Source organism: Pseudomonas rhodesiae, from assembly GCF_013285305.1.
Taxonomy (GTDB): Bacteria; Pseudomonadota; Gammaproteobacteria; order Pseudomonadales; family Pseudomonadaceae; genus Aquipseudomonas; species Aquipseudomonas rhodesiae.
Window position 1 is genome coordinate 689,993 of sequence record NZ_CP054205.1, and the last position, 57,671, is coordinate 747,663.

Annotated in this window: 45 protein-coding genes and 3 pseudogenes (2 of these 48 running past the window's edge); 18 read left to right on the forward strand and 30 right to left on the reverse strand. The window is 62.3% G+C overall.

Annotation, left to right across the window (positions count from 1 at the left end; genetic code table 11):
- From HRH33_RS02975 to HRH33_RS03020, 10 genes and pseudogenes are all read left to right on the forward strand, one after another.
- A protein-coding gene (locus HRH33_RS02975) for a PilN domain-containing protein (RefSeq protein ID WP_034136581.1) crosses the window boundary here: on the forward strand, positions 1-71 show its 3' end. It extends 484 nt beyond the left edge of the window; only the last 71 of its 555 coding nucleotides appear in the window; the start codon falls outside the window, past its left edge; it ends in the stop codon at positions 69-71.
- Positions 68-1,048, forward strand: a complete 981-nt coding sequence (locus HRH33_RS02980; RefSeq protein WP_173603359.1) for a pilus assembly protein PilP — start codon at positions 68-70, stop codon at positions 1,046-1,048. The genes HRH33_RS02975 and HRH33_RS02980 overlap by 4 nt, the downstream gene beginning before the upstream one ends.
- A 139-nt stretch (positions 1,049-1,187) precedes the next feature.
- A pseudogene (locus HRH33_RS02985) lies at positions 1,188-2,444 on the forward strand (type IV pilus secretin PilQ); the annotation flags it as partial.
- A 4-nt stretch (positions 2,445-2,448) separates the two neighbouring features.
- Entirely contained in the window at positions 2,449-2,967 is a 519-nt protein-coding gene (gene aroK, locus HRH33_RS02990; RefSeq protein ID WP_003187914.1) for a shikimate kinase AroK, read from the forward strand.
- A gap of 125 nt (positions 2,968-3,092) precedes the next feature.
- Positions 3,093-4,193: a 3-dehydroquinate synthase gene (aroB, locus tag HRH33_RS02995; protein WP_167416749.1), complete on the forward strand. Its 1,101-nt coding sequence runs from the start codon at positions 3,093-3,095 to the stop codon at positions 4,191-4,193.
- Between the two features lie 10 nt (positions 4,194-4,203).
- A complete protein-coding gene (locus HRH33_RS03000; protein WP_167416750.1) occupies positions 4,204-5,763 on the forward strand; it encodes an SPOR domain-containing protein in 1,560 nt (519 codons plus the stop codon).
- Between the two features lie 351 nt (positions 5,764-6,114).
- The gene (gene gltB / locus HRH33_RS03005) at positions 6,115-10,560 is read left to right on the forward strand and encodes a glutamate synthase large subunit (protein ID WP_123479593.1); all 4,446 of its coding nucleotides are present in this window, start codon (positions 6,115-6,117) and stop codon (positions 10,558-10,560) included.
- A 124-nt stretch (positions 10,561-10,684) separates the two neighbouring features.
- Positions 10,685-12,103: an FAD-dependent oxidoreductase gene (locus tag HRH33_RS03010; RefSeq protein ID WP_167416751.1), complete on the forward strand. Its 1,419-nt coding sequence runs from the start codon at positions 10,685-10,687 to the stop codon at positions 12,101-12,103.
- 129 nt (positions 12,104-12,232) lie between these two features.
- Positions 12,233-13,300, forward strand: coding sequence for a uroporphyrinogen decarboxylase (gene hemE, locus HRH33_RS03015; RefSeq protein WP_034095516.1), 1,068 nt, complete (start codon positions 12,233-12,235; stop codon positions 13,298-13,300).
- 193 nt (positions 13,301-13,493) lie between these two features.
- Positions 13,494-13,982: pseudogene (locus HRH33_RS03020) on the forward strand (cytochrome b/b6 domain-containing protein); the annotation flags it as partial.
- 35 nt (positions 13,983-14,017) lie between these two features.
- Here HRH33_RS03020 and HRH33_RS03025 read toward each other — a convergent pair.
- Positions 14,018-15,265, reverse strand: a complete 1,248-nt coding sequence (locus HRH33_RS03025) for an MFS transporter (RefSeq protein ID WP_425326816.1) — start codon at positions 15,263-15,265, stop codon at positions 14,018-14,020.
- A gap of 146 nt (positions 15,266-15,411) precedes the next feature.
- On the opposite strand from HRH33_RS03025, the gene HRH33_RS03030 reads away from it, so the two are divergent.
- Positions 15,412-16,305: a LysR family transcriptional regulator gene (locus tag HRH33_RS03030; protein WP_034136588.1), complete on the forward strand. Its 894-nt coding sequence runs from the start codon at positions 15,412-15,414 to the stop codon at positions 16,303-16,305.
- 270 nt (positions 16,306-16,575) lie between these two features.
- Here the strand turns inward: HRH33_RS03030 and HRH33_RS03035 are convergent, their stop codons facing one another.
- From HRH33_RS03035 to HRH33_RS03130, 20 genes are read right to left on the reverse strand one after another with little or no spacing between them, the layout of a single operon-like run.
- Positions 16,576-17,028: a hypothetical protein gene (locus HRH33_RS03035; RefSeq protein WP_094065153.1), complete on the reverse strand. Its 453-nt coding sequence runs from the start codon at positions 17,026-17,028 to the stop codon at positions 16,576-16,578.
- 25 nt (positions 17,029-17,053) lie between these two features.
- A complete protein-coding gene (locus HRH33_RS03040) occupies positions 17,054-18,280 on the reverse strand; it encodes a beta-ketoacyl-ACP synthase (protein ID WP_034095712.1) in 1,227 nt (408 codons plus the stop codon).
- A complete protein-coding gene (fabG, locus tag HRH33_RS03045) occupies positions 18,280-19,008 on the reverse strand; it encodes a 3-oxoacyl-ACP reductase FabG (RefSeq protein ID WP_034095520.1) in 729 nt (242 codons plus the stop codon). The genes HRH33_RS03040 and fabG overlap by 1 nt, the downstream gene beginning before the upstream one ends.
- On the reverse strand, positions 19,005-19,466 hold the full coding sequence (locus HRH33_RS03050) for a hotdog family protein (RefSeq protein ID WP_167416753.1): 462 nt from the start codon (positions 19,464-19,466) through the stop codon (positions 19,005-19,007). Before HRH33_RS03050 ends, fabG begins: the two co-directional genes overlap by 4 nt.
- Positions 19,463-20,629 carry a beta-ketoacyl-[acyl-carrier-protein] synthase family protein gene (locus HRH33_RS03055; RefSeq protein ID WP_167416754.1) on the reverse strand — a complete coding sequence of 389 codons (1,167 nt, stop codon included), beginning with the start codon at positions 20,627-20,629 and terminating at the stop codon, positions 19,463-19,465. Before HRH33_RS03055 ends, HRH33_RS03050 begins: the two co-directional genes overlap by 4 nt.
- A complete protein-coding gene (locus HRH33_RS03060; RefSeq protein WP_123479590.1) occupies positions 20,626-21,108 on the reverse strand; it encodes a hypothetical protein in 483 nt (160 codons plus the stop codon). Before HRH33_RS03060 ends, HRH33_RS03055 begins: the two co-directional genes overlap by 4 nt.
- A complete protein-coding gene (locus HRH33_RS03065) occupies positions 21,105-21,839 on the reverse strand; it encodes a class I SAM-dependent methyltransferase (protein WP_123479589.1) in 735 nt (244 codons plus the stop codon). The genes HRH33_RS03060 and HRH33_RS03065 overlap by 4 nt, the downstream gene beginning before the upstream one ends.
- On the reverse strand, positions 21,836-23,083 hold the full coding sequence (locus tag HRH33_RS03070; protein WP_167416755.1) for an NAD(P)/FAD-dependent oxidoreductase: 1,248 nt from the start codon (positions 23,081-23,083) through the stop codon (positions 21,836-21,838). Before HRH33_RS03070 ends, HRH33_RS03065 begins: the two co-directional genes overlap by 4 nt.
- 33 nt (positions 23,084-23,116) lie before the next feature.
- A complete protein-coding gene (locus HRH33_RS03075; protein WP_167416756.1) occupies positions 23,117-25,435 on the reverse strand; it encodes an MMPL family transporter in 2,319 nt (772 codons plus the stop codon).
- Positions 25,419-26,009, reverse strand: coding sequence for an outer membrane lipoprotein carrier protein LolA (locus tag HRH33_RS03080; RefSeq protein ID WP_167416757.1), 591 nt, complete (start codon positions 26,007-26,009; stop codon positions 25,419-25,421). Before HRH33_RS03080 ends, HRH33_RS03075 begins: the two co-directional genes overlap by 17 nt.
- Positions 26,006-26,431 carry an acyl-CoA thioesterase gene (locus tag HRH33_RS03085; protein ID WP_167416758.1) on the reverse strand — a complete coding sequence of 142 codons (426 nt, stop codon included), beginning with the start codon at positions 26,429-26,431 and terminating at the stop codon, positions 26,006-26,008. The genes HRH33_RS03080 and HRH33_RS03085 overlap by 4 nt, the downstream gene beginning before the upstream one ends.
- Positions 26,424-27,965, reverse strand: a complete 1,542-nt coding sequence (locus HRH33_RS03090; RefSeq protein WP_167416759.1) for an HAL/PAL/TAL family ammonia-lyase — start codon at positions 27,963-27,965, stop codon at positions 26,424-26,426. Before HRH33_RS03090 ends, HRH33_RS03085 begins: the two co-directional genes overlap by 8 nt.
- On the reverse strand, positions 27,949-28,884 hold the full coding sequence (locus tag HRH33_RS03095) for a lysophospholipid acyltransferase family protein (RefSeq protein ID WP_167416760.1): 936 nt from the start codon (positions 28,882-28,884) through the stop codon (positions 27,949-27,951). The genes HRH33_RS03090 and HRH33_RS03095 overlap by 17 nt, the downstream gene beginning before the upstream one ends.
- Positions 28,881-29,615, reverse strand: a complete 735-nt coding sequence (locus HRH33_RS03100) for a glycosyltransferase family 2 protein (RefSeq protein WP_167416761.1) — start codon at positions 29,613-29,615, stop codon at positions 28,881-28,883. The genes HRH33_RS03095 and HRH33_RS03100 overlap by 4 nt, the downstream gene beginning before the upstream one ends.
- Positions 29,608-31,272, reverse strand: coding sequence for an acyl-CoA synthetase family protein (locus HRH33_RS03105; protein ID WP_167416762.1), 1,665 nt, complete (start codon positions 31,270-31,272; stop codon positions 29,608-29,610). The genes HRH33_RS03100 and HRH33_RS03105 overlap by 8 nt, the downstream gene beginning before the upstream one ends.
- The gene (locus HRH33_RS03110) at positions 31,269-31,814 is read right to left on the reverse strand and encodes a COG4648 family protein (protein WP_167416763.1); all 546 of its coding nucleotides are present in this window, start codon (positions 31,812-31,814) and stop codon (positions 31,269-31,271) included. Before HRH33_RS03110 ends, HRH33_RS03105 begins: the two co-directional genes overlap by 4 nt.
- Positions 31,811-32,065: an acyl carrier protein gene (locus HRH33_RS03115; protein ID WP_003209389.1), complete on the reverse strand. Its 255-nt coding sequence runs from the start codon at positions 32,063-32,065 to the stop codon at positions 31,811-31,813. The genes HRH33_RS03110 and HRH33_RS03115 overlap by 4 nt, the downstream gene beginning before the upstream one ends.
- Positions 32,066-32,074: 9 nt before the next feature.
- Positions 32,075-32,344 (reverse strand): phosphopantetheine-binding protein, encoded by a 270-nt coding sequence (locus HRH33_RS03120; RefSeq protein ID WP_167416764.1) that lies wholly within the window; start codon positions 32,342-32,344, stop codon positions 32,075-32,077.
- Positions 32,322-33,134 (reverse strand): lysophospholipid acyltransferase family protein, encoded by an 813-nt coding sequence (locus HRH33_RS03125; protein ID WP_167416765.1) that lies wholly within the window; start codon positions 33,132-33,134, stop codon positions 32,322-32,324. Before HRH33_RS03125 ends, HRH33_RS03120 begins: the two co-directional genes overlap by 23 nt.
- A complete protein-coding gene (locus tag HRH33_RS03130) occupies positions 33,110-33,829 on the reverse strand; it encodes a beta-ketoacyl synthase chain length factor (RefSeq protein WP_167416766.1) in 720 nt (239 codons plus the stop codon). Before HRH33_RS03130 ends, HRH33_RS03125 begins: the two co-directional genes overlap by 25 nt.
- Positions 33,830-34,166: 337 nt before the next feature.
- Here HRH33_RS03130 and HRH33_RS03135 point away from each other — a divergent pair, with 337 nt between their 5' ends.
- A complete protein-coding gene (locus tag HRH33_RS03135) occupies positions 34,167-34,937 on the forward strand; it encodes a ParA family protein (protein ID WP_040265801.1) in 771 nt (256 codons plus the stop codon).
- A gap of 76 nt (positions 34,938-35,013) precedes the next feature.
- Here HRH33_RS03135 and trxC read toward each other — a convergent pair whose 3' ends face one another.
- The 6 genes and pseudogenes from trxC to HRH33_RS26600 all read right to left on the reverse strand — a co-directional run.
- Positions 35,014-35,448: a thioredoxin TrxC gene (gene trxC / locus HRH33_RS03140; protein ID WP_034095537.1), complete on the reverse strand. Its 435-nt coding sequence runs from the start codon at positions 35,446-35,448 to the stop codon at positions 35,014-35,016.
- An 88-nt stretch (positions 35,449-35,536) separates the two neighbouring features.
- A complete protein-coding gene (gene selO, locus HRH33_RS03145) occupies positions 35,537-37,000 on the reverse strand; it encodes a protein adenylyltransferase SelO (RefSeq protein ID WP_167416767.1) in 1,464 nt (487 codons plus the stop codon).
- Positions 37,001-37,048: 48 nt separating this feature from the next.
- Entirely contained in the window at positions 37,049-40,432 is a 3,384-nt protein-coding gene (gene mscK / locus HRH33_RS03150; RefSeq protein WP_167416768.1) for a mechanosensitive channel MscK, read from the reverse strand.
- Positions 40,433-40,481: 49 nt separating this feature from the next.
- Positions 40,482-42,224 (reverse strand): potassium/proton antiporter, encoded by a 1,743-nt coding sequence (locus tag HRH33_RS03155; protein WP_034095540.1) that lies wholly within the window; start codon positions 42,222-42,224, stop codon positions 40,482-40,484.
- Between the two features lie 235 nt (positions 42,225-42,459).
- The gene (locus tag HRH33_RS26595) at positions 42,460-43,332 is read right to left on the reverse strand and encodes a methyl-accepting chemotaxis protein (RefSeq protein WP_425326817.1); all 873 of its coding nucleotides are present in this window, start codon (positions 43,330-43,332) and stop codon (positions 42,460-42,462) included.
- Positions 43,315-44,085: pseudogene (locus tag HRH33_RS26600) on the reverse strand (MCP four helix bundle domain-containing protein); the annotation flags it as partial. The pseudogene HRH33_RS26600 and the gene HRH33_RS26595, both read right to left, overlap by 18 nt.
- 276 nt (positions 44,086-44,361) lie before the next feature.
- Between HRH33_RS26600 and HRH33_RS03165 the strand changes: the two are divergent.
- Positions 44,362-44,592 (forward strand): hypothetical protein, encoded by a 231-nt coding sequence (locus HRH33_RS03165; protein ID WP_034095541.1) that lies wholly within the window; start codon positions 44,362-44,364, stop codon positions 44,590-44,592.
- Positions 44,589-44,879: a cell division protein ZapA gene (locus HRH33_RS03170; protein ID WP_034111467.1), complete on the forward strand. Its 291-nt coding sequence runs from the start codon at positions 44,589-44,591 to the stop codon at positions 44,877-44,879. The genes HRH33_RS03165 and HRH33_RS03170 overlap by 4 nt, the downstream gene beginning before the upstream one ends.
- Here the strand turns inward: HRH33_RS03170 and HRH33_RS03175 are convergent.
- Together HRH33_RS03175 and putA are read right to left on the reverse strand one after the other, a co-directional pair.
- Positions 44,876-46,678 (reverse strand): acyl-CoA dehydrogenase, encoded by a 1,803-nt coding sequence (locus HRH33_RS03175; RefSeq protein ID WP_034095543.1) that lies wholly within the window; start codon positions 46,676-46,678, stop codon positions 44,876-44,878. The two genes, HRH33_RS03170 and HRH33_RS03175, sit on opposite strands and share 4 nt — an antisense overlap.
- A 204-nt stretch (positions 46,679-46,882) precedes the next feature.
- A complete protein-coding gene (gene putA / locus HRH33_RS03180) occupies positions 46,883-50,836 on the reverse strand; it encodes a trifunctional transcriptional regulator/proline dehydrogenase/L-glutamate gamma-semialdehyde dehydrogenase (protein ID WP_167416770.1) in 3,954 nt (1,317 codons plus the stop codon).
- A gap of 460 nt (positions 50,837-51,296) precedes the next feature.
- Here putA and putP point away from each other — a divergent pair, with 460 nt between their 5' ends.
- From putP to HRH33_RS03195, 3 genes are all read left to right on the forward strand, one after another.
- Positions 51,297-52,781 carry a sodium/proline symporter PutP gene (putP, locus tag HRH33_RS03185; RefSeq protein WP_167416771.1) on the forward strand — a complete coding sequence of 495 codons (1,485 nt, stop codon included), beginning with the start codon at positions 51,297-51,299 and terminating at the stop codon, positions 52,779-52,781.
- Positions 52,782-52,986: 205 nt separating this feature from the next.
- A complete protein-coding gene (locus tag HRH33_RS03190) occupies positions 52,987-54,993 on the forward strand; it encodes a type VI secretion system Vgr family protein (RefSeq protein WP_167416772.1) in 2,007 nt (668 codons plus the stop codon).
- A 33-nt stretch (positions 54,994-55,026) separates the two neighbouring features.
- Entirely contained in the window at positions 55,027-55,752 is a 726-nt protein-coding gene (locus HRH33_RS03195; RefSeq protein ID WP_167416773.1) for a DUF4123 domain-containing protein, read from the forward strand.
- Here HRH33_RS03195 and HRH33_RS03200 read toward each other — a convergent pair.
- Positions 55,738-57,015 carry an O-acetylhomoserine aminocarboxypropyltransferase/cysteine synthase family protein gene (locus HRH33_RS03200; RefSeq protein WP_034095548.1) on the reverse strand — a complete coding sequence of 426 codons (1,278 nt, stop codon included), beginning with the start codon at positions 57,013-57,015 and terminating at the stop codon, positions 55,738-55,740. The genes HRH33_RS03195 and HRH33_RS03200 overlap by 15 nt on opposite strands.
- Before the next feature lie 175 nt (positions 57,016-57,190).
- Between HRH33_RS03200 and HRH33_RS03205 the strand changes: the two genes are divergently transcribed.
- A protein-coding gene (locus HRH33_RS03205) for a 23S rRNA (adenine(2030)-N(6))-methyltransferase RlmJ (protein WP_034095549.1) crosses the window boundary here: on the forward strand, positions 57,191-57,671 show its 5' portion. 356 nt of this gene lie beyond the right edge of the window; only the first 481 of its 837 coding nucleotides appear in the window; the start codon lies at positions 57,191-57,193; its stop codon lies beyond the right edge, outside the window.

Consider the following 57,671-nt stretch of genomic DNA (forward strand, 5'->3'; position numbering starts at 1 on the left):
AAGGCGCGCAAGGCAGCAATGGATTCCAGCTGATGGTGCGCCAGGGAGCGTCCTTCGAGGCCCAGCCATGAGCCGGCCCAGGCTCGAATTTTCCGCGTTCTCTCACCGCGCTGCAAAATGGCCCTTACCTGGCAAGGTCTTGCTGGGCTGTGCCGTGGGCGGCCTGGTGCTGGCAATGGGTGAGCTGATGCAGCTTGGCCCCGCCCGCGCCCGATTGCAGCAGGCACAAGCGCAAGAGATGGCCCTGCAACGGCAGCTCGCGGAATCAGCTGTTTTAGCGTCCGAGCTCGAAGAGCGCGCTCGTCAGCTCCAACTCAAGCAGGCCCAGGTCGAGGGGCTGTTGCGACAGTTGCCGGGTGGGCCCCAGATGCCAGGCATGCTGGAAGACATCGCCCGATTGGCCTTGGCCAATGGCTTGGTGATCGAGTCCGTGCTCCCCCAGGATGAACAACTGCGGCCTCTGTATGCCGAGCAGCCCGTGCAGATCGGCCTCACTGGCGCCTATCACGACCTCGCCTCGTTCGTCAGTGCCTTGGCTGATATGTCACGATTTACCACGGTGCATGAGATGCGCCTGCAAGCGGATGGCCGCTTGTTGCGGCTTGACCTGCAGGCCAGGATCTACCGGCGTGTGCTGCCATCGTCGGTGAGGGATGAGGCTGAGCCGTCGCCGTTGCGCAACCCGCGCTTTATCTACCGTGCTGCCGGTCTGCGCGACCCGTTCCAGCCGTTGAGCTTGCAGGTCGAGCATGTGGCAGGGCGGCGCGCGCCTGGGCCGGACCCGATGCGGCCAAGGGGGCTGCTGGAGGGGCTTGCCCTGGACCAATTCGAAATGGTCGGCACGCTCTCTCGTGGGGCGCAGACCTTCGCCCTGCTGCGGGTGGCGTCCACGGTGCATCGCCTGGCGGTCGGCGATTACCTGGGGCCCGATTACGGTCGAGTCACGGCCATTCATGACAACCATATCGAATTGGTCGAGCTGTTTCCCGATAAACAGGGTGCCTGGCTGGAGCGCCCGCGAACCCTCGTGCTGAACGTCAACTCATAACGGAATCAAGCAAATGAAAAGGACTTTCCTGTCCTTCGGTGTAGCGCTATGGATAGCGCTTACGGCACCGATGGCTGCCGCTGTGCCCAATCGTGTGGACCTCATCCAATTGCCGCCCCCTGGCAGGGCGGTGGTGAGTGCCTTTAGCGGCGAACCGCTCAACCTCAATTTCCAGAACATCGAAGTACGTGCCGTGCTTCAGCAGATCGCCGATGTTGCAGGCCTGAACCTGGTCGCCGGCGACGACGTGCAGGGCACGATCACACTGCGCCTCAAAGGCGTGCCGTGGGATCAGGCCCTCGACCTGGTGATGCAAGCCAAGGGGTTGGACAAGCGGATCAAGGCCGGGGTATTGCTGGTGGCGCCCGCTGAGGAGTTGGCGGCCCGCGAACTGCTGACGCTGGAATCACGCAAACAAATGGCCGACTTGGCGCCGTTGCGTCGCGAGCTGTTGCAGGTCAACTACGCCAAGGCTGCGGACCTGGCCAAGCTGTTCCAATCAGTGACCGGCCTGGAAGGTGCTACCGACGAGCGCGGCTCGGTGGCGGTGGACGATCGCACCAATAACATCATCGCTTACCAGACCGGCGAACGCCTCGACGAGCTGCGAAGGATCGTGGCGCAGCTGGATATTCCGGTGCGCCAGGTCATGATCGAAGCGCGAATCGTGGAGGCCAACGTCGATTACGACAAAAGCCTGGGCGCGCGCTGGGGTGGGCGACTCACGAGCGGCAACTGGCAGGCCGGCGGTATGCCTAAGCCGCTGCCGGAGGGCGCGCAACCCCCGGAGAACCCACCCAGCTCGCCGTTTGTCGATCTGGGCGCGGTGACGGCGTCGTCCGGTCTGGGTGTGGCCTATATCACCGACAATCTGCTGCTGGACCTGGAACTGACGGCGATGGAGAAGACCGGCAATGGTGAAATCGTCTCGCAGCCCAAAGTGGTGACCTCCGACAAGGAGACCGCGCGCATCCTCAAGGGCACCGAGATTCCGTATCAGGAGTCCAGCTCCAGCGGCGCGACATCGGTGTCGTTCAAGGAGGCCTCGTTGTCGCTGGAAGTCACCCCGCAGATCACCCCCGACGACCGGGTGATCATGGAGGTGAAAGTCACCAAGGATGAGCCCGACTATCTCAACCGGCTCAATGACGTACCGCCGATCAAGAAAAACGAGGTCAATGCCAAGGTCCTCGTCAGGGATGGCGAGACCATCGTGATCGGTGGAGTTTTCTCCAATACCCAAAGCAAAGTGGTAGATAAAGTGCCATTTTTGGGCGATGTGCCGTATCTTGGCCGCCTTTTCCGGCGCGATATGCTGGCGGAGAAAAAATCCGAGCTGCTGGTATTCCTGACTCCGCGTATTATGAATAACCAGGCGATTGCTGTGAGTCGTTGATTCTGTGCGAAATTTGATTCTTGTAGGACCGATGGGGGCTGGAAAAAGCACCATCGGCCGTTTGCTGGCCAAAGAGCTGCGCCTGCCATTCAAAGACTCCGATAAGGAAATTGAATTGCGCACGGGTGCCAATATCCCGTGGATCTTCGATAAAGAAGGCGAACTAGGCTTTCGCGACCGTGAGCAGGCGATGATTGCCGAACTGTGCGGCTGCGATGGCGTGGTACTGGCTACCGGCGGTGGTGCGGTGATGCGCGATGAAAATCGCCGAGCGCTGCATGCCGGTGGTCGGGTGGTCTATCTGCATGCGTCGGTCGAGCAGCAGGTGGGCCGTACCGCTCGTGATCGCAATCGCCCTTTGCTGCGCACCGCCGACCCGGCGAAAACATTGCGCGATCTGCTGGCGCTGCGCGATCCGCTGTATCGGGAAATCGCCGATCTGGTGGTGGAAACCGATGAGCGGCCGCCACGCATGGTGGTGCTGGACATTCTCGAACGCCTGCAACGGCTGCCTCCCCGTTAAAGCCAGGGGCGAAATGCGCTATTCTCGGCGTCGCGCCATCACCCTGAGCGGTGTGGCGTAGAGCCATCAGGCAGCGTCGGACCTCGACGTTACCGGTCGTCAATTCATCTCTCACGCGGGGACACATGCAGACACTTAAGGTCGATCTAGGCGAGCGCAGCTACCCGATCCACATTGGCGAGGGTCTGTTGGACCAGCCCGAGTTGCTCGCGCCGCATATTGCCGGGCGGCAAGTGGCGATCATCTCCAACGAAACAGTCGCGCCGCTGTATCTTGAGCGTCTGAGCCGCAGTCTGGCGGCCTACTCAGTGATTTCCGTGGTGCTGCCCGACGGCGAAGCCCACAAGAACTGGCAAACCCTGCAGCTGATCTTCGATGGCCTGCTGACGGCGCGCCATGACCGGCGTACCACGGTGGTCGCCCTTGGCGGCGGCGTGATCGGCGATATGGCCGGTTTTGCCGCCGCCTGCTACCAGCGCGGCGTGGACTTTATCCAGGTGCCAACCACCCTGTTGTCCCAGGTCGATTCGTCGGTGGGCGGCAAGACCGGCATCAACCATCCGCTGGGCAAGAACATGGTCGGCGCGTTCTATCAGCCCAATGCTGTGCTGATCGACACCGCCACCCTCAACACCCTGCCACCGCGTGAGTTGTCGGCGGGTCTGGCGGAAGTCATCAAGTACGGGCTGATCTGCGATGAGCCCTTCCTGACTTGGCTGGAAGAGCACATGGACGCCTTGCGCGGTCTCGATCAGGTGGTGCTCACCGAAGCGATTTCCCGCTCCTGCGCGGCCAAGGCGCTGGTGGTGAACGCCGACGAACGCGAATCCGGCGTACGGGCCACCCTGAACCTGGGCCACACCTTTGGGCATGCGATCGAAACCCACATGGGCTATGGTGTGTGGTTGCATGGCGAGGCGGTGGCGGCTGGCACGGTGATGGCCATGGAAATGTCACACCGCCTGGGCTGGATCAGCGCCGACGAGCGCGATCGCGGTATCCGCCTGTTCCAGCGTGCCGGTTTGCCGGTCATTCCGCCGCAGGAGATGACCGAGGCGGACTTCCTCGAACATATGGCGATAGACAAGAAAGTGATCGACGGTCGACTGCGACTGGTGCTGCTGCGCCGCATGGGCGAAGCCGTAGTGACCGACGATTATCCGAAAGAGATTTTACAGGCCACGCTGGGAGCGGATTACCGCGCCCTGGCCCAGCTTAAAGGTTAATAAGATTCTCATGACTAGTTTGCATGCCGACGAGGCGTTCCTCGGCCATTACCAGTTAAGCCACGACCCTTTCGCTCCACGGGTGCCTGGCTTCAAATTTTTCCCGGCCCAGCGCAAGCCGGTGCTGGGACAGCTTCATCATCTTGCGCGCTATAGCCAACTGCTGCTGGTAGTGACCGGTCCCTTGGGCAGCGGCAAGACCTTGCTGCGCCAGGCCCTGGTAGCCAGCACCAATAAGCAATCGGTGCAGAGCGTGGTGGTGTCGGCCCGTGGTGCCACCGATGCGGCCGGTGTTCTGAGCCAGGTAGCCCAGGCGCTGGACGTGTCCACTGCCGAGCCGAACGCAATCCTCAAGCAGGTGGTGCAACTGGGTCTGACCGGGCAGGAAGTCTATCTGCTGGTGGACGATGCCGAGCAGCTCGACGAGTCGGCACTGGAAGCCCTGCTGGCGCTGGCCGCGGGGACGCCGGAGGGTCGCCCTCATGTGTTCCTGTTTGGTGAGTCTTCGTTGATCGCCGATCTTGAGCAGATCAGTGGCGATCAGGAGCTGTTCCACGTTATCGAATTGCAGCCCTACGAAGAAGAAGAGACCCGCGAATACCTGGCTCAGCGCCTCGAAGGCGCGGGGGCCGGCATCGAACTTTTCTCCGCTGCGCAGATCTCTGATATTCACGAAAGCGCAGGCGGCTGGCCTGGCAACATCAACCAGGTAGCCCGCGATGCCATGATCGAAGCCATGATTGCCAGCCGCTCTGCGGTCAAGCGTCCAAAGATGGGGTTCACTATGCCGAAGAAGCACGTACTGGCCATTTCCGCAGTGGTCGTGGTCGCCGTTGCCGCCGCCTGGTTGATCCCGGGTCGCAGCAAGGCACCTACTACTGCCGGCACGCCTGCCGAGCAGGCGCAATTGCCGCTGGGCAAGCCTACGCCGAATGTAGAGTTCGCCAATTCCGGCCAGCCGACCAATCTGCCGATGGTGGGCCAGCCGGTGATGCGTGGTCCGCTCGCCGAAGAGGCTGGCGGCATTTCCGAAGGCGACGACGGCGTGCCGGTGGAAGGCTCCAGCGCCACGCCGCCGACCGTGACCACCACCGCACCGCCTGCAGGTGTGCCAGCGGGTCAGCCTGCGGCCAACCCAGCGCCGACTGTCGCTACCGCCAAACCTGCACCGGTCACCAAGCCTGTGGTCGCAGCGCCCACTCCAGCCCCAGTTGCCAAACCGGCGCCAGTGACCAAGCCTGCTGAAAAGCCGGCCGCTACCGTGGCCAAGGCCGGCACCGCCGGCAGCAGCTGGTACGCCAGCCAGCCGAGCGGCAATTTCGTGGTACAGATCCTCGGCACCAGCTCCGAAGCCAATGCCCAGGCGTTCGTCAAAGAGCAGGGCGGCGAGTACCGTTATTTCAAGAAAGTGCTCAACGGCAAGCCTCTCTACGTGATCACCTACGGCAACTTCTCCAGCCGTGCGGCAGCTGATTCTGCCATCAAAGCCTTGCCAGCGAAGGTTCAGGCTGGTAAACCTTGGCCTCGCACTGTTGCCAGCGTTCAACAAGAACTGGCAGCAACTCGCTGAAGATCCGGCGGCCTTACCCAGGCCGCCCTCCCGGCACCTCAAAAAAAATCGCATGGCGTGCAGTCTCTTGGGACCGCGCGCTTTGTGGTGTCTGCGTCACAGTAGCTTTTGAGTCGTAGCGGTCAGAATTAAAAAAGTTTTGACTAGCACAGCATATCGCTTTAAACCTTTCATAAATGCGACATAGATTTGCGACATTTCGTCGCTAAATTTGTGAGCGTCTGTGTCGGTGTGTACAATGACCTCCCTTTTGCCCCCGCTAAGCCGGCGTACGTTCGGCGTGGAAGGTAACCGGTTGAATTGAAAAGAAATTTGCCTCGGTATAAGAGGCAGCCTGGTGAGAAAGTGTCTATGAAAGCAGGTCTGTACCAACCCGATGAATTCAAGGATAACTGCGGATTCGGCCTGATAGCCCATATGCAGGGCGAGCCCAGTCATACCCTTCTGCAAACGGCCATCGAGGCCCTGACCTGCATGACCCACCGTGGTGGGATCAACGCCGACGGCAAGACCGGTGACGGTTGTGGCTTGCTGATTCAAAAGCCCGACCAGTTCCTGCGCGCTGTCGCCAAAGAGCATTTCGCAGTCGATCTGCCCAAGCAATACGCGGTGGGCATGGTGTTCTTCAACCAGGACCCGGTCAAAGCCGAAGCCGCTCGCGAAAACATGAACCGCGAAATCGTCGCCGCCGGTCTGCAACTGGTCGGCTGGCGCAAAGTGCCGATCGATACCAGCGTACTCGGCCGTCTGGCCCTGGAGCGTCTGCCACAGATCGAACAGGTGTTCATCGCCGGCGATGGCCTGAGCGACCAGGACATGGCGATCAAGCTGTTTACTTCCCGTCGTCGCTCGTCCGTGGCCAATGCTGCCGACACTGACCACTACATCTGCAGCTTTTCCCACAAGACCATCATTTATAAAGGCCTGATGATGCCGGCGGATCTCACCGCCTTCTATCCGGACCTGAGCGATGAGCGCCTGCAAACCGCGATCTGCGTGTTCCACCAGCGCTTCTCCACCAACACCCTGCCGAAATGGCCGCTGGCCCAGCCATTCCGCTTTCTCGCCCACAACGGCGAGATCAACACCATCACCGGCAACCGCAACTGGGCCGTGGCCCGTCGCACCAAGTTCGCCAACGACCTGATGGACCTGGAAGAACTCGGCCCGCTGGTCAACCGCGTGGGTTCCGACTCCTCCAGCATGGACAACATGCTCGAACTGATGGTCACCGGTGGCATCGACCTGTTCCGTGGCGTACGCATGATCATTCCGCCTGCGTGGCAGAACGTCGAGACCATGGACCCGGATCTGCGTGCATTCTACGAGTACAACTCGATGCACATGGAACCGTGGGACGGTCCGGCCGGCGTGGTGATGACCGACGGTCGCTATGCGGTGTGCCTGCTCGACCGTAACGGTCTGCGCCCGGCGCGTTGGGTCACCACCACCAACGGTTTCATTACCCTGGCCTCGGAAATCGGCGTATGGGACTACAAGCCTGAAGACGTGATCGCCAAAGGCCGCGTAGGCCCTGGCCAGATCCTGGCCGTGGACACCGAAACCGGGCAGATCCTCGACACCGACGCTATCGACAACCGCTTGAAGTCGCGGCATCCGTACAAGCAATGGCTGCGCAAGAACGCCCTGCGCATCCAGGCGACCATGGAAGACAACGACCATGGTTCGGCTTTCTACGACATCGACCAGCTCAAGCAGTACATGAAGATGTACCAGGTCACGTTCGAAGAGCGCGACCAGGTGCTGCGTCCGCTCGGCGAGCAAGGCTACGAGGCGGTCGGCTCCATGGGCGACGATACGCCGATGGCCGTGCTGTCCCAGCGCGTGCGCACGCCATACGACTATTTCCGCCAGCAGTTCGCCCAGGTGACCAACCCACCGATCGACCCGCTGCGCGAAGCCATCGTGATGTCCCTGGAAGTGTGCCTCGGTGCCGAGCGCAACATCTTCCAGGAGTCGCCTGAGCACGCCTCTCGGGTGATCCTCAGCTCGCCGGTCATTTCCCCGGCCAAGTGGCGCTCGCTGATGACCCTGGATCGCCCAGGCTTCGACCGCCAGATCATCGACCTGAACTACGAAGAGAGCCTCGGCCTCGAAGCCGCCGTGCGCAATGTTGCCGACCAGGCTGAAGAAGCCGTGCGCGCCGGTCGTACCCAGATCGTGCTGACCGACCGCCATATCGCCCCGGGCAAGTTGCCGATCCATGCTTCGCTGGCCACCGGTGCGGTGCATCACCGTCTGACCGAAAAAGGCCTGCGTTGCGACTCCAACATTCTTGTGGAAACCGCCACCGCTCGCGATCCGCATCATTTTGCGGTGTTGATCGGCTTCGGCGCCTCGGCGGTGTACCCGTTCCTGGCCTACGAAGTGCTAGGTGACCTGATCCGTACCGGTGAAGTACTGGGCGACCTCTATGAGGTGTTCAAGAACTACCGCAAGGGCATCACCAAGGGCTTGCTGAAGATCCTGTCGAAGATGGGCATCTCCACCGTGACCTCTTATCGCGGTGCGCAACTGTTCGAGGCCATCGGCCTGTCCGAAGAAGTCTGCGAACTGAGCTTCCGTGGCGTGCCGAGCCGCATCAAGGGTGCGCGTTTCGTTGACATCGAAGCCGAGCAGAAAGCCCTGGCGGCCGAAGCCTGGAGCGCGCGCAAGCCGATCCAGCAAGGCGGCCTGCTCAAGTTCGTACACGGTGGCGAATACCACGCCTACAACCCGGATGTGGTCAGCACCCTGCAAGCCGCTGTGCAACAGGGCGACTACGCAAAATTCAAGGAATACACGAGCCTGGTGGATAACCGCCCGGTGTCGATGATCCGCGACTTGCTCAAGGTCAAGACCCTGGACACGCCGATGGACATCAGCGAGGTCGAACCGCTGGAGTCGATCCTCAAGCGCTTCGACTCTGCGGGTATTTCCCTCGGCGCCTTGTCGCCCGAAGCCCACGAAGCCCTGGCCGAAGCCATGAACCGCCTGGGTGCGCGTTCCAACTCCGGCGAAGGCGGCGAAGACCCGGCACGCTACGGCACCATCAAGAGCTCGAAAATCAAGCAGGTCGCCACTGGCCGTTTCGGTGTGACCCCGGAATACCTGGTCAACGCCGAAGTGCTGCAGATCAAAGTCGCCCAGGGCGCCAAGCCCGGTGAGGGCGGCCAGTTGCCGGGCGGTAAGGTCAACGGTCTGATCGCTAAGCTGCGTTATGCGGTGCCTGGCGTGACCCTGATTTCGCCGCCGCCGCACCACGACATCTACTCGATCGAGGATTTGTCGCAGCTGATTTTCGACCTCAAACAAGTCAATCCGCAGGCGCTGGTTTCGGTGAAACTGGTGGCGGAAGCCGGCGTGGGCACCATCGCCGCCGGTGTGGCCAAAGCCTATGCCGACCTGATCACCATCTCCGGCTACGACGGCGGCACCGGCGCATCGCCGCTGACCTCCATCAAGTACGCCGGCGCGCCGTGGGAACTAGGCCTGGCCGAAACCCACCAGACCCTGCGCGGCAACGACCTGCGCGGCAAGGTCCGTGTGCAAACCGACGGCGGCCTGAAAACCGGCCTGGACGTGATCAAGGCGGCAATCCTCGGCGCCGAGAGCTTCGGCTTCGGCACCGCGCCGATGATCGCCCTAGGCTGCAAATACCTGCGTATCTGCCACCTGAACAACTGCGCCACCGGCGTCGCCACTCAGAACGAGAAGCTGCGCAAGGATCACTACATCGGCACCGTCGACATGGTGGTGAACTTCTTCACCTACGTTGCCGAAGAGACCCGTGAGTGGCTGGCCAAGCTGGGCGTGCGCTCGCTGGAAGAACTGATTGGCCGTACCGATCTGCTGGACGTGCTTGAAGGCCAGACCGCCAAGCAACAGCACCTGGACCTCACGCCGCTGTTGGGCAGCGATCACATCCCGGCCGACAAACCGCAGTTCTGCGGCGTCGACCGCAACCCGCCGTTCGACAAGGGCCTGCTGGCCGAGAAAATGGTGGAGATGGCCGCATCGTCGATCAACGACGCCAGCGGTGGCGAATTCGCCTTGGATATCTGCAACTGCGACCGCTCTATCGGCGCGCGCATCTCCGGCGAAATCGCGCGCAAGCACGGCAACCAGGGTATGGCGAAAGCGCCGATCACCTTCCGTTTCAAGGGTACGGCGGGCCAAAGCTTCGGCGTGTGGAACGCCGGCGGCCTGCATATGTACCTGGAAGGCGATGCCAACGACTACGTGGGTAAGGGCATGACCGGCGGCAAGCTGGTCATCGTTCCGCCTAAGGGCAGCATCTACAAGACCCAGGACAGTGCCATCATCGGCAACACCTGCTTGTACGGCGCCACGGGCGGCAAGCTGTTCGCCGCCGGTACGGCCGGTGAGCGTTTTGCCGTGCGTAACTCCGGTGCCCACACGGTGGTGGAAGGTACTGGCGATCACTGCTGCGAGTACATGACCGGGGGCTTTGTCGCGGTACTGGGCAAGACCGGTTACAACTTCGGTTCGGGCATGACCGGCGGTTTCGCCTACGTGCTGGATCAGGACAACACCTTCGTCGACAAGGTCAACCACGAGTTGGTCGAGATCCAGCGGATCAGCGGCGAAGCCATGGAATCCTACCGGAACCACTTGCAGCACGTGCTGGACGAGTACGTCGAGGAAACCGGCAGCGAATGGGGTCGCAACCTCGCCGAGAATCTCGATGATTACCTGCGTCGTTTCTGGCTGGTCAAACCGAAGGCAGCGAGTTTGAAATCTCTGCTCTCCAGCACACTTGCGAGTCCGCAATGATGACGCAGCGGCAAGTATTGAGCTTCAAGCCGCACGCTAACAGCAGCGCGCGTTGTGCCGGTTTATTTGATTTCTTGCAGCTTGAAGCTTGTAGCTTAAAGCTGTCGTGTACGAGGTTTTAACGATGGCCGAACGTCTCAGCAACGACTTCCAATTCCTCGATGTCGGGCGCAAAGATCCGAAGAAGAAACTGTTGCGTCAACGCAAGAAAGAGTTCGTGGAAATCTACGAACCGTTCAAACCCCAGCACTCGGCCGAACAGGCCCACCGTTGCCTGGGCTGCGGTAACCCGTATTGCGAATGGAAGTGCCCGGTGCACAACTTCATTCCCAACTGGCTGAAGTTGGTGGCCGAGGGCAACATCCTCGCTGCCGCCGAACTGTCGCACCAGACCAACACCTTGCCGGAAGTGTGCGGCCGGGTGTGCCCACAGGATCGTCTGTGCGAGGGTGCCTGCACCCTTAACGACGGTTTCGGCGCGGTGACCATCGGCTCGGTGGAGAAGTACATCACCGACACCGCCTTTGCCATGGGCTGGCGCCCGGACATGTCCAAGGTCAAGCCGACCGGAAAGCGCGTGGCGATCATCGGCGCGGGCCCGGCGGGCTTGGGTTGTGCCGACGTGCTGGTGCGTGGCGGCGTGACCCCGGTGGTGTTCGACAAGAACCCGGAAATCGGCGGCCTGCTGACCTTCGGCATCCCCGAGTTCAAGCTGGAAAAAACCGTACTGAGCAACCGGCGCGAAGTGTTCACCGGCATGGGCATTGAGTTCCGCCTGAACACCGAAGTCGGCAAAGACGTGACCATGGAGCAACTGCTCGCCGAATACGATGCGGTGTTCATGGGCATGGGCACCTACACCTACATGAAGGGCGGTTTTGCCGGTGAAGACCTGCCGGGTGTGTACGACGCGCTCGACTTCTTGATTGCCAACGTCAACCGCAACCTGGGCTTTGAAAAGTCGCCGGAAGACTTCGTCGACATGAAAGGCAAGAAAGTCGTGGTACTCGGCGGTGGCGACACGGCGATGGACTGCAATCGCACCTCGATCCGCCAGGGCGCCAAGTCGGTGACCTGTGCGTATCGCCGTGACGAAGCCAACATGCCGGGCTCGCGCAAAGAGGTGAAGAACGCCAAGGAAGAAGGCGTGAAATTCCTCTACAACCGCCAGCCGATCGCCATCGTCGGTGAAGACCGCGTCGAGGGCGTCAAGGTGGTCGAGACCCGTCTCGGCGAACCGGATGCCCGTGGCCGTCGCAGCCCCGAGCCGATTCCGGGTTCCGAAGAGATCATCCCGGCTGACGCTGTGGTCATCGCCTTCGGTTTCCGTCCAAGCCCGGCGCCGTGGTTCGAGCAGTTCCAGATCCAGACCGACAGCCAGGGCCGCGTCGTCGCCCCGGAACAAGGCCAGTACAAGCACCAGACCAGCAACCCGAAAATCTTCGCCGGTGGCGACATGGTGCGCGGGTCCGACCTGGTGGTGACGGCGATCTTCGAAGGCCGCAACGCCGCCGAAGGCATCCTGGATTACCTGGGCGTCTGATGACGTAGCGGCGAGTTTCAAGCGGCAAGTGGCAAGTTAAAAGCACAATGGCTTCAACTTGCCGCTTGTAGCTTGCCGCTTGCCGCTGTCTTTTGAGACCATACCCGCACTTTTTTTGCGGATGCCGACATGACTGCCCTCAAGAACGACCGTTTCCTTCGTGCCCTGCTTAAGCAGCCCGTAGACGTCACCCCGGTATGGATGATGCGTCAAGCCGGGCGCTATCTGCCGGAATACCGCGCCAGCCGCGCCCACGCCGGCGACTTCATGAGCCTGTGCATGAACCCGGCGTTCGCCTGCGAAGTCACGATGCAGCCGCTGGACCGCTATCCACAACTGGACGCGGCGATCCTGTTCTCCGATATCCTCACCATCCCCGACGCCATGGGCCAAGGCCTATACTTCGAAACCGGCGAAGGCCCGCGTTTCAAGAAAGTCGTCAGCACCCTGGCCGATATCGAAGCCCTGCCGATTCCCGATCCGCACAAAGACCTGGGCTATGTGATGGACGCGGTCAGCACCATCCGCCGCGAGCTTAACGGCCGCGTGCCGCTGATCGGCTTCTCCGGCAGCCCGTGGACCCTGGCTACCTACATGGTCGAAGGTGGCTCGTCGAAAGACTTCCGCAAGACCAAGGCCATGCTCTACGACAACCCACAAGCCATGCACCTGCTGCTGGACAAGCTGGCCCAGTCGGTCACCAGCTACCTCAACGGCCAGATCATGGCCGGTGCGCAAGCGGTGCAGATTTTCGATACCTGGGGCGGCAACCTGTCCGCTGCGGCTTACCAGGAGTTTTCCCTGGCCTACATGCGCAAAATCGTCAGCGGCCTGATCCGTGAACACGAAGGCCGCAAGGTGCCGGTGATTCTGTTCACCAAGAACGGCGGCCTGTGGCTGGAAAGCATCGCCGATGCTGGCGCGGACGCCCTGGGCCTGGATTGGACCTGTGATATCGGCGACGCCCGCCGCCGGGTCGGCGATAAGGTCGCGCTGCAAGGCAACATGGACCCGACCGTGCTGTACGCCAAGCCGGAAGCGATCCGCGCCGAAGTCGGCCGTATCCTGGCCAGCTACGGCAAAGGCACCGGGCATGTGTTCAACCTGGGCCACGGCATCACCCCGGAGGTAAACCCGGACCACGCCGGCGCTTTCCTGCAAGCTGTGCACGAGCTGTCCGCGCAATACCACCAGTAACATCCCGCCTCAAGCGAGCCGCCCTCTGTCTGGCAGTGGGCGGCTCGTTGCGCTTCAGCGTTTGTTAAGTCCGACCTTGGTACGCTGCCGATGTTGGGATTTCTCCTACAGCCTTCGGTAACTGCCTCGGTAAAAATCCTACCCGACTCTTCCACTCGCCAGTGATTGGCGTTTATTGTCAGGTGATATCAGGATGAACACTTCAGCGTATTCAACCGGCCAGAAACTCCTGCATTGGATTTCGGCCGTCATCATTCTGTGGGCATTGTTATCCGGTTTTTTCGTCGCCGTGTTCAGTGTGCCGGCGTCGGTCAAGGCGTGGGTCGCGTTCTTCAATGTGTCGTTGACCACCGCCTATATCCCGATCTTCGTGTTGCGGGTGTTCTGCTCTTTCAGCCACGGCCTGGATTTTTCAAGCAAACGCACGGTGCAGGAGTACCTGGCGTTGCTGGTGCACAAGGCGATGTACCTGGTGCTGGCCGTGGTGCTGGCGACGGGTGTGCTGATGATGGACCGCCCGATCAATATCTTTAACCTGGTGTCCATTGCGCCTTTTGAGAGCGACGCGGCGCGCATCGCCCTCTACACCCGCGTGCATGTGCTGTCGTGCGTGGCGTTGTTGCTGATGCTGGTGCTGCATATCGGCGCGGTGGAGATGCATGAGCGTCGCGGTAAACGGGTGATGGCGCGGATGTCGTTTACGCAGCCGCCGGGGCCTCAGGCCGAGGCCAGCGGCGGTAACTTGGCCAGCCTCAACGCCACCAGCAACGCGCCTGTCAGCAAGGTCAGGATAAACGCGCCGATGCCATTCCAACCGGCAAAGTGCCAGAAGAACCCGCCTGCCGTGCCGGCGATGCTCGAGCCGGCGTAGTAGCAGAACAGGTACAGCGAGGAAGCCTGGCCCTTAGCCTTGGTGGCCCGGCGGCCGATCCAACTGCTGGCCACCGAGTGGGCACCGAAGAAGCCAAAGGTGAACACCAGCATGCCCGGCACCACCAGCCATAACGGCGATAGCAGAGTCATGGCCATGCCGCCGAGCATCACCAGGATGGTGGCCCACAGCACGCGCCGGCGTCCGAGGCGGTCGGCCAGCGAGCCGATCTTCGCTGAACTGTAGATGCCCGAAAGGTACACCAGCGACAGCAGACCCACCACGGCCTGGCTCAGGTCGTACGGATCGGCCAGCAAGCGATAGCCGATGTAGTTGAACAGCGTCACGAACGCGCCCATCAGCAGAAAGGCTTCAAGGAACAGCCATGGCAGGCCGGCATCCTTGAAGTGCATGACGAAGCCTTCCAACAGGCTGCGCGGCCGCAAACTACGGGGGCGGAAATTGCGCGATTCGGGCAGGATTTTCCAGAACACCGTCGCGGCGATCAGTGCCAGGGCGCCGATGATCAGCATCGCGGTGTGCCAACTGACGAAATCGATTAACACGCCGATGATCAACCGTCCGCTCATGCCCCCGATCGCGTTGCCGCCGATATACAAGCCCATGGCCAGGCCGATGTGTTGAGGGTGGATCTCTTCGCTCAAATACGTCATGGCCACGGCCGCCAAGCCACTGAGCGACAGCCCCACCAGCGCGCGCATCAATAGGATGCCTTCCCAGGACGGCATCAGGCCGCTGGCGATGGTGGCAAACGCGGCACAGAACAACGCGGCCACCATCACCGGTTTACGCCCCAGGGTGTCGGAAATCGGCCCGGTGATCAGCAGCCCCAGCGCCAGCATTGCCGTGGAAACCGAGAGCACCAGGCTGCTCTGCGCCGCGTTGATGGAGAACTCATGGGACAGCGCCGGCATCATCGGTTGTACGCAATACAGCAGGGCAAACGTGGCGAAGCCGCCGGAGAACAGCGCGAGTACCGTGCGCATGAACAGCGGTGTGCCTTTTTCGATGTACTCGTCGTTGAATTGAGCCACCACCTCATCCAGGGCGGTGGGTGGAAGATCATGAGCCAGTGGCGCAACAGCAGATTTCACAGGAACCTCGGGGGAGCAAAAGCCTGCCAGGGCGGGCAATGGAAAAAAGAATATAGCTGGCTAATGATTCTTTCCAATATATTGTTCGACCTGTTTGATAGCTTAAACGACCTAATGAGGTGGGCATGGAATTGCGACATCTGCGGTACTTCATCGCGGTCGCCGAAGAATTGCACTTCGGTCGCGCCGCGCAGGTGCTGGGCATCTCGCAACCGCCCCTGAGCCAGCAGATCCAGGCATTGGAGCATGAGGTGGGGGCGCGGTTGTTCGAGCGTACCAATCGTCGGGTCGAACTGAGCGAGGCCGGGCGCCTGTTTCTGCAAGAGGCACGCCTTGTGTTGGCCCAAGTCGACAAAGCCGCGGACGTGGCGCGGCGTGCGCAGCTGGGCGAACTGGGGGAATTGAAGATTGGCTTCACGTCATCGGCGCCGTTCAATGCCAGCATTCCCCAAGCCATATTTGCGTTCCGCCAGGCGTTCCCGGCGGTTCACCTCAACCTGCAGGAAATGAGCAGCACCGAGGTGGCCGAGTCGCTGGTGGATGAGTCGATTCAGGTCGGGCTGATGCGACCGTTGCCTTTGCCGGATTCGTTGGTTGTGATCGAGCTGATGCGAGAACCGCTGGTGGCCGTGCTAAGCGCCGGCCACCCCCTGGCGCAAGGCTCCGAGCGTGGTTTGCACCTGGCACAATTGGCAGAAGAGCCGTTTGTGTTTTTCCCACGCAGTTACGGCAGTGGCCTATACGCCCAACTGCTCAACCTGGCCCGCGACGCCGGCTTCAGCCCGCGCTTCGCTCAGGAAGCGGGTGAGGCCATGACGATTATCGGGTTGGTGGCGGCGGGGTTAGGCGTGTCGGTACTGCCGGCGTCGTATCAGCGCATCCGCATCGATGGCGTGGTGTATCGCACCTTGCTGGACCCGGAGGCGGTGACGTCAGTGTGGCTGGTGCAACGCAAGAGCGCACAAACGCCAATGGGCAAGGCATTCGTGGAATTGCTCACGCGCAAGGCCACACAGTAATCGTCGCGCCGCCCGAAAAGGGGCCGCTTCGCGCCCCAGCGCGAGGCAAGCTCGCTCACCACAGAGGTTGTCTCACTACATAGGTGACGCTTCCTACGGTGAGTCCGGTTGTTGTGGTGAGCGGGCTTGCCCAGCGCCGGGCTGGGCTGGGCAGCCGCCCCGATCCCATGTGCCGGTTGAACGGCATCGTTTGAAAAAGGGGCCGCTGCAAAAATGCTCGGCTTATCACCACATAAGATGGGCCGGCCATCGAAGGGGTAGTGCTTGGCCTCAGTTCTGCTTTGAGGTGCCGGTCTGCTCAAACAACTGCGCCGCCGACCCTGCCTCGCCACTCACACCATTGCTGCGCAAGCCTGCCTTGATGTCGTTATCCAGGTTGTTCACCCAACGGTTGTAGTTGCGATGGATCTTGCCGTCCTTGTAGCCCAGGTCGCGGCTGTCCCGGTAGGTGATGGCGTAGCTGCTGCGGGTGTAGCGGATATCGATTTCAGCGTGGTACTGGCCGCGCACGGTGATTTCGGCCTGCACCAGTTGCGGGCTCAGGCGTTGCACGGTCCATTCACGTTTCTGCAAGGCGTTGACGATCACCTGCTTCATTTTCTCTTCGCTGACCTGAGTACCTGCCGGTAGCTCGCTGTGAGGGTTGAGCACCGGTTTGCTGGTGCAACCGGCGGCGGTCAGCAGGGCCAACGTGATGAAGGTGGCGCGTAGCAAGGAAGACATTCCGTTTTCTCCAATCGATTAAAAATCAGGACCAGCGGCGAAAGATCAGCGACGTATTGACGCCGCCAAAGGCGAAATTGTTATTCATCACGTAGTCGTGGTGCATCTGGCGAAACCCACCTTGCAGGTAGTCCAGCTCGCCGCACTGCGGGTCGACGGTGTCGAGGTTGAAGGTGTGCACGTACTGGTCGCGGTTCATCATTTCGATGCTGAACCACGACTCCAACGCGCCGCACGCGCCGAGGGTGTGGCCCAGGAAGCTCTTTTGCGAACTGATAGGCATGCGGCTGCCGAACAGGCTGCTGGTGGCCAGGGTCTCGGCGATGTCGCCTTGATCGGTGGCGGTGCCATGGCCGTTCACGTAGCCGATGGCGGCCGGTGCCAGGCCGGCGTCTTCCAGGGCCAGTTCCATGGCGCGGCGCATGGTTTTCTGTTCCGGGCGGGTGGTGTGCTGGCCGTCGGCGTTGCTGCCGAAACCGACGATTTCCGCATGGATATGCGCACCGCGCGCCAGCGCATGTTCCAGTTCTTCCAGCACCAGCATGCCGCCGCCTTCACCGATCACCAGGCCGTCGCGGCCGCTGTCATAGGGGCGTGGGCTGGTTTGCGGTGCGTCGTTTTTCAGGCTGGTGGCGTAGAGCGCGTCAAACACCATGGCTTCGGTGGGGCACAGTTCTTCGGCGCCGCCGGCGAGCATCAACGGCAGGCGCCCGAACTTGATGGCCTCGTACGCGTAGCCGATGCCCTGGCTGCCGCTGGTGCAGGCGCTCGAAGTGGGAATCAAGCGCCCGGTCAGGCCAAAAAAGATGCTGATATTGGCCGCGGTGGTGTGCGGCATCATGCGCACGTAGGAGTTGGCGTTCAGCCCCTCGGCCACCGAGTTGAGCAGCATATTGCCAAAGGCTTTGATCTCATCGGTGCTGCCGGTGGACGAACCACAGGCCACGCCCATGCGCCCGTCCTTGATCGACTCATCCCCCAGTAAACCGGCGTCTTGCAACGCCTGCTCCGCCGCCCACACCGCCAGGCGCGAGACGCGGCCCATGCTGCGCAGTTGCTTGCGCGTCCAGTGGGAGGGCACCACGAAATCGTCGATGGGCCCGGCCAGACGCGTGTTCAGTTCGGTGAAACGGTCCCATTCGTCCATGCGCCGGATACCGCTACGGTTGGCGCGGAAGTTGGCCGAGATGGTCGGCCAGTCGCTGCCCAGGGAGGTCACGCCGGCCATGCCGGTGACGACGACGCGCTTCATTAGCACAGGCCCCCATTCACCGCCAGCACCTGGCGGGTGATGTAACCGGCCTCGGCGGACATGAGGAAGTTCACCGCCCCGGCGACTTCTTCCGGGGTGCCCATGCGCTGTGCCGGGATCATCTTCATCAGTTCCTCGACGGGTACGTTTTCGTCCAGCATGGCCGTGTCGATCAACCCCGGCGCGACGCAGTTGACCGTGATCTTGCGCTTGCCCAGCTCGATGGCCAGGGCCTTGGCCGCGCCGATCAGGCCGGCTTTCGAAGCGCTGTAGTTGACCTGCCCGCGGTTGCCGATCAGCCCCGATACCGAGGTAATGCACACGATGCGCCCGGCCGCGCGACGACGGATCATCGGCATCATCACCGGGTGCAGCACGTTGTAGAAACCGTCCAGATTGGTGCGCATCACCACATCCCAATCGTCCTCCGACAAGGCCGGGAACGCGCCGTCGCGGGTCAGGCCGGCGTTGAGCACCACGCCGTAATAGGCGCCGTGTTGCTCCACATCGGCTTCAAGGATGTGCTTGCAGCTGGCGCGATCCGCCACGTCGAATTGCAGCACCCGCGCCTGCCGGCCCAAGGCCTGGATTTCCACCTGCACCGCATCCGCCTCGGCGCGGCCGCTGCGGCAGTGCAGCACAATGTCGTGGCCCGCCTGGGCCAGGCGCAGGGCAATGGCGCGGCCGATGCCACGGCTGGAGCCGGTGACCAGTACGGATTCAGTCATGGCGTTTCGTCCTTCGATTCATCTAAATAGGCGGCCGCCTGGGGCGGTCGAAATACGTTCAAGCGCGCGCTGGCGTGGAACCCTTCGCCGCGCAGGTGGCATTCGAACACACCCATGCCATTGTCGTCTTCCAGGGAACGCAGGCCGTGGATGCTCAGCTCGGCACCGGCCGGAAAGTGTTCGACGTTGCACTCGAACTTACGCGTGCCCAGCAGGAAGCCCAACGCCACTGGCTCGCCTTTGCGGCGGGCATGGCAGCCGGCATAGGCGGCCACGCTCTGCGCCATCAGCTCGATACCGACCCAGGCCGGCAGGCTGCCGTCAGGGCGGTTGAACAGGCCGCCGGGCTTGACGGTGGCGCGGGTGTGAATCTGTTCTTCGTCGAACGACAGCACCTGGTCGATCAGGATCATGTCGCCCGCGTGGGGGATCAGTTCGGCGAGTGGCCAATCGATCATGGGGCCTCTCCGATAATCAGGCTGACGTTGTTACCGCCGAAGGCAAACGAGTTGCTCATCAGGCGCGTGTTTTTCAAGGGTTCGCCGGCGTGTGCCCACTGCAAGGCGGGGAGCGCAGGGTCGGCCTCGCCGTCCCACACATGGGGCGGCACCTGGCCGTGGCGCAGGCTCAGCCAGCAGAACGCCGCTTCCAGCGCGCCAGCGGCGCCCAGGGTATGGCCGCTCATGGGTTTGGTCGATGAGCAGCTCACGCCGCCGGGGAACAGGCTGGCGACCGCCAGGCTTTCCATGGCGTCGTTATGTTGGGTAGCCGTGCCGTGCAGGTTCAGATAGCCGATCTGCTCCGGCGCCAGTTTCGCGCAGGCCAGTGCCTTGCGCATCGCCTGGAGCGCGCCTTTGCCGCTCGGCTCCGGCGCGGAGATATGGTGCGCATCGCAACTGGCGCCGCTGCCCAACAGGGCGATGGGCGCCGGTTGCCTGCTCATCAGAAACAACACGGCGGCTTCGCCGATATTGATGCCGTCGCGGTTGCGCGAAAACGGGTTGCAGCGCGTGTCGGATACCGCCTCCAGCGCGCTGAAACCGTTGAGGGTCAGCTTGCACAGGCTGTCCACGCCGCCGCAGATCACCGCATCGCACAGGCCCAGGTCCAACAGGCGCCGGGCACTCATCAGCGCACGGGCGCTGGACGTACAAGCGGTGGAAATCACATAGGCCGGGCCGCTCAGTTGCAACCAGTCGGCAAGGAAATTGGCCGGGGCGCTGAGTTCCTGTTGCTGATAGTCATAGGTGCCGGGGAAGCGATTGTCGCGCAGGTACTCGGCAATGCCGCGACTGGCTTCGTCGATGCCCGAAGTGCTGGTGCCGAGCACCACGCCCACCCGCGATGCGCCGTAGGTGTGGATCGCCTGGCGAATCTCTTCTTCGATTTGCAGCGCCGCTTCCAGCAACAGTTGATTGTTGCGACTGCTTTGCTGGCCCAGCTCAGGCGGGATACTCGCCAGCTCGCCCTGCACGCCGCCCACTGGCAACACGCGTTCGGGCACCCAGCCGCTTTCGGCGCGCATGCCCGAGCAGTCACCGGCGAACAGACGGCGGCTGACCTCAGCCTGGCCACGGCCAAGGGCGCAGATCACGCCGAGGGCGTTCAAGTAGGCGCTCATCGTGCGGCACCCAGCGGCGTAATGCGGTAGCTCAAGGGCTGTCCGGCGATGTTCACGCTGAACACCTCTGAAGACTGGTAGATGATTTGCCAATGACCCGGCAGGGTGCGGGTCAGGTCGCGTGCCTGGGCGCTGGGGTACAGCGCGCGCACTTCATCGGCCGACGTCAGGGCAAACAACAGCGCGGCGAACAACTCGCGGGCCTGGGGGTTGGGCGGCAGCAAGCCATCGGCCTGCCACTGGCCATCGACCAGTTTCTGCCGGGCTTGGGGGATGCCCAGCGGATCCATCATCGACCAGCGAATCGCGCCGCCTTCGCGTTGCACCACCAGTAGCCAATCCTGGCTCTGGCCATCCGCCAAGCGCTGCACATGCAGTTGCAGCGGCAGCGGCAAGCTCGGGGTGGTGGCGGGCAGCGGTGGCTGGCTGGCGCAGGCGCTGAGCAGCAACAGGCAGCCGATCAACAGTGCGCGGATCATGGTACGACGCTCGCCAAGGGTTTGCGTGCCACGCAGTTGACCAGGGTTTCTTCGCGCTGCCCCACCGGTTTCGGTCGGCGCAGGCGCAGGCGTTCGAGCAGGCCGAAATCCTTCGAACGGCTCCACCACAGGTACGGGTACGAGACATTCTGCGGGCCGAACTCAAAGCCTTGCTCGCGCAGCATCGCCAGATACCCTTCGGCGCTTTTCTGCACGTGCATGGGGTGGCGGAACAGCCAGCGGATCACCCAGGTGTCGATATAGGCTTCGGTGGATTCGGCAAACAGCAGGTAGCCGCCGGGTTTGAGCACGCGATAGAACTCTTGCAGCGCACGGTGTTGTTCCACCAGATGGTGGAAGGTCTGGTGGCAGAACAGTAGGTCGACGCTGTTGTCCGCCACATCGAGGGTGGCGCAATCGCTGCCGATCAGCTCGACGCTCAAACCCTGGCGCTCGGCCTCGGCCTGGCTCATCTGCAAACTGTGAGGGTCGGCATCCAGGCCGATCAGGCGTGCCGGCGCGAATGCTTGTTGTAGCAGGGTGAACGACTTGCCCTGGCCGCAACCGGCGTCCAGCAGTACCGGCGCCTGGGGCAGCGGCTCGCTGAACAGGCCGCGCAGGTCGTTAATCGCCACGCGCAGCACGTGGTGCTGCCAGGTGTGGCTGCGCAGGAACCACAGGCCGAAGCGGGTTTCCTCGACGTAGTTTTTGCTCAGGTATTGCGTGCTCATACCGGCTCACTCGCACAGATTTCCGACAACATCCGCAAACGTCGCTTGGGCTCGCTGACGAACGGGTTGCGCTCGTCCCACGCATAGCCGGCGAGGATCGAGCTGATCATACGGCGAATCTCCGGGGCACTGCCCGGATGGAAAATAACGTCCTGGAACGTCCCGGCGTACCAGCCTTCGACGTAGCAGCGGAAGGTGTCGACACCGCGTTTGAGGGGCGCGGCGAATTCGGTCTGCCAATCCACCGCCTCGCCGCTCAACTGGCGGTGCAGCACGCCTGCGGCCATGCTGGCCGAGCGCATGGCGATGGTCACGCCGGAGGAGAACACCGGGTCGAGGAATTCCGCCGCATTGCCCAAGAGCGCGAAGCCTGGGCCGTGCAAGGTCGTGACGTTCGCCGAATAGCCGCCGATGGTGCGCGCCGGCGTGTCCCACACGGCGTTTTGCAGCACGCCGGCCAGGCTTGGGGTTTCGGCGATAAAACCGCGCAGGCAGGCGTCGAGGTCATTACCACGGCCGTCGAAGTGTTCCTTGGCCGCGACCACGCCCACCGAGCAACGGCCGTTGCTGAAGGGAATGGTCCAGAACCAGATATCGCGCTGGGTGGGATGGGTGGTGACGAGGATTTTGGTGCGGTCGAAGCCTGGGTGTTCGATGCGATCCTCGATGTGGGTAAACACCGCTTGGCGCACCGGGAAATTCGACGGCGCTTCCAGGTCCAGCAGGCGTGGCAGCACGCGGCCGTAGCCGCTGGCATCGAGCACGAACTTGGCCTTGAGGTGATACTCGCTGCCGTTCTCGCGGCGCACATGCAGGTAGCGGCATTCGCCTTTGAAATCCACGCCGACGATGGTTTCGCCGTAGCGGATGTCCACGCCTTGCAGCGCGGCCTGGTCGGCCAGCAATTTGTCGAACTCGCCGCGTTGCACCTGGAAGGTGGTGGGCTTGCCGTCGCTGAAGGTGTCACTGAAATCGAACGCGCTGTAGCGCTCGCCCCAGGCAAAGGCGGCGCCGGTTTTCAGTTGGAAACCGGCGGCCTGCACGGCGTCCAGCATGCCGGCTTCTTCGATGAAATCGATGCAGTGGGACAGCAGGCTTTCGCCGATCGAGAACCGTGGAAAATGCTGGCGCTCGATGATCAATACATCATGCCCTTTGCGCTTGAGCAGCGCGGCGGCGATGGCACCTGATGGGCCGGCACCGATCACCACGACCTGGCGGCGTTCCATTTCAACTGTGGGCACGAGGGCTCCTTGCCGCATTGGCGATAATCACATTCATAAGGCATGTTTCTGTTGGCCGGCCCAGGGCGCCAGCATAAAGCTGAACGCCAGGCCCAGGCTGACCGATAGACCGAAATTACTGACTGCGGGCGTACTCGACACCGCCAGCAGGCCGAACGACAACCATGTCGTCAGCGCCGCCAGCAGTGTTCCTAGCAGGCTGACCGCAGCGCCGCCGATCTGTTCGCGCATCAGGATCGCGTAGTCGACACTGATCGCCGTCACCAGCAGCAGGCCGAACAGGCTGAACAGCGTCAACGGCTGGCCCAGCCAACCGAGGCTGGCCAGGCTGCACAGCGCGGCGAGCAATGGCAGCGCGACGATACGCAACGCACCGCCGAGGCCAAACGGCACGATCAGCAGGATGACGATCAACCCGCACGACAGCAGTTTCAATTCAGCGGCGCTGATCTGCGTGGCGGCGAACACCCGATTCAAGTCGCCCAGGCGATCCACCAGTTGCACGCCTGGCAGGTCCGCCGCCTGCGCGTGCAGCAACGCTGGGTTGTTCAAGCCTTGCAGGCTGACCATCGTCGCCACACCGCCGTCCACCGGGCCCAGCCACAGGGTGCGCCAGGGTTCGGCCAGCGGGCCCGCTAAGGCGGCATCGATATCTTCGGTGGGCAGGGCCTGCAATTGCGCGATTTCGGCGTGCAGGGCACTGGCGGGAACGCCGAGGTCCAGCAGCGGCTGCCAATGCTGCGGCAGGCGGTTCAACGCGTCACGCACTTGCTGTTGCTCGGCGGGGCGACTGACCAATTGGTTGAGGGCCAGGTAGCCTTGCAGTTTGTTCATGTTCACCAGTTGATCCAGGCGCTGGCCCAGCGTGTCCAGGCGCTCCAGCAACTGGGGTTGATCCGGCGCGCGCACCAGAAAGAACTGGCTGGTGGGCTGGAACCCGGTGATGCGCGCCACGGCCTGGGCCTCCTGGAGCAACTGCGGCGGCGCGCCGATCCATTGGCGAATGTCGTTCTTGGTGTTCAGCTGCCACAGGCCGCCTGCGCAAAACAGCAGCACCAGTGCCAGCAATACGGCACTCGGGACGCGCTTGAGCAAGGCAACGCGCAGTTGCCACAGGCGTTCGGCGATGCGCAGCGGCCATTGCGCTGGGCGCAGTTCGACGCCGTTGAGCAGCGCCGGCAACAGGCACACCGCCGACAGGTAGGCACCCACCAGCCCGGCGGCGGAGAACACGGCGATCTGGGTCAGTGCCGGGAACGGTGTCCAGGCCAGCGCCAGGTAGCCGATGCAACTGGTCGCCAGGCTCAGGCTCAGCCCCGGCAGCGTCAGGCGCAGCGCCGGCCAACTGCGCCACGGTTGCAGGCTCCAGCTTTTGGACAGGTAGTGCAGCGGGTAATCCACGGCCACGCCGATCAGGCTGGAACCCAGCACCAACGTCATCACATGCATATGGTCGAACAGCGCCACACACGCCACCGCGCCGAACAACATCCCCACCAGTACCGGCACGAACGCCAGCAGCACGCGCCAGCGCCGGAACGCCAGCAACAGCAGCAACAGGATGCCCACGGTCGCACCGCCGCCGACCCAGGTGATTTCGCGAGTGGCCTGTTGCTGACCGTTGGCGGCGTACAACAGGCCGCTGGCGGCCAGCAATTGCGCGCCATGCTCGCCGGCCTCGGCGCGGCTGGCTTGGAGCAGGTCCGCCACGCGCAGTGGCAGGTGCATGTCGAAGGCGTTGCCGGTGGTGCGCGCGCGCAGCAGCACCCAGCTCTTGCCGTCGGCATCGGCAATCAGCGCGCCGCTGCCGATGTCCAGTTGCACCGAGCCACGTTGCGGCTGGCTGTTCTGGATGCGCCCGGTCAGGCCCAGCCAATCCTCCTGGCTGGGCACCAGGCTGAACCCGGTGAAGGGGTCGAACAGCGCCTGCACCCGCTGCTGAATGAAGGCGTCGGGGTGTTCGATCAACTGTTCGCGGTCTTTGCCCGACAGTATCGCCAGGCGCCCGCGCAGCAGTTGCTCGCGCAGCGCCGGCAGGTCGGCTTGCAGGTTCCACTGCACTGTTTCAAACAGGCCGCTGGCCTGCCAACGCTCACCCAACTGTTGGGCAACGGCCACTGCCTGCTGGCGATCGGTGTGGCCCACCAGCACCAGCATCTCGCGGTTCAGCGGCTCCTGCATGCGCTGCTCGGCTTGCAGTTCCAGGGCATCCGGCGTGCTGCCGGGCACCAGCTCCATCAGGTTGGCCGACAGCGGCGCGCCATGACGCCACTGCCAGCCGGCCAGGGCCAGTACGGCCACCAGCAGGATCAGGAACAGGCGCGGCAACTGGCGCTCACTGAGCAAAGTCATGCTGCTGCGCATCGCTGAGGGGAAGGTCGGCGCGGCAGTCCTGCATGCGCAGTACGGTGCTGTCGCCCTGGGTTTCCAGCAATTCGATGGTCTGCACCAGCGCGCCGCCATTGATGTTGATCTGGTTGAACACCTGCTTGAGCAGCAGCGAGCGTGGGATCAAGGTCAGCGTCCATTGCGTGGCCTCGCCTTGAAGGTGCAGCTCGAAGTCCCGTTGCAGGCCACTGCTGTCGCCTTGCAGCACGGCGAGGAACAAGCGATTCTGCTCGGCGCCGGCGCTCTTGTTCGGCAGCAGCTGCCAGCCATTGGCATCACGGCGGGCGATGCCTTGGGCGCTGATGCGGTAATCCTGTTGCAGCGGCGTCTTGAGCAGCCACAGCAGGCCGTGGTCCTTGGCCAGGACGAAGGTGCCTTTGCTGACCAATGGCTGCGGCAGGGCGCGCAGGTGTTTTTCCTGGATAAAGCTGCCGTGGATCACCGAGGGTTTGGCCAACTGATCGCTGAGTTGTTGCAGGTCGAAGGCGTGGGCTTGAAGCGACAGCAGCAACGCACCGAGGAAGGTGATCAGTTTCATGACAAGGCCCTGTCGACGGCGTCGATGAAGACTTTGGGGGACGCCAGCTGCATCTCGCGAGTGGCGATGTCTACCGCCACCTGCACGGTGCTGGCGCGGGTCAGGCGCTCGCCGCTGGCCCGGTCGGTAATCAGGTAATTGACCTTCAAGCGGTTCTCCCACTCCACCAGGCTGGCGCGCACGTTGAGGGTCTGGCCGAACACCGCCCCGCGCACATAGCGCAGCTGCATGTCGATGACCGGCCAGGCATAGCCCGAGTCGAGCATGTGCGTGTAGTTGTGGCCGATCTTGTCCAGCAACGCGCAGCGTGCCACTTCCAGGTATTTCACGTAGTGCCCGTGCCACACCACGTGCATGGTGTCGACATCGAAAAACGGCACGAGGATCTCGGTGTCGCAGTGCAACACGCCCTGACTACGCATGCAGCCTCCAGTGTTGTTCGGCGATGCGTTGCAGACACAGGCGCAGCTCGCCTTCCAGGGCGCGGTCTTCGATCACCGGCGGGAAGTCCTTGGCCAGTTCCGCGTGCATGGCCGCCAGGGCCGGTGGCAGCGGGCGGGCATCGTCAGCCTGGGCACGCAGCCACACGCCTTGATTGGCGGCCAGCAGGGTGGCGGCGGCAACCTGCTCGGTCAGCTCCAGCACGCGGATCGCATCGCGAGCGGCGATGGTGCCCATGCTGACTTTGTCTTGGTTGTGGCATTCGGTGGAACGTGAAAACACGCTGGCCGGCATGGTGTTTTTCAGCGCTTCGGCGGTCCAGGCGCTGGTGCCGATCTGCACCGCCTTGAAGCCGTGGTTGATCATGGCGCGATCCGCCGGCGCGCCGGACAGGTTGCTCGGTAGGCCGTGGTTGTAGCGCACGTCCACCAGCAGGGCCAGTTGTCGGTCGAGCAGGTCGGCGACGTTGGCCACCAGGGTCTTGAGGCTGTCCATGGCAAAAGCGATATGCCCGCCGTAGAAATGCCCGCCGTGCAGCACGCGTTCTTCTTCGGCGTCGATGATCGGGTTGTCGTTGGCGCTATTGAGCTCGGTCTCGATAAACCCGCGCAACCAGCCCAGGCTGTCGGCCAGCACCCCGAGCACGTGGGGCGCGCAGCGCAGCGAGTAGCGGTCCTGCAGGCGATGCAGCGGCGCGGTCGGTGCGTCGATGGCCAAGTCCTGGCGCAACCACGCGGCGACTTGCATCTGACCCGGGTGCGGCTTGGCGGCGAACAGTCGTTCGTCAAAGTGCTCGGGGTTACCTTGCAGCGCCACCACGTTCAGCGCGGTAATGCGCGTGGCCAGTTGCAGCAGATAGTCGGCGCGGGCAAACGCCAGGCACGCCAGGCCGGTCATCACGGCGGTGCCGTTCATCAAGGCCAGGGCTTCCTTGGGGCGCAGCACCAGCGGCTGCCAACCCAGTTCGCGATGCACATCGGCGGCCGCGCGGCGCTCGCCACGGAACAGCACTTCACGTTCGCCGGACAGGGTCGCGGCCACGTAGGACAGCGGCGTCAGGTCGCCGCTGGCGCCCACCGAGCCTTCTTCCGGGATCAGCGGCAGTACGTCGTGTTCAACAAACGCTTGCAGGCGCTCCAGCAGTTCAACGCGCACCCCGGACACGCCGTGGCACAGCGACTGCAAGCGCGCGGCCAGCACCGCACGGGTGGCCTGGGCGTCGAGCAATTTGCCCAAGCCGCAGCCGTGGAAGGTGTACAGGTGACGGGGCAGGGCTTCGACATGCTGCAACGGTACCGCCACCACGCAAGAGTCGCCGTAGCCGGTGGTCACGCCGTAGATCACGCCTTCCTTGTCCAGCAGCGAGTCGAGGAACTGCGCGCCCTTGGCGATGCGCTGGCGATAGGCCGCGTCGCCTTGCAACTGGGTAGGCACCTGACGGTTGGCCAGGGCCAGCACGTCTTCGATGCGCAGGGGGCGTTCGCCAAAGGTTACCGGCTCAAGATGCGTCGTCATCGGTCTTCCAGAAAGGGTAAAAGTTGAACCATTGTTGGGGCGCTTCCAGGCAGAAATCAGCCAGGCGCGCGGCGTAGCGTGAGGTCCACTGGGCGATGACCTGCTCGCGGGTGCTGCGTTTCCATTCGATCGATGGCGCGAACGGCTCGATGGTCAGGCGATAACGGCCATTGTGCTTGAGGCACATCAGCAGGTTCACCGGGCAGTTGAGCAGGCCGGCCAAGAGCCAAGGGCCCTGGGGAAATGCGGCGGCATGCCCGAGGAAATCCACGCGCACCGTGCGCCCGCCGTGCAGCGGCACGCGGTCGCCGGCAATCGCCAGCCATTCGCCTTCGTCCAGGCGCTGGCTGAGCAACAGCATGGTGGCCGGGTCCAGCTCGCTGACCTGGATCAGGCGCAAATGGGTCGCGCCGGCTTCGCCCAGCAAACGGTTGAAACGTTCGGCGTGCTTGGTGTGTACCAGCACGTTCATGGTCACTTGTTCGCCGATTTCCGCCAGGGCGCGGCACACTTCCAGATTGCCCAGGTGCGCCCCCACCAGCATCTGCCCGCGCTCGCCGCGCAATTGCGCGCGTAGTTTGGCCGGGTCGTTGATATCGATTTGTTCGATGCGCAGCTTGCCGTTCCACACATCGAGCTTGTCGAGCAGGGCGTCGGCGAAGGCCATGAACTGGCCGAAGACTTTTCTATGGGAGGGGCGCAGTTCATCGCGCCCGCTCCACTCGGCCAGGCGTTGCTGGTACTGCCAGGCGCTCTGGCGCGCGGTGCGGCCGAACACGAAGAAGTACAAAACGATGCCGTACAGCACCGGGCTCAGCAGGCGCCGGCCCAGCACTTTGGCGGCGAACGCGGTGAGTTTCATCAGCCAGTAGCTGCCGCGTTCTTCGCGGTCGGCCCAGTGCTTGGTGCTGTCGCTCATGCCTGCCACCGCCGCCACAGGATCATCGGCGCGCGCACCAGCATGCCGAAGAACAAACGCGTGTGCATGGCGCTGATGCGCACGTTGTCGTGGAACAGCCGGAAGTGCGACAGGCCATCGGCCGGGTAGTGGACTTGGGTGGGCAGCCAGCGCATTGGTTGGTTGCGCCAGGCCAGGCGCACCAGGATGTCCGAGTCGAAGTCCATGCGCGTGCCGATGTAGGCCGAGTTCATCAGTGCCAACACCGGGGCCAGCGGGTACACGCGAAAGCCGCACATAGAGTCGCGGATTTGCAGCGACAGGGTGTTGATCCACACCCACACATGGGTCAGGTAGCGAGCGTACAGGCGGCCTTTGGGCACGCTGTCGTCGTATTCGGGGTAGCCGCAGATCAGCGCGTCGGGCTGGCGGCGGGAGGCGTCGATAAAAGTCTCGACTTCGCGCAGGTCGTGTTGGCCGTCGGCATCGACCTGCAAGGCATGGGTAAAGCCCTGGCGTGCGGCCTCACGAAAACCGGCCATCACCGCGCCGCCCTTGCCCTGGTTGGTCGGCAGGGTCAGCAGGGTGACATTCTCCAGCCGCGCCAATTGCGCCAGCACCGCTGCGCAGGCCGGGCTGCTGCCATCGTCCACCAACAGGCACGGCAGGCCGCTTTTCAATAGGCTATGGACCACGGCGGGCACGGCGGCTTCGTGGTTATAGACCGGGATCAGGGCGCAGGGCTTATGCATGGGCGGCTTCCAATTGGATGCGGCCGCTGGAACAGGCCGCGATGCCGTTGCGGTAGGCGAAATACAGCTTGCCGCGCTCTGCGTCGAAGCGCAGGTGCAGTTCGATCCGGTCGCCCGGGCGTATCAGTTGCTGGAACTTGAGCACTTCCATACCGGCAAAGGTCGACGGCAAATCCAGCAGTTGTTGGCCGAGGTTGAATGCCCACTCCACCTGCACCACTCCCGGCAATACCGGAGTGACCGGGAAATGCCCGCTGAAATAGGCCAGGTCCGGCGGCACGCTCAGTTGCAGTGTCCACTCGCCGTTAGCTTCAACCTGTTCCAACACCTGCGGCGCCTTGGGCCGTGGCGCCATGAGCAGCGCCGCCACGTCGGCCTGGGGCAGTTTGCCTTGGGCGTTGAGTGGCAGTTGGCTCAGCAGGCGCCAGCGGCGTGGCAGGGCCAGGGCTTCGCAATGTTGGCTCAAGTGCCGGCGCAGGGTCTGGGTAACGCTGCGCCGGCCCTGATTGCGCAGTGCATGCAGGCCGGCGGCGCTCAGCACCACCAGCGCGCCGAGGGACGCGCGGCTTTCCTGAACCACGCCCAATCGCGTTTCGGCGACCCATGGATGGGTCATCAAGGCCTGTTCGAGCATGGGCAGGGAGATACGTTTTTCTTCCAGCTTGACGATGCGGTCCAGACGTCCCAGCAGCTCGAAGCGGCCATCGGCATGCAGGCGCGCGGCGTCGGCGGTCTGCTCGATATGCCCAGGGGGCAGGTACGGCGACGCGATGCGCAGGGCGCCGTCGGCATCCTGGCTCAGGTGCACATCGGCAAACGGCTGCCAAGGTCGGTTAGCCTGGCGCCAGGCGATGCCGCCGGTTTCCGAACTGCCGAGGATTTCCGTGGGCCATTGCCGCAAGCGCTCATACAGACTGCTGGCGGCTTCCATCGGCAGCGCACCGCCGGATGAGAACACCCGCGCCACTTGGCTCAATGCCGGCCAATCGAGGTTGTCGCCCATGCGCTTGAGCAGCGCCGGGCTGGCCACCCAGGCGAACCGGGCGTGTTCGCGGCTGGCGCGCTGCAAATCTTCGGGGAAGGCCAGTTGTTGACGTACAAATGTGCGACCGGCGCACAGCGGCCACAACACGCGGAACAGCAAGCCGTAGATATGCTGCGTGGCGACGCTGCCGATGATGCAGGCACCGTCGAGGTCGGCGCCCCACAAGGTTTCCAGGGCCTGCACTTCGTTGGCCAACTGGCGCAGGGTCTTGTCGATGCGCTTGGGTTCGCCGCTGGAGCCGGAGGTGCACAGGCTCAATTGGCAGGTGTCCAGGTCCAGCGCGGACGGGCTCAGGGCAGTCTGATACAAGGCGTCGAGGTCCGCGGCCTCGGTCAGCCAGGCGTCGACGGCGTCGGCCCAGCGTTGACGGGTTTGGGGCTGCAGGTCGGCGGGCAGCAACACGCTGACCCCGGCACGCCAGGCTCCCAGTAGGGCGATTGCCAGCAGGCCGGCATCTTCCAGATGCACGGCCACGCGTTGGATGCCACGGCGTTGCAGCCCGGCGCCCAGGCGCAAGGCCTGGTCCCACAGTTGGGCGTGATTCAGGTCTGCGCACACCGAACGCTGCGCCACCGGCTCAAGCAACAGATGCTCAAGGTTCAACCAATTCATACGCGGCCCCGCACCCTTTGTCGTACCAGCCATTCCACGGCAAACAGCAGCCCCATCAGCCCGTAGGCGATCAGGCCGTTGTACAACGTCCACCAGCTCAGCGGTGCCCACAAGGTGAGGGCGGCCGCGAGCAGGCCGTTAGCTAAGAAGAAAACACTCCAGACCACCGTGACCTGGCGCGTGTACACAATTGCCTCGGGCGGCAGCTGCGGTTCCGTCATCCGCGCCAGGCGCTCAACAATCGGTGGGCCGTATTTCAGGCTCAAGCCGAACAGCGTGAGCATGAACGCACTGACCAGGCTCGGGTACCAGCGCAACAGCAGCGGGTTGTCGAACCAGGCCAGCAACAGGCAGAACACGATCACCGCCACCGCCATCCAACGGCTGCCAGGGCGCCGCGTAGCGGTGAGCGCCCGCAACAGCCATAGGCTGCCCAGCAGCAGGCCGAATTGCCACGGCGCAAAATGCTCGGTGCCGTAATACACCGCGAAGGGGTACAGCAGCCCCGCCAGCAACAGGCCAAGGCCGATCAGCCGGCTCATGCGGCTGGTTGGACCAGACGGTACACCGCCTCAACCACATCGTTCACGGTGCGCACGGCCTTGAACTCCTCGGCAGCAATCTTCTTGCCGGTCTGGCGCTTGATATGGTCGATCAGGTCCACCGCATCGATGCTGTCGATTTCCAGGTCCTGGTACAGGTTGGCGTCGAGGGTCACGCGTTCAGGTTCCAGTTCGAACAGTTCCACCAAGGCATCGCGCAGGGTGTTGAAAATATCGTCACGAGTTTGCATGGTCCGGTCTCAAGCTGCCTGGCGGGCCGTGACGAACGCCGCAAGGCTGGCCACGTTGGTGAAGTGGTTGCGAGTGTCCTTGGCGTCGGCATCGATCTTGATGCCGTACTTTTTCTGGATGGCCAGGCCCAGTTCCAGGGCGTCCACCGAATCCAGGCCCAAGCCTTCGCCGAACAGGATCTGGTCGCTGGGGATATCTTCCGCGCCGATGTCTTCCAGGCCCAGGGCCTCGATGATCAGCGTCTTTATGTCGTGCTCAAGGCGTTGTTTGTCGCTCATCTTCGGCGAGCTCCTTAATGAAATAGTGGTGCAGGTAATCGTTGAGCTTGCGTGAAGCCTGGGGCGCGGGGCCCAGTGCAGCGAACGCCTGTGGTTCTATATCGGCGCCAACCCGCAAACTGAAGTGCACGCGGCGTTTAGGAATGCGATACCAGGGTTCGGCCTTGGTCAGGGTGGTGGGGCTGACCTTGATCACGACGGGGGTGATGATTGTCGCACCTCGCAATGCAATGGCGGCGCCCCCGCGATGAAAGGCCGGCGCGGCACCGGGAGTGGTGCGGGTGCCTTCGGGAAAGATGATCAGGGTTTGCCCGCTTTGCAGTGCAGCGGCGGCGGCATCGAGCATCTCGGCGCTGCCGTCGTTGCTGATATAGCCAGCGTCGCGCACCGGCCCGCGGGTGAAGGGGTCCTGCCACAGGCTCTGCTTGACCACGCAATTGGCCTGGCGCACCAGGCCGATCAGAAACACCACATCGATCAGCGACGGGTGGTTGGCAATGATCATCTGGCCGGGGCGTCCGAGTTTTTCCGCGCCTTCGACGCTATAAGTCAGCACGCCCGCGCGTTGCATCAGGCGGATAAAGAACCAGAACAGCCAACTGATGGTGTGCCGCGCGCGCCCTCGATGCCGGGCCGCACTGCCTGGCAGGCAACTGAGCAGGGGGAACACCAGCAGGCGCAAGCACAGCCCACCGAAACCGAACAGCACGAAGCTGGCAGCGGTGGCGAACAGGCGCCAGTAGTAGGCGTCCCGGGGCTTGTTGGTCATGGCTTGCGTTGCCAATTCCATACGCGGTTCTTCCAGGCATGTTGGCAGGCACCCTGGTCGGTGAGCAGGGCGCGCAGCAGGTTCAGGGCGTGGGGCCACTGGGTTTGAGTGGCTTGGACACTGCCGGTGGTGAGTTCCAGTTGCCACTCGTCGCCTGGGGTGAGCAACAGGCCGAGTGCATACGGAAACGGCACGTCATGGATCCAACTGGTATAGGCGGCGGGCGGCTGTTCTTCGGTGATCACCAGCAGCACCGCCGGCGCGCCTTCCTGGAGCAGCGCGGCGGCTTCGAGCAGACCGTGTTCCAGGCCGTCGCCGGCGGCAGCGAGGGCGGTCATCTCGCTGGTTTCATTACGCAGGATCGACCACAGGCCGATCACGGCGTTGTGCACCGATAGGCTGAACTGGGTCGGCGACAGCGGTTGTTCGTGGGCCAGGTCGCTGAGGATATCGAGGGTGCGCGGGGTTTCGCCGTGGCGCGAAATGAACACCAGCGGCAGGTCTTGAAGGCCCTCGGCCAGCGGCCAGCCCACACTGAACGCCATGCGCGCCAGACGGCTCAAGCGCCGACGTTGTATTGCCGGCAGAAATGACACATCGGGAGAAGCTTCGCTTTCAGGCAGCAACACCGGGGCCTGGCACCACGCGTGCCAGTCGTCCGCACTCTCCAGGCCAGGGGCCCAGGCGCGCCATTGGGCGATGTTGAAATTGATCACTGAGAAGTTATCCCGCCCCTGCGGGCTTCCATGTGCGGCATTTGGCCCCGAATACCGGGACAGGCAGCAAGCGCCGAATGGCGCGCATTATCCGGGTGCCGTGGGGTTCTAGCAAACATTGGTAAAAAAATGTTCAAGGCCGATTACAAAATCGTGGGAAAGATTTGCAGATTGTCCGTTACCCAGGCGCTAGTTGGGCTGTCGGACCCTTCCTAAACCTTCGTGTGTGACGTACTACGGCTTTCGGTCGATGCAGCAGTGCATGGATGAACGAGGTAGCTAACAGGCGCTTTTGCCCTCTACACTCGGACATTCATTGATACACGGAGGTTTTTCCATGCGGCGTGTGGTGTTCAATCAGAAAGGCGGCGTGGGCAAATCCAGCATCGCCTGCAACCTGGCGGCGGTCAGCGCCAGCGAAGGCTATCGAACCCTGTTGGTTGACCTGGATGCACAAGCCAACTCTACCCAGTACCTGACCGGCCTGACTGGGGACGATATCCCCATGGGGATCGCCGATTTTTTCAAGCAAACCCTGTCTTCCGGACCGTTTTCCAAGAAGAACAAGGTGGATATCTACGAAACGCCCTTCGATAACCTGCATGTGATCACCGCTACCGCCGAGTTGGCGGACCTGCAGCCCAAGCTCGAAGCCAAGCACAAGATCAACAAGTTGCGAAAACTGCTGGACGAGCTGGACGACGATTACGACCGCATTTACCTCGATACCCCGCCAGCCTTGAATTTCTATGCGGTTTCGGCGCTGATTGCCGCTGATCGCGTATTGATCCCCTTCGATTGCGACAGTTTCTCGCGCCAGGCGCTGTACGGTCTGTTGGCGGAAATCGAAGAGTTGAAAGAAGACCATAACGAAGGGCTGGAAGTAGAAGGCATTGTGGTCAACCAATTCCAGGCCCGCGCCAGCTTGCCGCAACAGATGCTCGACGAGTTGATCGCCGAAGGCCTGCCGGTGCTGCCGGTGTACCTGGCCAGTTCGGTGCGCATGCGCGAGTCGCACCAGGAAAGCCGCCCGCTGATCCACCTGGACCCACGGCATAAGCTGACTCAGCAATTTGTGGAACTGCATAACCTGCTGGAAAACGCCTGACCTTCAAGCACCACACAGATCCAAGGTGGGAGGGGGTTGCCCCCCACCCACGGCGTCCAGCATTGTCTCGGTGCGGTTATATCCCCTGGCTACGCAACCAGCTCATCAATTGCGGCAGCGGAAACGCGCCGCTCTGGCGCGCCACTTCGCGGCCGTTCTTGAACAGGATCAAGCTGGGGATCGAGCGAATCCCCAATTGCGCCGACAACTGCTGGTTGGCCTCGCTGTCGAGCTTGGCCAGGCGGCACTTGCCTTCCAGCTGACCGGCTGCTTGTTCAAACACCGGCGCAAACGACTTGCACGGCCCGCACCAGTCGGCCCACACGTCCACCAACAGCGGCAGATCGCCCTTGATCTGGCTGGCGTAGTCGCCTTGTTTCAACTCAAACGGCTTGTTCAGCAATACGGGTTGCTTGCAACGCCCGCATTTGGGCGCATCACCCAGGCGTTCGCCGGGGATGCGGTTGAGGCCGTTGCAATGGGGGCAAGGGATGACAAGAGGTTCGGACATGATGGGCTCCTGGGGATGGCCAATGGATTCTATTTGGCGCCGCCGCCGGTGTTTATCAAGGTAGCCAGCTGGGGTCGACCTCTCGATTTCACGACGAGCAACTGATTTCCAGGTGTTTGCCCCAATCCGGAGGCCGCTGCGCGTACTGTTCCATGCCGGGCTGTTCCTCGAACGGCTTGCTCAGCACCTCATGTAGCCGCCGCACTTCGCTGTAATCGCCTGACTCGGCGGCGGTAATGGCGTTTTGTGCGAGGTAGTTACGCAGGATGTACAGCGGGTTGACCGCGTGCATGCGTTCGCGGCGTTGTTCTTCGGTGTAGTCGCCGTTCCGTGTGATCCGCGCTGTGTACAGCTTGGCCCAGGCATCGAACCCGGCCAGGTCGACAAAGTCATCACGCAAGCGGCTCACGGCCAGCGCGGCCGGTTCATCCCCCAGGCGGCGGAAGAACAAGGTGTAGTCCACGCCACTGTTCTGCATCAGTTGCAGCAGGCGTTCCACCAATTTCTGGTCAGCCTCTTCGGCCGTGGTAAGGCCCAGGCGGCGGCGCATCAAGTCCAGGTAATGGGCTTGGTACAGCGGCAGGAATAAACCCAGCGTTTCCTTCAAGGCATCGACGCTGATAAACGGCGTGAGCGCCTGGGCCAGCGCGCTGAGGTTCCATTGGCCAATCGGCACCTGGTTGCTGAAGGAATAGCGCCCTTCATGGTCGGAGTGGTTGCAGATGAAGTGCGCGTCGAAATCATCCAGAAACGCAAACGGCCCGAAGTCGAAGGTAATGCCCAGGATCGACATATTGTCAGTGTTCATCACCCCGTGGCAGAAACCATAGGCCTGCCATTTAGCGATCAGTTCGGCGTTGCGCTCGACGATTTCGCGGAACATCGCCAGGTACGGCTCCGGCTGTTCGCGGCATTCGGGGTAGTGCAGGTTGAGTACGTGCTCGGCCAGTTGCGCCAACTGCTCGGACTTTTGGGTGTAATAGAAATATTCGAAATGCCCGAAGCGGATATGGCTCGGCGCCAAGCGCAGCAGCATGGCGCCGCGCTCCTGTTTCTCGCGCCATACGGGTGTGTCGGAGCCGATCACGCACAGCGCGCGGCTGCTGGGGATGCCCAGCGCGTGCAGCGCCTCGGATGCGAGAAACTCACGGATCGACGAGCGCAAAACCGCGCGGCCATCGCCCATGCGCGAGTAAGGCGTCATTCCCGCACCTTTGAGGTGCAGGTCCCAGTGCTCGCCGGCGGCGTTGTATGCCTCGCCCAGCAGCAAGCCGCGGCCATCGCCCAGTTGTGGGCTGTAGCCGCCGAACTGATGGCCGGAATACACCATCGCCCGGGGCTCTGCTTCGGCCCACAGTTTGTGGCCGCCAAACAGCTCGGCGAACAGCGGCGTGTCGGCCACCGATGGGTCGAGGTCGAGCAAGGCCATGGCCGCAGGACTGGCCACTACCAGGCGCGGCTTGTCGAGAGGTTCGGGCAGAACGTGGGTTGAAAACGCGTCGCCCAGGCGTGCGAAGCGGTTGTCGAAGGTCAGGTCGTCGAGGGCTTTCACCGGCCATCTCCAGCAGAATGTCCGAGCATTCTGCTGGGGATAGAGGGTTTAGTCGAGTTTGCTCGGCGGCGGTTCCGGTGCATCGACGACTTTGCCGGCGGGCGGCTCGGGGGCATCCGTGCTCGGTTGCGCGCCGACGATGGTCTTACGCTCGTCCTCCACCGGCACTAGTTTGTACTCCTGCCCGTGCATATTCTTGAGGTACACCTCCATCTGCCGGAACGAGATGTTGATGTGCTGTTTCTTGAATTCGCGGTTGATGTAGCGGTTGACCTCGTCCAGCACCGGGTTGCGGTCGCCCAGGTCACGCACATGCATGCGCAGTTCGTGGTCCAGGGTGCTTTCGCCGAAGTTGAGGAAGTACACGTGGGGTTCCGGATCTTTCAGAACCCGTGGGTTTTCCCTGGCGGCCTTGAGTAACAATTCCTTCACCAGGTCCAGGTCGGAGCCGTAGTCCACCCCCAGTTTCAAGGTCACGCGGGTGATGGTGTCGGTCAGCGACCAGTTGATCAGTTGCCCAGTGATGAAAGTTTTGTTCGGGACAATGATGTCCTTGCGGTCGAAGTCGGTAATCGTAGTGGCGCGGATGCGGATCTTGCTCACCGTGCCCGACAGGTTGCCGATGGTGATGGTGTCGCCGATACGCACCGGGCGTTCGAACAGAATCATGATGCCGGAGATAAAGTTGGCGAAGATCTCCTGCATACCGAAGCCCAACCCCACCGACAGCGCCGCCACCAGCCATTGCAACTTGTCCCAGCTCACGCCGAGGGTAGAGAGGGTTGAGACAAAGCCCACGCCGGCAATGATGTAGGACAGCAAGGTAGTGGTGGCGTAGGCGCTGCCCTGGGCCAGATCCAGTTTGGACAGCACCAACACTTCCAGCAGGCCGGGCAGGTTGCGCGCCAGGGCGAAGGTGATGCCGATGATGATCAGCGCGCCGAGCAAATCGCCGATGCTGATAGGCACCATGCTGATATTCGCGCCAGTGCCGCTGGTGTATTCGTACAGGGTGACGTTGTCCAGGTAGGAAAATACCGAGATCAGATCCGACCACACCCAGTACAACGCCGCAATAAAGCCGCCGAGCAGGGCCAGGCGGATCAGGCGCATGGACTGTTCGTTGACCTGTTCGATATCCAGTGTCGGCTCTTCGATCACCGCTTCGCCATCGCCGGCCTCCTTGGCCGCCTGACGTTTGGCCAGGGCGCGGGAGTAGGCCAGGCGACGGGCCGCCACGCCCAGGCCACGGACGAAGGTGGCTTCGATCACCAGCCAGAACATCAGCAGGTACAGGGTATTGATCAAGCGGTCGCTGAGTTTGAGGGCGGTGTAGTAGTAGCCGAAGCACACCGCGATAAACAGTGCGATAGGCAGTGCGGTAAACAACAGGCCCACGGCTTTGCGAAACAACGATGCTTTTTCGTGGGTGGGGCTGTGGAGCAGCAGGCGACCCAGCAGCCAGGCCATCAGCGCGTAGCAGGTCAGCACCACGCCGATGCCCAGCACGTCGTCGGCCAGCGCCGCCGGTTGGTGCTCGGCGATAGCGACCACGGCCACCAGGGCCAATACCACCAGGCCGAGCTTGCGCACCCAGCCCTGGAGGAATTCGACCTGGGGTTTTTCCCAGCGGAAGTGCAGTTCCGCCACGCCACCAGGCGCGAGAATCCGGTAAGCGGTGTAGAACACTAGCCACGCCTGGGCCAATTGCAACAGGGCCGAGCCCAGGTTGGCGTTCTGCCCGCGTGCGTCGATCTGCAGCGCGTAGCCGCATAGGGCCAGGCCCAGGGACACCGGCATTGCCAGCAAAATATTGATCAAAATGGCCTGCGGCGTATGCCACTGGCTGTCGCGCTTGAAGTGGCCGATGTCCAGATGGACCTTATTCAGGCGCTGATACAGGGCCTTGCGGCGCCACAGCAGCGCGCCGATCAACAGCAGCAGCGGCAGGAACAGCAGCGGGCGCTGGATCAGGCCGTCATACAACTCGCTGAGGCTGGAGGCCCACGGCAGGGTGGTGATTTGCTTGCTCAGGTGCGCCGGTACGGTTTCCAGCCACTCGGTGTCCAGCGGCTTATTGCTGGGAATCCAGAACATCTGCTCGTCCAGCGTCGCGCGCAGGGTGGTGGCGGTGCTGAGCAGTTGTTTCTGGTTCAGTTGCAGGGTGATGGATTCGTTCAGCAACGCGCTCAACTCGCGGCTCAGGCGTTCGAGCAAGTCGCTGCGGGTGATCGCCAGTTCCAGCAGGGTGCGCCGCAGTTGCGGGGTCACGTCGTCCGGGGGCTGGTTGGCCAGCAGGTTATCCACATAAGCGCTGGGGGAGCTGATCAGCTCGCGCTGCTGGTTGACCTCAAACTGATACAGCCGAATGTTGGCGATATCGTCCGCCAGGTCACGGTCCACCGTGAGACGCGGCAGGGCTTGTTTCTGTTTGTAGAGAATTTTGGACAGCAGCAGGCTGCCCTTGAGCACGTTGATCTGCTCGTCCAGCGCCGAATCGCTCTGAGTGACGGCGTCCAGCTGTTGTTTGGTTTGCAGGTTTTTCTGCGTCAGGTCGTTGAGGCGGTCGGTGCTTTTGAGCAGGTAGTCGGACAGCTTCAGGTTGGCTGCGCTTTCCGAGGCCAGCAGGCTGCTGCCGCCGGCTTTCTGCGCCTCGATGGACTGTTGGGTCACCGTCTGCTGGCTCTGGGCCAGACGCTTCTGATTGATCAGGGTTTGCAGATCCTGGATTTCCTGTTCCAGGCGCGCGGTCTTTTCCTGGATCAGGTCGTGCTGGCTGTTGCCCAGGTCTTGCAACTGACTGTTGCCCGCCAGTTCCTGACGCCGCAGCGGGATCAGCGCATTCAGGGCCGCCAATTCGGCGTTCAACTGATTGCGTTGGTCGCTGCTCAGGGCTTTGCCGTTGTCCTTGCCGGACTTGAGAGTAGCGTTGATCTGCTGGATGCGCGTCTGGCTGCTGCTGATTTCGGTCTGGGCGCGCTCTGGGCGGGTTTGGGCGGCGATGGTCAGGCTGTTGGCGTCGGCCAGTTCTTTTTGCAGGTCGCCTTGCTGGGTGCTGCGCTGCACCAGCAGCTGTTCCAACTGCGGGATCGGCAGGCTGGCATACCGCTGGGCCACTGGAATGATTTTGGTGGCCTTGAGCCGTGTCAGCTCGCGCTGGTTTTCGCTGGTCTGGCGCGGGGCGTCGTCCAGCTGTCGCTTGAGATCGACCAGGCGCTGCTCGTAATCCTGCTTGTTGCTCAGATACGTGAGAGTTTGCTGCAGGATGGTCTGCAGCGCCTTCATATCGGCATCGGGCAGTTTGCGGTCGGGCAGCTTGTCCAGGGATTGCTGGATGGCGTCGGCGCTGGGCGGGTCGGCAGCGTAGACGTTGCCGACGCAAAGGGTCAGACCCAGCAGGGCAGTGGCGAGAAAAGAGCGCAGGATTGGCATAGAGACCGGTCGAGCTAGTGAAGAATCGGGGGCGTTGTCGCCCCGCAGTTTAGAGGAAGAGTCCGGGCCCCGGGCGACTTCCTTCGGGGAATCTGACGCCCACTTTGCCGATCTTGTTCCCGTCCATGACCGCGACGGTCCAGATGGTGTTGTTCCACTCCACCTGGTCGCCCACCACCGGGGCGCCGCCGACTTTTTGGGTGATGAACTGGCTTAGCGGCGTATCCGGGTCGATACCTTCGAGCTTGAGGCCATACAGCGCCGACACCGCGCCCAGCTGGGCGTCGCCTTCCAGCACGAAATCGCCGAAGAAGCGCAGGTCCAGACCACGCTGCGGCGCCTGGCTGAACAGCTTGCCCAGGGCCGGCAGGTTGTGTTCGTGGCCGATTACGCAGAGCAGATCATCGACTTCCAGCACCGTACTACCCGACGGATGGAGCAGTTGCTGGCCACGAAAGAGGGCGGCGATGCGCGTGCCTTCGGGCATTTTCAACTCGCGCAGGGCCGCGCCGATGCACCATTTCTCCGCGCCCAGGCGGTAGACGAACAGTTCCCACTCGCTGGTGACGTGGACTTCCAGTGCCGCCCGTGAGATCGGCGCCGGGTCCGGTGGCACCGTGACTTTAAGCAGCTTGGCCACCCACGGCAGGCTCGTGCCCTGTACCAGCAGCGACACCAGCACGATAAAGAACGCCAGGTTGAAATACAGCTGGGCATGGGGCAGGCCAGCCATCAGCGGGAACACCGCCAGAATGATCGGCACCGCGCCGCGCAGGCCGACCCAGGCGATAAAGGCTTTTTCGCGGCCGTGGAAGGCCTTGAAGGGCAGCAGGCCGACCATCACCGACAACGGCCGCGCGAAGAGGATCATCCACAGCGCCAGGCCCAGGGCCGGCAGGGCGATGGGCAGCAGATCGTGGGGCGTGACCAGCAGGCCCAGCACCAGGAACATGCCGATCTGCGCCAGCCAGGCCATGCCATCGAGCATATGCAAGATGCCGTGACGGCTGCGCACCGGGCGGTTGCCGATCACCAGGCCGCACAGGTACACCGCGAGGAAGCCGCTGCCGTGGAAGGCGTTGGTCAGGGCAAAGACGAACAGGCCGCCAGCGATCACCAGAATCGGATAGAGGCCGGTGGCCAGGTTGATGCGATTGACCATCTGCAACATCAGCCAGCCGCCGCCCAATCCGACCAGGCCGCCGATGCCGAATTCGCGCACCAGATGGGTCAGTAGGCTCCAGTGCAGGCCAGTCTGGCCGCTGGCGAGCATGTCGATCAGGGTGACAGTGAGAAACACCGCCATCGGGTCGTTGCTGCCGGATTCGATTTCCAGGCTGGCGCTGACCCGCTCGTTCAAGCCCTTGCCGCCCAGCAGCGAGAACACCGCCGCGGCGTCCGTGGAGCCGACAATCGCGCCGATCAGTAAGCCTTGGATAATGTTGAGGTTGAACAGCCAGGCCGCTGCCATGCCGGTGAGGCCGGTGGTAATCAACACCCCCACCGTGGCCAGCGACAAGGCCGGCCAAAGCGCCACACGGAAACTCGCTACTCGGGTTCGCAAGCCGCCGTCGAGCAGGATCACGGCCAATGCGAGGTTGCCCACCAGGTAGGCGGTCGGATAGTTGTCGAAGATGATGCCGCCGCCGTCGACGCCGGCGACCATGCCCACGGCCAGGATAATCACCAGAATCGGGATGCCCAGGCGTGATGAAAGAGAACTCACCAGAATGCTCGCACTCACCAGCAACGCGCCGATCAAGAACAGGCTGTTGATGGTCGTCGCATTCAAAGGCAGTACTCCATGAGCTGATACAAAAGACGGGGCGCAAACTGACCATGCAGTCTGCGTGCCAGGGATTCTAACCTGTTGAATTGCTGCCCTGTCAAAAAGCTTTTCCTAATTCCATGGATCCAAATGTGGCAGGGGGCAAGCCCCCGATGGGGGTATGTCAGTCCGCTTATCTGTAACTGGCCCGCCACTATCGGGGGCAAGCCCCTCCCACATTTCAAGCCAGTGCAGGCAGTTAGAGGCGGAAGCGGCCTACCATGCCGTTGAGATCCACCGCCAGGCGCGACAGCTCACCGCTGGCCGCGCTGGTCTGGCTGGCCCCGGTGGCCGATTGCACCGACAAATCACGAATGTTCACCAGGTTGCGGTCCACTTCCCGCGCCACCTGCGCCTGCTCTTCCGCTGCGCTGGCGATCACGAGGTTGCGTTCGTTGATCTCGACGACCGCGCTGTTGATGGTTTCCAGGGACAGCCCTGCACCTTTGGCGATGTTCAGCGTCGATTCCGCGCGCTCGGTGCTGTTGCGCATCGAATCCACCGCGTGCTCGGTGCCGGCTTGGATGCTGCCGATCATCCGCTCGATCTCGCTGGTGGACTGTTGGGTGCGATGGGCCAGGGCACGGACCTCATCGGCGACCACCGCAAATCCACGCCCGGCTTCACCGGCACGGGCGGCCTCAATGGCGGCGTTCAGAGCCAGCAGGTTGGTTTGGTCGGCCAGGCCGCGAATCACGTCCAGCACTTTGCCGATGTCCCGCGACTCAGTGGCCAGGTCACCGATCAAGGTGGCGGTGGCCTGCACGTCGCCGCTCATACGCTCGATGGCGCTGACGGTTTCCTGCACCAGATCGCGGCCGTCGCCGGCGGAGGCGGTGGCGTTGCGTGAGGCTTCGGAGGTGCTCACGGCATTGCGCGCGACTTCCTCGACGGCGCTGGTCATTTCGTTGACCGCGGTGGCGGCCTGTTCAATTTCGTTGTTCTGTCGGGTCAGGCCGCGCGCGCTTTCGTCGGTGACCGCGTTCAGCTCTTCTGCCGCCGACGCCAACTGACTGGCCGAGCCGGCGATGCGTTGCAGGGCGTCGCGCAGTTTGGTCTGCATCTTGGCCATGGCGGCGAGCAGGCGGCCGGCTTCGTCGCTGCCGTCGACCTGGACCGGCTGCGTCAGGTTACCCTCGGCGATGGTCTCGGCGGCATTCAATGCCTGGGAAATCGGCACGGTGATGCTGCGGGTCAGTAGCCAAGCGAACAGCATTGTCAGCGCTGTGGCGATCACCAGCAAACCCACCACCAGGTCAACGGCCAGGTCGTATTGGTCTTTAGCTTCCTGGTTGGTTGCCAACGCCATGGTGTTGTTGATATCCAACAGACGCGTCAGCACCGCGTTGACTTGCTCCGAGTTGCTCAGCAACTCAGTGTTAAGCAGGTTGCGCAGCTCATCTATCTGATTGGCCTGGGACAGGCTCTTCATGCGGGCTTCGATCTGGTGGTACTGGCCAAGCAGTCGCACATATTCATCGTACGCAGCGCGCTCTTCGCGGCTTTCAATCAGCTTTTCGTAGGTAGCCTGTGCGGTGCGGATCTGCTGGTTGCGCAGTTCGAACGCTTCCAGGGTTTTTTGCTGCACGTCCGGTTCACGATTGGTCAACAGGCGGTATGACAGTACCCGCAGGCGCAGGGTCAGTTGGGTGAAGTCATCCAGTGCGCGAATGCTTGGCACGCTGGAGAGGGTGATGTCTTCGGTGGCGGCCCGGATCTTACTCATCTGGTTCAAGGCGAAAACACCGAGAAACAACATGAGGGCACCAATCAACGCAAACCCAAGGAAAGCCCTCGGAGCGATATTCATATTACGAAGCGACATGCTGGAATCCTGGAAGGAGCGCGATCCGTGCGGCCTTGAGACGGGGTGTGCATCGCTATCGGTCGTACGACTAAAGTCTAAAGGGTGCTGTGCGTTTTTGTCGCACCTGACGAGGGGTTGGACGGATTCAGGAACCAGATGGGGGAAATGCAGTCACTAAGGCTCGAAAGCGTGGCCCCACCCTGAAGAACCGGGCTGCGCGCCGGGGATAAGCCTGGCATCCGAGGTGAATTTTCTTTATCGTCACCGCCCTTTTAAAACGCTCGAGAAATCAAAATGTTAGAAGCATCCCTCAGCCAATTGGAACAACTGGTCAATGACCTGGTACAGCAAAACCAAGACCTGCTGGGCAGCAATGAATCCCTCAAGGCAGAACTTGCCCGCGCCAAGGATGAAAACGACAGCCTGCAACTGAACCTGATGGAGCAGGAAGAAAAACACGGCGCCACTGCCGCGCGTATCCAGGCATTGGTTGAGCGCGTGAGCGCAGGTCCCGTGGGCGCATGAACGAAGGGATAAAGGTCGTTTCGATTCTCGGAGAGGATTACTCGATCAAGGCGCCGCCCGGGGAGGACAAAACCCTGATGCACGCCGTGACCATGCTCAAGGCGTCCCTGGCCACTACCAAGAAAAAGTACCCGACCCTGATCGGTGACAAATTACTGGTGCTGGCGGCGCTGAACCTGTGCGCCGAGCAGATCGAAATGCAGCAGGCTCATCAGCAGGAACTCGACCGTTACCAAGAGCAAGTCAGCGCCACGGTCGAGGTGATTTCCAAGGCGATCCAGCCTTAGAACCATTCATCCTGCATCCCCAGGCACGTATCGTCCCGTGCTTCCAGAATCGCCAGTTCATGATGGCAGCTCGGTACTTCCCAGGTCAGGAAGTACCGGGCGGCCTGGAGCTTGCCTTTATAGAACCCTGCATCCGCCGCATTGCCCTTGGCCAGTCCTTCTTCGGCGCGAATCGCTTGTTCCAGCCAGCGCCAGCCAATTACCGTATGCCCGAACACCTTCAGGTACAGCGCCGAGTTCGCCAGGCTGCTGTTGACCTTGCCTTGGGCGAGGTCCGTCAACAGGCCGAGGGTGACGCTTTGCAGTCTGTTAAGCAGGTGTTCCAGCGGTTCACGCAACGCGGTGAGTGACGGGTACTGCTGGGCCCGCGCGCCGGTGTCGGCGATCAGGCGGATCAGTTGCTTGAGCCCCGCGCCGCCGTTCTGCGCCAGCTTGCGCCCCAGCAAGTCCAGGGATTGGATGCCATGGGTGCCCTCGTGGATCGGGTTCAAACGGTTGTCACGGTAGTACTGCTCCACCGGGTATTCACGGGTGTAGCCGTGGCCGCCGAGAATCTGGATCGCCAGCTCGTTGGCCTTGAGGCAGAACTCCGATGGCCAGGATTTGACGATAGGGGTGAGCAGGTCCAGCAATTCGTGGGCCTGTTTGCGTTCCGCTTCATCGGCCAGGGTGGTGGTGTCATCGAACAAGCGCGCCGCGTACAGGCCCAGATCGAAGGCACCTTCCACGTAGGACTTTTGCGTCAGCAGCATGCGCTTGATGTCCGCGTGCTGAATGATCGAGACCGGCGCAGTCGTAGGATCTTTACTGTCGGGCAGACGACCTTGCGGGCGTTCGCGGGCGTATTCCAGCGAGTACAGGTAGCCGGCGTAGCCGAGCATCACCGCGCCCATGCCCACGCCGATGCGCGCCTCGTTCATCATCTGGAACATGCAGCTCAGGCCCTGGTGTGGCTTGCCCACCAGATAGCCCACGCAGTTGCCGTTGTCGCCGAAATTCAGCGCCGTGGACGTGGTGCCGCGCCAGCCCATCTTGTGAAACAGCCCCGCCAGCAACACATCGTTACGCGCGCCCAGGCTACCGTCGTCGTTGACCAGGAATTTAGGCACGATAAACAGCGAAATGCCCTTCACCCCCGGCGGCGCATCCGGCAACTTGGCCAGCACCATGTGCACGATGTTTTCCGACAACGGATGATCGCCGCCGGAAATAAAGATCTTGTTGCCTTTGAGGCGATAGGTGCCGTCGGCCGCAGGTTCGGCGCGTGTACGAATATCCGACAGCGACGAGCCTGCATGGGGCTCGGTCAACGCCATGGTGCCGAAGAAGCGCCCCTCGATCATGGGCTGCAAGAAGCGCTGTTTCTGCTCTTCAGTACCGAAGCTTTCGATCAGGTTGGCCGCGCCCATGGTCAGGAACGGATACGACGTGGACGCCGCGTTGGCCGACTGAAAGTGCGCAAAACAGGCTTGGGACAGCAGGGTCGGCAATTGCATGCCGCCGGCCTCGAAGCTACGCGCCGCGTTGAGAAAACCGGCCTCCAGAAACGCATCCACGGCCGGTTTGACCTCCGGGATCAGGATGGCTTTGCCGTCCTCGTAGCGCGGTTCGTTTTCGTCGTTTTTACGGTTATGGGGCGCGAAGTACTTTTCGGCGATGCTGCGCGCGGTGCTGATGGCTGCATCGAAGGTTTCGCGATTGTGCTCGGCAAACCGCTCGCGCTGGGTCAGGCCCTCGGCATCGAGGACTTCGTACAGCTCGAAAGCCAGATTGCGGGAACTGAGCAGCGTCTCGGACATGGCGGATTACCTTTAGAGGAATTGGCCCGAGTCTAAGTGCGCGAATAAAAGGTGAACAGCAAGATTGATCTAAGTGATGGAGCGGCAGAATGTGGGAGGGGGCTTGCCCCCGATAGCAGTGTGTCAGTGCCCGAGGTACTGACTGATACTCCACTATCGGGGGCAAGCCCCCTCCCAGATTGTCTAGCGGTATTTCTTTCAGGGTTAGCCGATGGTCATCAGGCTGGCGTTACCACCCGCCGCAGCGGTGTTGACGCTCAACGCTCGCTCAATCACCAGGCGCTCCAACGCAATGGAAGTTTCGCCCTGGGACAAACCATGCACGCCGACAATCGCCCCACCACGCTGCGCCACTTGCTGGCACACCGCGCGCAATTGGTCGGAGTCGCCGTGGTGCAGAACGGCATCGAACACCACGTCGTCCTTGGTCCAATCGGCCACGCGCTTGATCTTCGCCTGAATGTCCTTCGGCAGGCGTGGGAACAAGGCCTTGGTCAGGTCGGTTTCCGGCCATACTGCCGAGCCACCCACCGCCAGTACCGCAGCCAACTGAGTCAGCAGGTCACCTTCCACGTCCGCCAGGCACAGCACATGCTCGCGGGGCAGGATGGCGTAGCTGTTGCGCTCGCCGGTGGGGCCTGTCAGTTGGCGGGTGATGCCGCTTTGCGATTGCGCGGCGAACTGGCTGCACAGCACGCTCAGCTCGCTGAACTTTTGGCTGTCGGCCCAGGCTTTAAGGGCTGTCAGCGGTTGGCTCATGGCATCGCGCAGACGTACGTCCGGCGCCGCCAACTTGTCGGCGCGCACGAAGGATTGTTCGATTGCATCGGTAGGACGAGTCGACAGCAAACGGTACAGGTACAGTGGGCCACCGGCTTTCGGGCCAGTCCCCGACAGGCCTTCGCCGCCGAACGGCTGCACGCCGACCACGGCACCCACGATGTTGCGGTTGACGTAGACGTTACCGGCGTGAACGTTGTCGATCACTTTGGCGATGGTCTCGTCGATGCGCGTGTGCACGCCAAGGGTCAGGCCGTAGCCGGACGCATTGATCTGGCCGATCAACTGGTCGATCTCTTTACGCTTGTAGCGGACTACGTGCAGTACCGGGCCGAAGATCTCGCGTTGCAGCTCGTCGAAGCTTTCCAGTTCGATCAGGGTGGGCATCACAAAGGTGCCGCGCTTGATTTCTTCGGCGTCGGCGATCGCCACCTGATACACGTTGCGGCCTTTGTCGCGCATGGCCTGGATGTGCTTCTCGATGCCGGCCTTGGCTTCGGCGTCGATCACCGGGCCGATGTCCACGGACAGGCGCTCCGGGTTGCCCAGGCGGCATTCAGCCATGGCGCCCTTGAGCATTTCGATGACGCGGTCTGCCGAATCTTCCTGCAGGCACAGCACGCGCAGGGCCGAGCAACGCTGGCCGGCGCTGTCGAAGGCCGACGACACCACGTCGATCACTACTTGTTCAGTGAGTGCGGAGGAGTCGACGATCATCGCGTTCTGGCCACCGGTTTCGGCGATCAGCGGGATCGGACGACCCTGGGCATCCAGGCGCCCGGCCACATTACGCTGCAGCAGGCGCGCCACTTCGGTGGAGCCGGTGAACATCACGCCTTTGACGCGATCATCACCCACCAGGCGGGCACCGACGGTTTCGCCCTGGCCCGGCAGCAGTTGCAGCACGCCTTCCGGAATACCGGCTTCCAGCAGGATGCGCACGGCCTGGGCTGCCACCAGCGGGGTTTGCTCGGCAGGTTTGGCCAGTACCGGGTTGCCGGCGGCCAGTGCCGCGGCGACTTGACCGCTGAAGATCGCCAGTGGGAAGTTCCACGGGCTGATGCACACCACCGGGCCCAGTGGGCGGTGGGCGTCGTTGGTGAAATCGTTGCGCGCCTGCACCGCGTAGTAGCGCAGGAAGTCCACGGCTTCACGCACTTCGGCGATGGCGTTGGCAAAGGTCTTGCCGGCTTCGCGGGCCAGCAGCCCCATCAATGGCTGGATCTCGCCTTCCATCAGGTCGGCGGCGCGCTCCAGAATCGCGGCGCGCTCGGCCGGCGGGGTGGCCTGCCAGATCGGGCCGGCGTTGATTGCGCACTGGATGGCGCTGTCGACGTCTTCGACGGTGGCTTCCTGAACCTGACCAACCACATCGCGCAGGTCGGATGGGTTCAATACCGCGGTCGACGTTTGCTCGCTGGACGCGCAACCAAGCATCGGCGCGGCTTTCCAGTTGTTGTGGGCCGTGGCCAGCAGGGCGCAGGACAACGATGCCAGGCGGTGTTCGTTGGCCAGGTCGATACCGGCCGAGTTGGCGCGGTCGCTGCCATACAGGTCGCGCGGCAGCGGAATGCGTGGGTGCGGCAAGCCGAAGCCGCCTTCCACCGTCGCCATTTGCTCGATGCTGGCCACTGGGTCGGCCACCAGTTCCTGGATCGAAATCGACTGGTCGGCGATGCGGTTGACGAAAGAGGTGTTCGCGCCGTTTTCCAACAGGCGACGTACCAGGTAGGCCAAGAGTGTTTCATGGGTGCCGACCGGGGCGTACACGCGGCACGGACGGTTCAGCTTGCCGTCGGCAACCTTGCCGACTACCTGCTCGTACAGCGGTTCGCCCATGCCGTGCAGGCACTGGAACTCGTACTGGCCGGGGTAATAGTTCTGACCGGCGATATGGTAAATGGCCGACAAGGTGTGGGCGTTATGCGTGGCGAACTGCGGGTAGATGACTTCCGGCACCGACAGCAGTTTGCGCGCGCAAGCGATGTAGGAAACGTCGGTGTACACCTTGCGGGTGTACACCGGGTAGCCTTCCAGGCCTTCGACCTGGGCGCGCTTGATTTCGCTGTCCCAGTACGCGCCTTTTACCAGGCGGATCATCAGGCGGTGGCGGCTGCGGCGGGCCAGGTCGATCACGTAATCGATCACGTACGGGCAACGCTTCTGGTAAGCCTGGATCACGAAGCCGATGCCATTCCAGCCGGTCAGTTGCGGCTCGAAGCACAGGCGTTCCAGCAGATCCAGGGACAGCTCCAGACGGTCGGCTTCTTCGGCATCGATGTTCAGGCCGATGTCGTATTGCTTGGCCAGCAGGGTCAGGGACAGTAGGCGCGGGTACAGCTCGTCCATCACGCGCTCGTACTGCGCACGGCTGTAACGCGGGTGCAGCGCCGACAGCTTGATGGAGATGCCCGGGCCTTCATAAATCCCACGGCCGTGGGAGGCTTTGCCGATGGAGTGAATAGCTTGTTCGTACGAGGCCAGGTATTTCTGGGCGTCGTGTTCGGTGAGTGCGGCTTCACCGAGCATGTCGTAGGAGTAACGGAAGCCCTTGGCTTCGAACTTGCTGGCGTTGGCTAACGCTTCGGCGATGGTCTCGCCGGTGACGAACTGTTCGCCCATCAAGCGCATGGCCATGTCGACGCCCTTGCGGATCATCGGTTCGCCGCTCTTGCCGATGATGCGGCTCAGGGAAGAGGTCAGGCCGGCTTCGTTATGGGTGGAGACCAGTTTGCCGGTCAGCAGCAGGCCCCAGGTCGCGGCGTTGACGAACAGCGACGGGCTGTTGCCCAGGTGCGGCTGCCAGTTGCCGGTGCTGATCTTGTCGCGGATCAGCGCGTCGCGGGTGCCCTTGTCCGGGATGCGCAGCAGCGCTTCGGCCAGGCACATCAGCGCCACGCCTTCCTGGGAGGACAGGGAAAATTCTTGCAGCAGGCCCTGAACAATCCCGGCACGGCCGCCGACACTTTTCTGATTGCGCAATTTCTCGGCAATGGTAGCGGCCAGTTTGTTGGTGGCTTCGGCCATTGGCGCTGGGAGGCGGGCCTGTTCGATCAGCATCGGCACCACTTCCGGCTCGGGGCGACGGTAAGCGGCGGTGATCGACGCGCGCAGTACGGACTGCGGCAGGATGCTTTCGGCGAACTCAAGGAAGCACTGGTGAGCGTGGTCGGTCTGGACCTCGCCTACGTCGTCTGCGTCTTTGCTGCTCAAACCATTGAGTTCGGTCAGGGTTGCACCACCCTCCAGTTTCTCCAGGTAATTGAAAATCGCCTGCTTGATCAGCCAGTGCGGCGTGCGATCAATGGAGGTCGCGGCAGCCTTCAGGCGTTCGCGGGTCGGGTCGTCGAGTTTGACCCCAAGGGTGGTCGTCGCCATTTTCTTATCCTCATGGGTGCCACTACCGAGTGGCATTAGCTGGCGGCAAGATTAGCTGTGCACATGCGTAGGTGCAACCGGGTGCAACCTATTTTGTTAATGAAATTTTCTATGGTTCGTCGGAAATAATTTAGCTCTCAGCGTGATGCGCTGCGTGTTGGTGCATTTGCTTCTGAGATCGGCTGTTTTTGCTCCGAAAAGGAGCAAAAACAGGGTGTTTTCCGCAAAATCACTCAAGGTGCAACTTATTCGCGAGAAACTGGTTGCACCTGATTTGCTTTGTTGAATAGCATTCGCGGCCAAGGTGCAACCAGCTTTCGGGTTTGGGGCATCGGCTGGCGGCTTTCCTGGGGAAACGCCAGTCATAAATGCGCGGCACGCGGGTTCGTTTACCCTTGCAAAAGGGTCGGCGCCTGACAGACCGCCGCTACATAAAAACAAAGCCAGGGCGTCACTTCTTATGAGCGTTAGCAATCCAACCCTGATCACGTTCGTGATCTATATCGCAGCAATGGTGCTGATCGGCTTCATGGCCTATCGCTCCACCAATAACCTTTCCGATTACATCCTCGGCGGTCGCAGCCTCGGTAGCGTGGTCACTGCCTTGTCGGCCGGCGCGTCCGATATGAGCGGCTGGTTGTTGATGGGCCTGCCGGGCGCTATCTACATGTCCGGTCTGTCGGAAAGCTGGATCGCCATCGGCCTGATCGTCGGTGCCTACCTCAACTGGCTGTTCGTGGCCGGTCGCCTGCGGGTACAGACCGAACACAACGGCGACGCCCTGACACTGCCCGACTACTTCTCCAGCCGTTTCGAAGATAAAAGCGGCCTGCTGCGGATCATCTCCGCAGTGGTGATCCTGGTGTTCTTCACCATCTATTGCGCCTCCGGCATCGTGGCCGGTGCCCGTCTGTTCGAAAGCACCTTTGGCATGTCCTACGAGACCGCGCTGTGGGCCGGTGCCGCAGCGACCATTGCCTACACCTTCGTTGGCGGTTTCCTGGCCGTGAGCTGGACGGACACCGTACAAGCCACGCTGATGATCTTCGCGCTGATCCTCACGCCGATCATCGTGCTGCTGGCCACCGGCGGCGTCGACACCACGTTCCTGGCCATCGAAGCCAAGAACCCCGACAACTTCAACATGCTCAAGAACACCACCTTCATCGGCATCATCTCGCTGATGGGCTGGGGCCTGGGCTACTTCGGCCAGCCGCACATCCTTGCGCGCTTCATGGCGGCGGATTCGGTGAAGTCGATCGCCAAAGCGCGTCGCATCTCCATGACCTGGATGATCCTGTGCCTGGGCGGCACCGTGGCCGTGGGTTTCTTCGGTATTGCTTACTTCTCGGCGCACCCGGAAGTGGCCGGCCCGGTCACCGAAAACCACGAGCGTGTGTTTATCGAGCTGGCCAAGCTGCTGTTCAACCCATGGATTGCGGGCGTGCTGTTGTCGGCCATCCTGGCGGCGGTCATGAGTACTTTGAGCTGCCAACTGCTGGTGTGCTCCAGTGCATTGACCGAAGACTTCTACAAAACCTTCCTGCGTAAAAACGCCTCCCAGGTTGAGCTGGTCTGGGTCGGTCGCTTGATGGTGCTGCTGGTGGCCTTGATCGCCATCGCCATGGCCGCCAACCCGGAAAACCGCGTACTAGGCCTGGTGAGTTACGCCTGGGCCGGTTTCGGCGCCGCCTTCGGCCCTGTGGTGCTGATCTCGGTGGTGTGGAAACACATGACCCGCAATGGCGCTCTGGCCGGCATCCTGGTCGGTGCGATCACCGTGATTGTGTGGAAACACTTCGCGCTGCTGGGGCTGTACGAAATCATCCCTGGCTTCATCTTTGCCAGCCTGGCGATCTACATCGTCAGCAAGCTGGGCGCGCCGACTGCGGGTATGGTCGAGCGTTTTGATGCGGCGGAAAAAGACTACAACCTCAACAAGTAATTCGCTGGGCGCGCTGCGCCTGATGAGTTAAACGAAAGGCCCGCATCCTACGGATAGCGGGCCTTTTTTTATGTGTGAATTGGGTCGGACAAACTGAAGACTCGCACGCTCGTTCGTAGGGTTTTACTGATTTATGCGCGCGCTGCTCGGCAAGCCTGGGCACTGGTGCAGAATCGGCCCCCCAGCCTTCGCAGAGAAACATCGGATGTTCGCGCCTGCCAACCAAAGTGCTTTCACCCTGACCCTGGACGGGGTGCCCAGCGATCTCAAGGTCTACCGCTTCAACGGTCAGGAAACACTCAGCCAACCCTATCGTTTTGACCTGGAACTGGTCGGCGAACAGCCGGACCTGGATCTGGGCAACTTGCTGCATCGCCAGGCTTTTCTGGGTTTCGATGATCAGGGCCACGGTGTGCATGGCCTGGTCGACCATGTGGCGCAGGGCGATTCCGGGCGGCGGCTGACGCGCTATAGCGTTCGTCTCGTCCCTCAGTTGGCTTATCTGGCCCACAGCAGCCATCCGCGTATTTTCCAGCACAAAAGCGTGCCGCAGATCGTTGCGCAGGTGCTCAAAGAGCAAGGCATCCAGGCGGACCGATTCGAATTTCATCTAAGCGGCACGTACCCGGAGCGTGAGTATTGCGTGCAGTTCGGCGAGACCGATCTGGCATTTATCCAGCGCCTGTGTGCCGAGCAGGGCATTCATTATCATTTTCGGCATTCGCCCGACGGCCATTTACTGGTATTTGGCGACGACCAGAGCGTGTTTGCCCAGGCCGAGCACGCAACGCCTTACGCTGCAGGCTCCGGGATGGTAGCGGACACTCCGGCCATCAAGCGCTTCACCGTACAACTGCAAACCCGCACCACGGCGCTGAGCCTGCGCGATTACGATTGGCGCAAGCCGCGCCTGACGCTGGAAAGCGCAGTGTCCGACCAGCAGACCCTGTGCCTTGAAGAGCAGGGTTACCCCGGCCATTTCACTGACCGCGTGGAGGGTAAGCACCTGGCACGGCGCGGTCTGGAGCGTCACCGCAGCGAGCATCGCCTCGCCGTGGGCAGCGGGGATGAGCCTGCGTTGGCCTGTGGACGCTTCCTGAAGCTGGCCGGGCATCCTCGCCAGGAATGGAACGACTTGTGGCTCGTGACCCAAGTCACTCACGAGGGCAGCCAACCCCAGGTACTCGAAGAGGCGGTGACCGAGGTGGCGGGCGGGGACATGCGCCAGGGTTACTCCAACCACTTCGTTGCGACGCCCTGGGATGTAGTTTTCCGCCCGCCCTTGGCGCCCCGCAGGCCGATGACGGGTTACCAGAACGCGGTGGTGACCGGGCCCGCCGACAGTGACATCCATTGCGACGAATACGGCCGTGTCAAAGTGCAATTGGCCTGGGATCGCCACGGCGAACATAACGAGCATTCCAGTTGCTGGCTGCGGGTCGCCAGCGGCTGGGCCCATGATCGCTACGGCGCGGTGCTGATCCCCCGGGTGGGCATGGAAGTGTTGGTCGGTTTTGTGAATGGCGACATGGACATGCCCGTGGTGGTCGGTTGCCTGGCCAATGCCGCGACGCCGGTGCCCCTGGACCTGCCGGCGGACAAGACCCGCAGCATCCTGCGCAGCCAAAGCAGCCCCGGTGGTGGCGGTTACAACGAACTGCGCATTGAGGATCGCAAGGGCGCCGAAGAGATCTACCTGCGCGCCCAGCGCGATTGGACCCAGCATGTGCTGCATGACCAGCAGGTGCAGGTGGATAACCGGCGTCGGATTACCGTGGGTGGCGAGTCGCACCATGAGCTGCAGGGCGAAGAGCAGCGCATCACCCACGGCAATCGCCTGACCGAACTCAAGCAGGACGACCACTTGGTGGTCGGCGGTTCGCAGCAGGTCCGCGCGGGGCGGGTGATTCAGATCGGCGCCGGCCAAAGCGTCGTTATCGATGCGGGGGCCAGCGTCACGATCCAGGCCGGTGGGCAGTCGATCACCCTGTCAGCCGCTGGCATCTTCAGCAGTGTGGCGATCCAGCTCGGCGGTGCTCCGGCCCCCGCTGCGGCACCGTTGTTGCCCGGGCTGCAGGACAAGGTGCTGGCGGTAATCCCGGCGCCTCTGAGCCGCGTGCAGATCGCCAGTTTGAAGCGTAGCGCGCCGTTCTGCGAAGAGTGTGAACGCTGCAAGAGCGGCCAGTGTGATGTCGCTCACCGACCCCATTGATCAGTGTTTTTCAACCCAAGGAGTTTCGCCCCAATGGATCAACCTCTATCGCCCAGTGCTTGGCTTGCACAGTGGCCTCTGCAACCCCATGAGCAACTGTTCGCGGTGCTGGGCAATGCCAGCGATGCCCAGCCGTTCGAGGCTTGGCAAGGTGTGGCGGCGGGTGCGCCACCGCGCTCGGTCTGGGCGGGCACGGCCTATGCGGATTGGACGCAGGTTATGCCTTATCTCGCACAGGTCGAGCCCGGCAGCGCCTTTCTCGATTGGGTAGCGAACACCCAGGTCGAGGATTGGGGTTGGCTGGCGGTGTCGTCCAGCCCGGCGGACGTGGTGCTCGCCCATCTGCAAGGCTTGACCCAAGTGAAACTGCCCGAGGGGCCGCCGGTGTTCCTGCGCTTTTGGGACGGCACGCAGTTCCTGCCGCTGTTGCGGCAATTGGGCGGTGAGGCGGAGCAGGTGCTGCCGGTGTTTCAGCGCTATCTGATCAATGGGCAGCCCCACGCCGTTGCGACTGGGCCGGTTACTACCGCCAAGGCCAGCCCCTGGTGGCAGGTGCCAGCATCGTTACTGGAGCATCTGGCCGAACAATCGCCGCAAACCCTGATCGACAACCTGCTGCAATGGCTTGAGGAGCAGCGCCCGGACCTTTACACCGCCTTCACGCCTGCGACCTTGCAGCACAAGGTCGCTTACTTCGCTCGTGGTTCGACGGTGACTTATGCAGCGCTGACGGACTACCTCGCCTCAGAGGCGAGTTGAAGCCAGTGCCTGCTGCAAGTCGTCGATCAGGTCTTCAATGGCTTCGATACCGACCGACAGGCGAATCATCTCCGGTTTCACGCCAGCCTTGGCTTGCTCCTGCTCATTCATCTGCCGATGGGTGGTGGAGGCAGGGTGGCAGGCCAGGGATTTGGCGTCGCCGATATTCACCAAACGTTTGAAAATCTGCAGCGCGTCGTAGAAGCGCACACCCGCGTCATAGCCACCCTTCAGGCCGAAAGACAGGATCGCCGAGGGTTTGCCCTGCATGTATTTTTGCGCCAGCCCATGGTGCGGATGTTCTGGCAGGCCCGCGTAGCTGACCCATTCCACCTCGGCATGCTCCTGTAGAAACTGCGCAACCTTGAGCGCGTTTTCGGTATGGCGTTCCATGCGCAGGGCCAGGGTTTCCAAACCTTGCAGCAACAGGAAGGCATTCATCGGCGCCAGGGCCGCACCGGTATTGCGTAATGGCACGGTACGCGCGCGGGCGATGAACGCGGCGGGGCCGAATTTTTCGGTGTAGACCACGCCGTGATAAGCCGGCTCGGGCTGGTTGAGACCGGGGAATTTTTCCGGGTATTGGGTCCAGGGGAAGGTGCCACTGTCGACGATCACACCGCCGAGGGAGTTGCCATGTCCGCCGATGTACTTGGTCACCGAGTGCACCACGATATCGGCGCCGAACTGGATGGGTTTGCACAGGATCGGGGTGGCAACGGTATTGTCGACCATCAGCGGCACGCCTCGGGCGTGGGCCACCTTGGCCAGGGCTTCCAGATCGATAATATTGCCCGCCGGATTGCCGATGCTTTCGCAGTACACCACTTTGGTCTGGTCGTCGATCAGCTCGGCAATGGCCTCGGCGGAGTCGTCCCGGGCGAACCGCACGTCGACACCGAAGCTGGGCAATAGGTGGGCGAACAAGGTGTAGGTGCCGCCGTAGAGCTGCGGCGTGGTGACGATGTTGTCGCCGGCGCGGGTCAGGGTCTGGATTGCGTAGTGAATCGCCGCGCTGCCCGCCGACACCGCCAGGCCCGCGATGCCACCTTCGAGGGCGGCGATACGTTGCTCCAGTACGTCATTGGTAGGGTTCATGATGCGCGTGTAAATGTTGCCGGGCACATCCAGGTTGAACAGGTCGGCCCCGTGCTGGGCGTTATCGAATTCGAAAGCAACGTTTTGGTAGATCGGCACGGCCACGGCCTTGGTGGTCGGGTCCGACTTGAAGCCGTGATGCAGGGCGAGGGTGGCGTCTTTCATGATGGCAATTGACCTCCTTGGATTGGGTGCTCGCCACAATAAATCCGCGCTCATGGAGGCATTTAGATTTTTTTCAGTTCGCTCCCTGCTTTTAGGGCATAAGCACCGCCCGGCATGCCGCCCTGCACCTTTGCCCGTGTAGAAGGTAAACTTCGCCCCCTGCGCAGGAGCAACCATGAATTATCGTCACGCCTTTCACGCCGGCAACCACGCCGATGTCTTCAAACACCTGACCTTGACCCGCCTCATCGCCCTGATGTCGCGCAAGGAGCAGCCGTTTGCCTACCTCGATACCCACGCGGGCATCGGCCTGTACGACCTGCAGGGCGATCAGGCCAACCGCACCGGCGAATACCTCGAAGGCATCGCGCGCCTATGGGGCCGGAACGATCTGCCGCCGCTGACCGCCGACTACATGCGCGTGCTGCACGAGATGAACCCGGACGGCCAGTTGCGCTACTACCCCGGTTCGCCGGAGCTGGCCCGACGCCTCACGCGCGCGCAGGACCGTGTGCTGCTCAATGAAAAACACCCCGAAGACGGTGTGTTGCTCAAGGACAACATGAAGGGCGACCGTCGGGTCAAAGTGCATTTGGGCGAAGGCTGGCATGTGCCGCGAGCGTTGCTGCCAGTGCCGGAAAAACGCGCGTTGATGC

Bases quoted from the DNA above. Each gene is read 5' to 3' on its own strand.
- HRH33_RS02980 (WP_173603359.1), top strand. From the start codon at position 68: ATGAGCCGGCCCAGGCTCGAATTTTCCGCGTTCTCTCACCGCGCTGCA.
- aroB (WP_167416749.1), top strand. From the start codon at position 3,093: ATGCAGACACTTAAGGTCGATCTAGGCGAGCGCAGCTACCCGATCCAC.
- HRH33_RS03000 (WP_167416750.1), top strand. From the start codon at position 4,204: ATGACTAGTTTGCATGCCGACGAGGCGTTCCTCGGCCATTACCAGTTA.
- gltB (WP_123479593.1), top strand. From the start codon at position 6,115: ATGAAAGCAGGTCTGTACCAACCCGATGAATTCAAGGATAACTGCGGA.
- HRH33_RS03010 (WP_167416751.1), top strand. From the start codon at position 10,685: ATGGCCGAACGTCTCAGCAACGACTTCCAATTCCTCGATGTCGGGCGC.
- hemE (WP_034095516.1), top strand. From the start codon at position 12,233: ATGACTGCCCTCAAGAACGACCGTTTCCTTCGTGCCCTGCTTAAGCAG.
- HRH33_RS03030 (WP_034136588.1), top strand. From the start codon at position 15,412: ATGGAATTGCGACATCTGCGGTACTTCATCGCGGTCGCCGAAGAATTG.
- HRH33_RS03035 (WP_094065153.1), bottom strand. From the start codon at position 17,028: ATGTCTTCCTTGCTACGCGCCACCTTCATCACGTTGGCCCTGCTGACC.
- HRH33_RS03040 (WP_034095712.1), bottom strand. From the start codon at position 18,280: ATGAAGCGCGTCGTCGTCACCGGCATGGCCGGCGTGACCTCCCTGGGC.
- fabG (WP_034095520.1), bottom strand. From the start codon at position 19,008: ATGACTGAATCCGTACTGGTCACCGGCTCCAGCCGTGGCATCGGCCGC.
- HRH33_RS03050 (WP_167416753.1), bottom strand. From the start codon at position 19,466: ATGATCGATTGGCCACTCGCCGAACTGATCCCCCACGCGGGCGACATG.
- HRH33_RS03055 (WP_167416754.1), bottom strand. From the start codon at position 20,629: ATGAGCGCCTACTTGAACGCCCTCGGCGTGATCTGCGCCCTTGGCCGT.
- HRH33_RS03060 (WP_123479590.1), bottom strand. From the start codon at position 21,108: ATGATCCGCGCACTGTTGATCGGCTGCCTGTTGCTGCTCAGCGCCTGC.
- HRH33_RS03065 (WP_123479589.1), bottom strand. From the start codon at position 21,839: ATGAGCACGCAATACCTGAGCAAAAACTACGTCGAGGAAACCCGCTTC.
- HRH33_RS03075 (WP_167416756.1), bottom strand. From the start codon at position 25,435: ATGACTTTGCTCAGTGAGCGCCAGTTGCCGCGCCTGTTCCTGATCCTG.
- HRH33_RS03080 (WP_167416757.1), bottom strand. From the start codon at position 26,009: ATGAAACTGATCACCTTCCTCGGTGCGTTGCTGCTGTCGCTTCAAGCC.
- HRH33_RS03085 (WP_167416758.1), bottom strand. From the start codon at position 26,431: ATGCGTAGTCAGGGCGTGTTGCACTGCGACACCGAGATCCTCGTGCCG.
- HRH33_RS03090 (WP_167416759.1), bottom strand. From the start codon at position 27,965: ATGACGACGCATCTTGAGCCGGTAACCTTTGGCGAACGCCCCCTGCGC.
- HRH33_RS03095 (WP_167416760.1), bottom strand. From the start codon at position 28,884: ATGAGCGACAGCACCAAGCACTGGGCCGACCGCGAAGAACGCGGCAGC.
- HRH33_RS03100 (WP_167416761.1), bottom strand. From the start codon at position 29,615: ATGCATAAGCCCTGCGCCCTGATCCCGGTCTATAACCACGAAGCCGCC.
- HRH33_RS03105 (WP_167416762.1), bottom strand. From the start codon at position 31,272: ATGAATTGGTTGAACCTTGAGCATCTGTTGCTTGAGCCGGTGGCGCAG.
- HRH33_RS03110 (WP_167416763.1), bottom strand. From the start codon at position 31,814: ATGAGCCGGCTGATCGGCCTTGGCCTGTTGCTGGCGGGGCTGCTGTAC.
- HRH33_RS03115 (WP_003209389.1), bottom strand. From the start codon at position 32,065: ATGCAAACTCGTGACGATATTTTCAACACCCTGCGCGATGCCTTGGTG.
- HRH33_RS03120 (WP_167416764.1), bottom strand. From the start codon at position 32,344: ATGAGCGACAAACAACGCCTTGAGCACGACATAAAGACGCTGATCATC.
- HRH33_RS03125 (WP_167416765.1), bottom strand. From the start codon at position 33,134: ATGGAATTGGCAACGCAAGCCATGACCAACAAGCCCCGGGACGCCTAC.
- HRH33_RS03135 (WP_040265801.1), top strand. From the start codon at position 34,167: ATGCGGCGTGTGGTGTTCAATCAGAAAGGCGGCGTGGGCAAATCCAGC.
- trxC (WP_034095537.1), bottom strand. From the start codon at position 35,448: ATGTCCGAACCTCTTGTCATCCCTTGCCCCCATTGCAACGGCCTCAAC.
- mscK (WP_167416768.1), bottom strand. From the start codon at position 40,432: ATGCCAATCCTGCGCTCTTTTCTCGCCACTGCCCTGCTGGGTCTGACC.
- HRH33_RS26595 (WP_425326817.1), bottom strand. From the start codon at position 43,332: ATGGCCAAGATGCAGACCAAACTGCGCGACGCCCTGCAACGCATCGCC.
- HRH33_RS03165 (WP_034095541.1), top strand. From the start codon at position 44,362: ATGTTAGAAGCATCCCTCAGCCAATTGGAACAACTGGTCAATGACCTG.
- HRH33_RS03170 (WP_034111467.1), top strand. From the start codon at position 44,589: ATGAACGAAGGGATAAAGGTCGTTTCGATTCTCGGAGAGGATTACTCG.
- HRH33_RS03175 (WP_034095543.1), bottom strand. From the start codon at position 46,678: ATGTCCGAGACGCTGCTCAGTTCCCGCAATCTGGCTTTCGAGCTGTAC.
- putA (WP_167416770.1), bottom strand. From the start codon at position 50,836: ATGGCGACGACCACCCTTGGGGTCAAACTCGACGACCCGACCCGCGAA.
- putP (WP_167416771.1), top strand. From the start codon at position 51,297: ATGAGCGTTAGCAATCCAACCCTGATCACGTTCGTGATCTATATCGCA.
- HRH33_RS03190 (WP_167416772.1), top strand. From the start codon at position 52,987: ATGTTCGCGCCTGCCAACCAAAGTGCTTTCACCCTGACCCTGGACGGG.
- HRH33_RS03195 (WP_167416773.1), top strand. From the start codon at position 55,027: ATGGATCAACCTCTATCGCCCAGTGCTTGGCTTGCACAGTGGCCTCTG.
- HRH33_RS03200 (WP_034095548.1), bottom strand. From the start codon at position 57,015: ATGAAAGACGCCACCCTCGCCCTGCATCACGGCTTCAAGTCGGACCCG.